The sequence below is a fragment of the Stenotrophomonas sp. 71799_Sma genome, from assembly GCF_056482505.1.
This window is the reverse complement of the sequence record NZ_CM151202.1, coordinates 2,638,182-2,695,852: the sequence shown is the minus strand read 5'-3', so window position 1 is coordinate 2,695,852 and position 57,671 is coordinate 2,638,182. Positions and strand designations below refer to the sequence as shown.

The 57,671-nt window shown below is 67.5% G+C and carries 48 protein-coding genes and 1 pseudogene (2 of these 49 cut by a window edge); 40 read left to right on the top strand and 9 right to left on the bottom strand.

All coding sequences use genetic code 11. The features are described from left to right. The 10 genes from narH to ACZK4Z_RS12440 all read left to right on the top strand — a co-directional run. Positions 1-506: the 3' end of a nitrate reductase subunit beta gene (narH, locus tag ACZK4Z_RS12485; RefSeq protein ID WP_143993733.1), read on the top strand. Its footprint begins 1,039 nt before the window's first position; the window shows 506 of its 1,545 coding nt (coding positions 1,040-1,545); the start codon falls outside the window, past its left edge; the stop codon is at positions 504-506. Beyond that, positions 506-1,186 carry a nitrate reductase molybdenum cofactor assembly chaperone gene (gene narJ, locus ACZK4Z_RS12480; RefSeq protein WP_171954407.1) on the top strand — a complete coding sequence of 227 codons (681 nt, stop codon included), beginning with the start codon at positions 506-508 and terminating at the stop codon, positions 1,184-1,186. Before narH ends, narJ begins: the two co-directional genes overlap by 1 nt. Next, positions 1,183-1,890 carry a respiratory nitrate reductase subunit gamma gene (gene narI / locus ACZK4Z_RS12475; protein ID WP_010485313.1) on the top strand — a complete coding sequence of 236 codons (708 nt, stop codon included), beginning with the start codon at positions 1,183-1,185 and terminating at the stop codon, positions 1,888-1,890. Before narJ ends, narI begins: the two co-directional genes overlap by 4 nt. A gap of 3 nt (positions 1,891-1,893) precedes the next feature. Beyond that, positions 1,894-2,793, top strand: a complete 900-nt coding sequence (locus ACZK4Z_RS12470) for a peptidylprolyl isomerase (RefSeq protein ID WP_019337807.1) — start codon at positions 1,894-1,896, stop codon at positions 2,791-2,793. A gap of 24 nt (positions 2,794-2,817) precedes the next feature. Further along, positions 2,818-4,149: an MFS transporter gene (locus tag ACZK4Z_RS12465; protein WP_143993735.1), complete on the top strand. Its 1,332-nt coding sequence runs from the start codon at positions 2,818-2,820 to the stop codon at positions 4,147-4,149. Between the two features lie 142 nt (positions 4,150-4,291). Next, entirely contained in the window at positions 4,292-5,506 is a 1,215-nt protein-coding gene (locus ACZK4Z_RS12460; protein ID WP_010485316.1) for an oxygen-independent coproporphyrinogen III oxidase, read from the top strand. A gap of 11 nt (positions 5,507-5,517) precedes the next feature. Beyond that, positions 5,518-6,294, top strand: coding sequence for a helix-turn-helix domain-containing protein (locus ACZK4Z_RS12455; RefSeq protein WP_010485317.1), 777 nt, complete (start codon positions 5,518-5,520; stop codon positions 6,292-6,294). Between the two features lie 19 nt (positions 6,295-6,313). Further along, the gene (gene modA, locus ACZK4Z_RS12450; protein ID WP_019337805.1) at positions 6,314-7,057 is read left to right on the top strand and encodes a molybdate ABC transporter substrate-binding protein; all 744 of its coding nucleotides are present in this window, start codon (positions 6,314-6,316) and stop codon (positions 7,055-7,057) included. Between the two features lie 3 nt (positions 7,058-7,060). Beyond that, positions 7,061-7,744, top strand: coding sequence for a molybdate ABC transporter permease subunit (modB, locus tag ACZK4Z_RS12445; protein WP_019659885.1), 684 nt, complete (start codon positions 7,061-7,063; stop codon positions 7,742-7,744). Then, positions 7,734-8,402: an ATP-binding cassette domain-containing protein gene (locus tag ACZK4Z_RS12440; RefSeq protein WP_049409457.1), complete on the top strand. Its 669-nt coding sequence runs from the start codon at positions 7,734-7,736 to the stop codon at positions 8,400-8,402. Before modB ends, ACZK4Z_RS12440 begins: the two co-directional genes overlap by 11 nt. A gap of 93 nt (positions 8,403-8,495) precedes the next feature. Here ACZK4Z_RS12440 and ACZK4Z_RS12435 read toward each other — a convergent pair whose 3' ends face one another. The 4 genes from ACZK4Z_RS12435 to ACZK4Z_RS12420 form a co-directional block, all read right to left on the bottom strand. Further along, the gene (locus tag ACZK4Z_RS12435) at positions 8,496-10,025 is read right to left on the bottom strand and encodes a diflavin oxidoreductase (protein ID WP_430372605.1); all 1,530 of its coding nucleotides are present in this window, start codon (positions 10,023-10,025) and stop codon (positions 8,496-8,498) included. After that, the gene (locus ACZK4Z_RS12430; RefSeq protein WP_010485321.1) at positions 10,022-10,450 is read right to left on the bottom strand and encodes a PAS domain-containing protein; all 429 of its coding nucleotides are present in this window, start codon (positions 10,448-10,450) and stop codon (positions 10,022-10,024) included. Before ACZK4Z_RS12430 ends, ACZK4Z_RS12435 begins: the two co-directional genes overlap by 4 nt. Before the next feature lie 171 nt (positions 10,451-10,621). Then, on the bottom strand, positions 10,622-10,936 hold the full coding sequence (locus ACZK4Z_RS12425) for an AzlD family protein (protein ID WP_329765709.1): 315 nt from the start codon (positions 10,934-10,936) through the stop codon (positions 10,622-10,624). Next, complete coding sequence (locus ACZK4Z_RS12420; protein ID WP_430372602.1) at positions 10,933-11,664, bottom strand: AzlC family ABC transporter permease; 732 nt, start codon at positions 11,662-11,664, stop codon at positions 10,933-10,935. Before ACZK4Z_RS12420 ends, ACZK4Z_RS12425 begins: the two co-directional genes overlap by 4 nt. 127 nt (positions 11,665-11,791) lie before the next feature. On the opposite strand from ACZK4Z_RS12420, the gene ACZK4Z_RS12415 reads away from it, so the two are divergent. From ACZK4Z_RS12415 to ACZK4Z_RS12345, 15 genes are all read left to right on the top strand, one after another. Next, entirely contained in the window at positions 11,792-12,256 is a 465-nt protein-coding gene (locus tag ACZK4Z_RS12415) for an Lrp/AsnC family transcriptional regulator (RefSeq protein ID WP_171954402.1), read from the top strand. Positions 12,257-12,728: 472 nt separating this feature from the next. Then, the gene (locus tag ACZK4Z_RS12410; protein WP_430372747.1) at positions 12,729-13,409 is read left to right on the top strand and encodes a TonB C-terminal domain-containing protein; all 681 of its coding nucleotides are present in this window, start codon (positions 12,729-12,731) and stop codon (positions 13,407-13,409) included. A gap of 16 nt (positions 13,410-13,425) precedes the next feature. Continuing rightward, positions 13,426-13,956 (top strand): RNA polymerase sigma factor, encoded by a 531-nt coding sequence (locus tag ACZK4Z_RS12405; protein ID WP_019337777.1) that lies wholly within the window; start codon positions 13,426-13,428, stop codon positions 13,954-13,956. Between the two features lie 69 nt (positions 13,957-14,025). Then, the gene (locus ACZK4Z_RS12400; protein ID WP_430372749.1) at positions 14,026-15,006 is read left to right on the top strand and encodes a FecR family protein; all 981 of its coding nucleotides are present in this window, start codon (positions 14,026-14,028) and stop codon (positions 15,004-15,006) included. A 58-nt stretch (positions 15,007-15,064) separates the two neighbouring features. After that, positions 15,065-15,616 (top strand): hypothetical protein, encoded by a 552-nt coding sequence (locus ACZK4Z_RS12395; RefSeq protein ID WP_329831907.1) that lies wholly within the window; start codon positions 15,065-15,067, stop codon positions 15,614-15,616. A 120-nt stretch (positions 15,617-15,736) separates the two neighbouring features. Further along, on the top strand, positions 15,737-16,321 hold the full coding sequence (locus ACZK4Z_RS12390) for a hypothetical protein (RefSeq protein WP_478450851.1): 585 nt from the start codon (positions 15,737-15,739) through the stop codon (positions 16,319-16,321). A 57-nt stretch (positions 16,322-16,378) separates the two neighbouring features. After that, positions 16,379-16,816, top strand: coding sequence for a type II secretion system major pseudopilin GspG (gspG, locus tag ACZK4Z_RS12385; protein ID WP_049409475.1), 438 nt, complete (start codon positions 16,379-16,381; stop codon positions 16,814-16,816). A gap of 9 nt (positions 16,817-16,825) precedes the next feature. After that, positions 16,826-17,731 (top strand): type II secretion system minor pseudopilin GspK, encoded by a 906-nt coding sequence (gene gspK, locus ACZK4Z_RS12380; protein ID WP_100445913.1) that lies wholly within the window; start codon positions 16,826-16,828, stop codon positions 17,729-17,731. Further along, on the top strand, positions 17,728-18,891 hold the full coding sequence (gene gspL / locus ACZK4Z_RS12375; RefSeq protein ID WP_430372755.1) for a type II secretion system protein GspL: 1,164 nt from the start codon (positions 17,728-17,730) through the stop codon (positions 18,889-18,891). The genes gspK and gspL overlap by 4 nt, the downstream gene beginning before the upstream one ends. Next, entirely contained in the window at positions 18,888-19,415 is a 528-nt protein-coding gene (gene gspM / locus ACZK4Z_RS12370; RefSeq protein ID WP_019659865.1) for a type II secretion system protein GspM, read from the top strand. The genes gspL and gspM overlap by 4 nt, the downstream gene beginning before the upstream one ends. Continuing rightward, positions 19,412-21,793 (top strand): type II secretion system secretin GspD, encoded by a 2,382-nt coding sequence (gene gspD, locus ACZK4Z_RS12365; protein ID WP_430371377.1) that lies wholly within the window; start codon positions 19,412-19,414, stop codon positions 21,791-21,793. The genes gspM and gspD overlap by 4 nt, the downstream gene beginning before the upstream one ends. Beyond that, entirely contained in the window at positions 21,790-23,223 is a 1,434-nt protein-coding gene (gene gspE / locus ACZK4Z_RS12360; protein ID WP_019659863.1) for a type II secretion system ATPase GspE, read from the top strand. The genes gspD and gspE overlap by 4 nt, the downstream gene beginning before the upstream one ends. Positions 23,224-23,230: 7 nt before the next feature. After that, positions 23,231-24,430, top strand: coding sequence for a type II secretion system inner membrane protein GspF (gene gspF, locus ACZK4Z_RS12355; RefSeq protein WP_430371380.1), 1,200 nt, complete (start codon positions 23,231-23,233; stop codon positions 24,428-24,430). A gap of 254 nt (positions 24,431-24,684) precedes the next feature. Then, positions 24,685-25,875 carry a substrate-binding domain-containing protein gene (locus ACZK4Z_RS12350; protein WP_010485337.1) on the top strand — a complete coding sequence of 397 codons (1,191 nt, stop codon included), beginning with the start codon at positions 24,685-24,687 and terminating at the stop codon, positions 25,873-25,875. A 204-nt stretch (positions 25,876-26,079) separates the two neighbouring features. Continuing rightward, positions 26,080-38,472: a filamentous haemagglutinin family protein gene (locus ACZK4Z_RS12345; protein ID WP_478450849.1), complete on the top strand. Its 12,393-nt coding sequence runs from the start codon at positions 26,080-26,082 to the stop codon at positions 38,470-38,472. A gap of 344 nt (positions 38,473-38,816) precedes the next feature. Here ACZK4Z_RS12345 and ACZK4Z_RS12340 read toward each other — a convergent pair whose 3' ends face one another. The 3 genes from ACZK4Z_RS12340 to gspH are packed head-to-tail and all read right to left on the bottom strand — an operon-like array spanning position 38,817 to position 40,233. Beyond that, on the bottom strand, positions 38,817-39,431 hold the full coding sequence (locus tag ACZK4Z_RS12340; protein WP_019337766.1) for a prepilin-type N-terminal cleavage/methylation domain-containing protein: 615 nt from the start codon (positions 39,429-39,431) through the stop codon (positions 38,817-38,819). Next, positions 39,428-39,790 carry a type II secretion system minor pseudopilin GspI gene (gene gspI / locus ACZK4Z_RS12335; RefSeq protein ID WP_010485344.1) on the bottom strand — a complete coding sequence of 121 codons (363 nt, stop codon included), beginning with the start codon at positions 39,788-39,790 and terminating at the stop codon, positions 39,428-39,430. The genes ACZK4Z_RS12340 and gspI overlap by 4 nt, the downstream gene beginning before the upstream one ends. Further along, positions 39,787-40,233 carry a type II secretion system minor pseudopilin GspH gene (gene gspH / locus ACZK4Z_RS12330; protein ID WP_010485346.1) on the bottom strand — a complete coding sequence of 149 codons (447 nt, stop codon included), beginning with the start codon at positions 40,231-40,233 and terminating at the stop codon, positions 39,787-39,789. Before gspH ends, gspI begins: the two co-directional genes overlap by 4 nt. Positions 40,234-40,348: 115 nt before the next feature. Here gspH and ACZK4Z_RS12325 point away from each other — a divergent pair, with 115 nt between their 5' ends. Further along, positions 40,349-40,798 carry a general secretion pathway protein gene (locus ACZK4Z_RS12325; protein ID WP_043396221.1) on the top strand — a complete coding sequence of 150 codons (450 nt, stop codon included), beginning with the start codon at positions 40,349-40,351 and terminating at the stop codon, positions 40,796-40,798. Positions 40,799-40,898: 100 nt separating this feature from the next. Here the strand turns inward: ACZK4Z_RS12325 and ACZK4Z_RS12320 are convergent, their stop codons facing one another. Continuing rightward, positions 40,899-41,234, bottom strand: a complete 336-nt coding sequence (locus ACZK4Z_RS12320) for a hypothetical protein (RefSeq protein ID WP_043396218.1) — start codon at positions 41,232-41,234, stop codon at positions 40,899-40,901. Positions 41,235-41,435: 201 nt separating this feature from the next. Here ACZK4Z_RS12320 and ACZK4Z_RS12315 point away from each other — a divergent pair, with 201 nt between their 5' ends. The 6 genes and pseudogenes from ACZK4Z_RS12315 to ACZK4Z_RS12290 all read left to right on the top strand — a co-directional run bounded on the left by ACZK4Z_RS12315 (position 41,436) and on the right by ACZK4Z_RS12290 (position 48,218). Continuing rightward, positions 41,436-43,052 (top strand): ShlB/FhaC/HecB family hemolysin secretion/activation protein, encoded by a 1,617-nt coding sequence (locus ACZK4Z_RS12315; RefSeq protein WP_191849470.1) that lies wholly within the window; start codon positions 41,436-41,438, stop codon positions 43,050-43,052. Positions 43,053-43,090: 38 nt separating this feature from the next. Beyond that, positions 43,091-44,875 (top strand): DUF2341 domain-containing protein, encoded by a 1,785-nt coding sequence (locus ACZK4Z_RS12310; RefSeq protein WP_049480972.1) that lies wholly within the window; start codon positions 43,091-43,093, stop codon positions 44,873-44,875. Positions 44,876-44,885: 10 nt separating this feature from the next. Then, a complete protein-coding gene (locus tag ACZK4Z_RS12305; RefSeq protein WP_005409874.1) occupies positions 44,886-45,299 on the top strand; it encodes an ExbD/TolR family protein in 414 nt (137 codons plus the stop codon). Between the two features lie 39 nt (positions 45,300-45,338). Beyond that, positions 45,339-46,002 (top strand): annotated as a pseudogene (tolA, locus tag ACZK4Z_RS12300) (cell envelope integrity protein TolA). A gap of 42 nt (positions 46,003-46,044) precedes the next feature. Further along, positions 46,045-47,790 carry a putative porin gene (locus tag ACZK4Z_RS12295; protein ID WP_053443144.1) on the top strand — a complete coding sequence of 582 codons (1,746 nt, stop codon included), beginning with the start codon at positions 46,045-46,047 and terminating at the stop codon, positions 47,788-47,790. A gap of 98 nt (positions 47,791-47,888) precedes the next feature. Then, positions 47,889-48,218 (top strand): hypothetical protein, encoded by a 330-nt coding sequence (locus ACZK4Z_RS12290; RefSeq protein ID WP_005409871.1) that lies wholly within the window; start codon positions 47,889-47,891, stop codon positions 48,216-48,218. Between the two features lie 110 nt (positions 48,219-48,328). Here ACZK4Z_RS12290 and ACZK4Z_RS12285 read toward each other — a convergent pair whose 3' ends face one another. Then, on the bottom strand, positions 48,329-48,727 hold the full coding sequence (locus tag ACZK4Z_RS12285) for an OsmC family protein (RefSeq protein WP_049480979.1): 399 nt from the start codon (positions 48,725-48,727) through the stop codon (positions 48,329-48,331). Positions 48,728-48,918: 191 nt separating this feature from the next. Here ACZK4Z_RS12285 and ACZK4Z_RS12280 point away from each other — a divergent pair, with 191 nt between their 5' ends. From ACZK4Z_RS12280 to ACZK4Z_RS12245, 8 genes are all read left to right on the top strand, one after another. Further along, on the top strand, positions 48,919-49,422 hold the full coding sequence (locus tag ACZK4Z_RS12280; RefSeq protein WP_010485363.1) for an RNA polymerase sigma factor: 504 nt from the start codon (positions 48,919-48,921) through the stop codon (positions 49,420-49,422). An 82-nt stretch (positions 49,423-49,504) separates the two neighbouring features. After that, the gene (locus ACZK4Z_RS12275; RefSeq protein ID WP_430371388.1) at positions 49,505-50,461 is read left to right on the top strand and encodes a FecR family protein; all 957 of its coding nucleotides are present in this window, start codon (positions 49,505-49,507) and stop codon (positions 50,459-50,461) included. A gap of 184 nt (positions 50,462-50,645) precedes the next feature. Then, the gene (locus ACZK4Z_RS12270; RefSeq protein ID WP_478450848.1) at positions 50,646-53,765 is read left to right on the top strand and encodes a TonB-dependent receptor; all 3,120 of its coding nucleotides are present in this window, start codon (positions 50,646-50,648) and stop codon (positions 53,763-53,765) included. Between the two features lie 27 nt (positions 53,766-53,792). Further along, positions 53,793-54,548, top strand: coding sequence for a HupA family protein (locus tag ACZK4Z_RS12265; RefSeq protein WP_241874000.1), 756 nt, complete (start codon positions 53,793-53,795; stop codon positions 54,546-54,548). A gap of 59 nt (positions 54,549-54,607) precedes the next feature. Next, a complete protein-coding gene (locus ACZK4Z_RS12260; RefSeq protein WP_049437519.1) occupies positions 54,608-55,372 on the top strand; it encodes a Slam-dependent surface lipoprotein in 765 nt (254 codons plus the stop codon). A 90-nt stretch (positions 55,373-55,462) separates the two neighbouring features. Continuing rightward, positions 55,463-56,917, top strand: a complete 1,455-nt coding sequence (locus ACZK4Z_RS12255) for a surface lipoprotein assembly modifier (RefSeq protein WP_430371393.1) — start codon at positions 55,463-55,465, stop codon at positions 56,915-56,917. A 136-nt stretch (positions 56,918-57,053) separates the two neighbouring features. Next, positions 57,054-57,458: a response regulator gene (locus ACZK4Z_RS12250; protein ID WP_019337750.1), complete on the top strand. Its 405-nt coding sequence runs from the start codon at positions 57,054-57,056 to the stop codon at positions 57,456-57,458. Positions 57,459-57,467: 9 nt separating this feature from the next. Next, positions 57,468-57,671 carry the 5' portion of a PAS domain-containing protein gene (locus tag ACZK4Z_RS12245; RefSeq protein WP_235651794.1) on the top strand. The gene runs 1,392 nt beyond the window's last position, so the window shows 204 of its 1,596 coding nt (coding positions 1-204); its start codon is at positions 57,468-57,470; its stop codon lies beyond the right edge, outside the window.

Here is a 57,671-nt window from a genome sequence, read left to right as displayed (position 1 = left end):
GCACGCTGCCGATGGTCTGGTACGTGCCACCGCTGTCGCCGATCCAGTCCGCCGCCGAGCGTGGCCGTGTGGGCATGAGCGGCGAACTGCCGGACGTTGCGTCGCTGCGCATCCCGATGCGCTACCTGGCCAACCTGCTGACGGCCGGTGACGAGGCACCGGTGGTACGCGCGCTGGAACGGCTGATGGCCATGCGTGCCTGGCGCCGGGCCAAGAACGTGGACGGCGTGGAAGACACCGCGGTACTGGAGCAGACCGGGCTGAGCATCGCCCAGGTGGAGGAGATGTACCGCTACCTGGCCATCGCCAACTACGAGGACCGTTTCGTGATTCCGACCGGCCACCGCGAGTACGCCAACGATGCCTTCGGCGAGCGCGGCGGCTGCGGCTTCACCTTCGGCAACGGCTGCAATGGTGACAGCCCGGCCGACCTGTTTGGCCAGCGCAAGAGCACCACCTTCGTGGTCGACAACGGTCCCAACCACCGCCGCAAGGAGGTGGTCTGATGAGCGTGCTCAAGCTGGTCGGGGTGTTGCTGGACTACCCCCGCGAGGAACTGTGGGAGCACGGCGAGGAACTGCTCGCCGCCTGTGACGACCCGGCGCTGAACGCCACCCGCCGCCAGCAGCTGCGCAGCTTCGTGCAGCAGCTGCTGGCCACCGATGCGCTGGATGCGCAGGCGGCGTGGCTGGCCAGTTTCGACCGCGGCCGCTCGATGAGCCTGCTGCTGTTCGAGCACATCCATGGCGAGTCGCGCGACCGCGGCCAGGCCATGGTCGACCTGGTCGAAACCTACCGCCGCAACGGCTTCGAACTGGATGCCCGCGAGCTGCCGGACTACCTGCCGCTGCTGCTGGAGTTCCTGGCCCATCGCCCCGGCAGCGAGGCCCGCGAGTGGCTGCACCACATCGGCCATATCGCCGGGATGCTGGCGGCGCGTGCCGCCGAGCGTGAGCTGCCGCACCGGGCGCTGTTCGAGATCCTGGTCGAAGCCGGTGATGGCAAGGCCGATCTGCAGGCGCTGCGCCAGCGTGCCAGCGAGGAAGTCCGCGACGATACCGCCGAGGCCATGGATCGCTTGTGGGAGGAGGAGGCGGTGCGCTTCGGCGCCGAAGCCCCCGCCGAAGACTGCAAGCCGCCCGTGCGTTCGCCGGCCCGTCCTTCGCATCGAGAGGTCCAGCCATGAGTTACTCCCTGCATCAATTCGCCTTCCAGTACTACCCGTACATCGCCGTGGCGGTGCTGCTGATCGGCAGCTGGGCCCGCTATGACAAGGCCATGTACACCTGGCGCACCGGCTCCAGCCAGATGCTGTCGGACAAGGGCATGCGGATCGGCAGCAACTGCTTCCACATCGGCATCCTGGCCATCCTCGGTGGCCATCTGGTCGGCCTGCTGACCCCGCACGCGGTGTACGAGCACTTCATCACCTCCTCGCAGAAGCAGATGCTGGCGATGGTGGTTGGTGGTGTGTTCGGCGCACTGTGCTTCATCGGCATCAGCATCCTGCTGGTACGCCGCCTGTTCAACGCGCGCGTGCGGGCCACCGGCAGCTTCGGTGACACCCTGGTACTGGTGCTGCTGTTCGCGCAGCTGTGCCTGGGCCTGTACAGCATCCGCATCTCGTCCGGGCACCTGGACGGCGGGGTGATGGTGCAGCTGGCCGAGTGGGCGCAGCACATCGTGACCTTCCGCGCCGGTGCCGCTGATTACATCGAGGGCGTCAGCTGGGTCTACAAGATGCATATCTTCCTGGGCCTGACCCTGTTCCTGATCGCGCCGTTCACCCGCCTGGTGCACGTGTGGAGCATTCCGATCAGCTACCTGTGGAGGCCCTACCAAGTGGTGCGCCGCCGCCAGGCCACGCTGCGCTACGGTCCGCGGGAGTAAGCCATGGGCAGCCTGCCGAAATTCCTGCCGATCACCGTGATCGACTCCGCTGCGCCGGTTCCCGCCGAGGCGCATTCGCACCACCATGACGCGGCAGCGCAGGGGCCGCGCTCGCTCGGGCAGCCGGCACCGTGCCGGCTGTTCGTGGACGAGACCGCGATCAGCGAGGCTGACATCGCCCGCGAGATGCAGCACCACCGGGCGATGCGCCCGGAGCAGTCTCGTGCTGAAGCGGCACGTGCACTGGTGGTGCGTGAGCTGCTGCGCCTGGAAGCGCAGCGGCTTGGGCTGCAGGCGCCGGAGGGCAACCGGGTAAGCGACGAGGAAGTGCTGATTCAGCAACTGCTGGAAGATGCGATCGAAGACCGCGTGCCGACCGATGAAGACTGCCGCCGCTACTTCGAGCAGAACCCGGAGCGCTTCCGCTCGCCCGACCGCGTGCGCCTGCGCCATATCCTGCTGGCCGCGCCGGCCGACGACGTGGCTGGGCGCTTCGCCGCACGTACCGAGGGCGAGCGGCTGGTCGGGCTGCTGAAGGAGTCGCCGCACCTGTTCGCCGATTTCGCCTTGCGCCATTCGCGTTGCCCATCCAGCAGCGAAGGCGGCGACCTGGGCTGGCTGCAGCGCGGGCAGACCACGCCGGAGTTCGACCGCCAGGTGTTCCGCCTGCGCGAGGGCCTGGCCGGTTTCCCGGTGGAATCACGCTGGGGCTACCACGTGGTCTGCGTCGATGCCCGCGAGGAAGGCCAGCCGCAGCCGTTCGAGGCGGTGCTGCCGCAGCTGCGTGACTACCTGGAGCTGCAGGTGCGCCAGCGTGAAGTGCAGGCCTACCTGCTGCAGCTGCAGGAACGCTACCCGGTGCGCGGGCTGGATGAGATCGAAGCCGAAGCGGATATCGGCTGAACCCCCCTTGAACCAGGAGAATTCATGAACCAGGCTCTTGCCCCCGCCAGTGCCGGGCAGCAGCAACGTGCGCTGTGGCTGAGCACGTTCGCCTTCACCGTGTGCTTTGCGGTGTGGATGATCTTTTCGATCATCGGTATCCAGATCAGTCAACAGCTCGGCTTGAATGACACCCAGTTCGGCCTGTTGATCGCCACCCCGGTGCTGACCGGCTCGGTCAGCCGGGTCTTCCTCGGCATCTGGTCCGATCAATTCGGTGGCCGCAAGGTGATGGTGCTGGTGATGCTGTGTGGCGCAGTGGCCACCTGGATGCTGACCTATGCGCAGACCTACACCCAGTTCCTGACTGCCGCGCTGTGCGTGGGCATCGCCGGCGGCAACTTCTCGGTGGGCGTGGCCTACGTCTCCAAGTGGTTCCCGGCCAGCAAGCAGGGCACCGCGCTGGGCATCTTCGGTGCCGGCAACATCGGCTCGGCGGTGACCAAGCTGCTGGCGCCGCTGGTGATGGTGGCGGCCGGCTGGACCATGGTCGCCAAGGTCTGGGCCGTTGCGCTGGCCGTCACGGCGGTGCTGTTCTTCCTCTTCAGCAAGGAAGACCCGTCGCTGGAGCAGCGCCGCCGCGAGGGCGTGAAGCCGGTGCCGTTCGCCGAGCAGATGGCGCCGCTGAAGAACCTGCAGGTCTGGCGGTTCTCGCTGTACTACTTCTTCGTGTTCGGCGGCTTCGTGGCGCTGGCGCTGTGGCTGCCGCACTACCTGGTGGGCGCCTATGGCATGGACGTGGGCCACGCCGGCATGTTGGCGGCGTGCTATTCGATCCCGGCCAGCCTGTTCCGCGTGGTCGGTGGCTGGATGTCGGACCGGATGGGCGCGCGCCGGGTGATGTACTGGACCTTCGGCGTGTCGGCCATCTGCACCTTCCTGCTGGCCTACCCGGATACCGAGTATGTGGTGAAGGGCATCCATGGCCCGATCCACTTCCATCTGGCCATCGGGGTGGTGATGTTCACCGTGCTGGTGTTCGTGCTGGGCTTCTTCATGTCGTTGGGCAAGGCCGCAGTCTACAAGCATATTCCGGTGTACTACCCAAAGCACGTGGGTGCGGTGGGCGGCGTGGTCGGCATGATCGGTGGCCTGGGTGGCTTCATCCTGCCGATCGTGTTTGGCGCGCTGAATGACGCGGTGGGCATCTGGAGCAGCTGCTTCATGCTGCTGTTCGTGCTGGTGGCGGCTGCACTGGCGTGGATGCACTTTGCGATCCGTCGCATGGAACGCCGCCACTTCCCGCAGATCGACCGCGAAACCGATCTGCCCGAAGCCATCGATGCGGCCGCCGCCGAGCGGGTGCGCGGCGGGTGAAGGTGTTTGCCGGCCAGCGGCCGGCACTACCAAATGGTGGGTGAAGGGGTAGTGCCGGTCGCTGGCCGGCAGCCACCATCAGATGCGCCGCGCTTGATTTCAATCAGGGCCACGCGAAGAGGAACGCCCGAAGATGTCTGCCATGAGCTTCCACGTTGACGAGAGCGAGGACACTGCGCTGCAGGCGGCATTGCTGCGGCAGCCCCGGCACGTGCTGTTTCCGCCGGCTGACCAGTTCAGCACCGGCTTTGGCGAAAGCGGGTGGCGCGCCGCCGTGCGCGCCAGCAACGAGCACCTGATTCCGCGTGGCTTGACGCTCGGCTTCCAGGCCGGCCGTGGCGGACGCGATGCGCCACCGCAGGCGTATCTGGATACCCTGCTGCTGGCGCTGCGGCTGCAGGCCGACGCGCTGGCCGAGGACCGTGAAGTGGTGGCGATGGTGCTGCAGCTGGGGCTGGCCGAGACGTTGCCGCCGCCGCAGCTGGGCCAGCTGCTGGATGCGGTGCCGCAGCACCTGCGCACCGTGGCGCGGCCCCAGGTGGAGGTGCGGCTGGACGCAGGCAGCGCGCTGGCGCCGGCGCAGCTGCGTGCGGTGGGCTGCACCCGCTTGAACGTGATCGATCGTGCCGATGCACCGGGGCCGACCCTGCTGGCACAGGCGCGACAGGTGGGCTTCACCGCGCGCTACTACCAGTTGCGGGTACCCGGCAGCGAGGACGCCGGCTTCATTGAACGGCTGCACGAGGTGCTGGCCGAGGCGCCGGAGCGCATCCTGCTGCCGGCGCCGTGTGCGCTGCCGGAACATCCCTCGGCCGTCCATTGGCTGCAGGCCTGGCGCCTGCTGCGCGCTGCGGGTTATGAACCGATCGGTGGCGATCACTATCAGCGCGGCGATCTGCCGAACCCGCACGGTCCGGGCGATGGCCAGCGCCATTGCGATCTTGCCGGTGTGCCACGCCGCGACCGCAGCGATTTCATCGGCCTTGGGCTGTCCGCCTGCAGCCAGATCGGCGAGGTGTTCTACCGGCTGGAGGACGAACTGGGCGAATGGCGTGCGCGGCTGCAGGCCGGGCACATGGGCGTGTCTGCCGGGTTGATCCTGTCCGAGGACGAGCGGTTGGTGGCCGAAGTGGCGCAGAGCATCGCCTGTGACCACGCCCTCGATGCAGCTGCCTTCGAGTGGCGCAACGATGAACCGTTCGAGGAATGTTTTGCCGAACAGCTGCCCGCGTTGTCGCCGTTGCTGGCACGCGGCTGGGCGCAGTGGGATGCGCGCGTACTGCGCCTGGCCGAAGAAGGGCGCCTGCTGTGGCGTATGATGGCCGCATGCTTCCGGCCGGCGGCCGCCATCGCTTGAGTCTTGCCCCGATGTCTTCAATTCCGCCTTCGCAGGGCCGTCTCGGCCGGGCCACACCCAACCCCGCCGCCGCCGATGATGGCGACGCACTGCACTTCTGCAGCACCTGTGCGTTCTCCGACGCATGCATGTCGCAGGGTTACGACAAGACAGCACTGGGCGATCTGCACGTGCTGGTGGACCATGTCGGTCCGTTCCATGCGGGTGACTACATTTTCCGCGCTGGCGAATCGTTCGATTCGATTGCTGCGGTGCGCGCTGGCATGGTCAAGACCTTCGTCGATGACAGCCAGGGCAACGAGCAGGTGCTGGGCTTCAGCCTGCCGGGTGAAGTGATCGGCCTCAACGCGATCCACGGTTCACGCTTTCCCTGCAATGCGGTGGCGCTGGACACCGTGCACCTGTGCCGCATCTCGTTCCCCAAGCTCAGCCTGTTGGCCACCCGCATGCCGGGGCTACAGGCCAAGCTGTTCAGCCTGCTCAGCGCGGAGATCGGCAAGGTCGCGACCCTGGCCGCCAACCACCGTACCGAAGAACGCATGGCCGCGTTCCTGCTGGACATGTCCGAGCGCTACGCGCGGCGCGGCTTTTCCGCCACGCGCTTCAACCTGACGATGGCGCGTACCGAGATCGCCAATTACCTGCGGATGGCGCCGGAAACCGCCAGCCGCGTGCTGCGCCGCCTGAGCGATGATGGGATCATCGCGGTGAAGCAGCGCGAGATCCTGTTGCTGCAGCCCGAGCGCCTGGCAGCGCTGGCGGTGGCCGACGAATCCGATCCGAACTGAACCTGGCCGGGAGCCGACGATGAAGCGAGCTGGACTGTTGTTGCTGGGCCTGCTGGCCACGGTGCCGGCCTGGGCGGCTGAGCTGACGGTGTCGGCGGCATCGAGCCTGACCGAGAGCTTCCGCGAACTGGGCACCGCCTATGAGAAGGCACACCCGGGAACCAAGGTGGATTTCAACTTCGCCGCCTCCGGCGTGCTGCTGCAGCAGATCAGCCGCGGCGCGCCGGTGGATGTGTTCGCCTCGGCCGACGAAACCACGATGGACCAGGCCCAGCAGCAGGACCTGCTGGCGGCCGGTACCCGCGAGGTGTTCGCGGTGAATGCGCTGTGGGTGGTGGTGCCACCGCAGGCCAAGGCCGCGCCGCGTACCTTGAAGGACCTGGCCGGTGCCGGTGTGCAGCGCATCGCACTGGGCAACCCGGACAGCGTGCCGGTCGGCCGCTATGCCAAGGGCGCGCTGGAAGCGGCGGGCCTGTGGCCGTCGGTGCAGGGCAAGGCCATCACCACGCAGAACGTGCGCCAGTCGTTGGACTACGTGGCACGCGGTGAAGTGGATGCCGGCTTCGTCTATGCCACCGATGCGCAGGCGATGCCCAACCGCGTGCGCCGTGCCTTCGCGGTGCCGGTGGCAGGGCGCATTGCCTATCCGCTGGCCGTGATCAAGGCCAGCCCACAGCAGGCGGAAGCCAGGCGCTTCACCGCCTTCTTGCGTTCGGCACAGGGCCAGGCGATCCTGGCCAAACACGGGTTCGGCACGCCCTGAGGCATGGATCTGGACTGGAGCGCATTGGGGTTGTCGCTGAAGGTGGCCGGCTGGGCCACCGCGATCAACCTGGTGCTGGGCGTAGCACTGGGCGCGCTGCTGGCCCGTCGGCGCTTTCCAGGCCGTGAGCTGCTGGATTCGCTGCTGACCCTGCCGATGGTGCTGCCACCAACGGTGCTGGGCTACTACCTGCTGGTACTGATCGGTCGCAACGGCCCAGTCGGTGCATGGCTGCAATCGTGGTTCGGCATCAACCTGGTGTTCACCTGGCAGGCCGCGGTGATTGCGGCGGCGGTGGCCTCGTTGCCGCTGGTGTTCAAGCCGGCGCGCGCGGCGTTCGAGGAAGTGGACGGGCAGCTGGAGCAGGCCGCACGCACGCTCGGAGTGTCCGAAGCGGCGGTGTTCTTCCGCATCACGCTGCCACTGGCCTGGCGTGGCATTCTTGCCGGTCTGTTGCTGGCGTTTGCACGCGCGATGGGCGAGTTCGGCGCGACGCTGATGGTGGCGGGCAGCATTCCCGGCCGGACGCAGACGCTGTCGATTGCCATCTACGAGGCGGTGCAGGCCGGTCAGGATGGCAAGGCCAATGCGCTGGTGATCCTGACCTCGGTGGTCTGCATCGTGATCCTGTTGCTGGCTGCGCGGCTGGTGGGCGGACGTCGCCGGGAGCTGCGTGATGTGGCTTGACCTGCAGGTGCAGCGCCGCCTGCAGGCGGCCGGCCAGGATTTCGTGTTGGACGTATCGCTGCAGTGCACGCAGCGGCAGGTGGTGCTGTTCGGACCCTCGGGTGCCGGCAAGAGCCTGACGCTGAAGGCGGTGGCCGGGCTGCTGCGGCCCGGGCAGGGACATGTGCGCGTGCAGGGGCAGACCTTGTTCGATGCGGCCAACGGCGTGGATCTGCCGCCGCAGCGCCGCCGGCTGGGCTACGTGTTCCAGGATTACGCGTTGTTCCCGCACCTGAGCGTGCGCCAGAACGTGGCGTTCGGGCTGGAGCGCGGGTGGTTGAATCCGCGCGCGCGCCAGCGCTTCGATGCGGTGGAGCAGTGGCTGCACGCATTCCGCATCGACACGGTGGGCGATCTGCTGCCCTCGCAGGTCTCCGGTGGCCAGCGCCAGCGCACTGCATTGGCGCGCGCCCTGGTGACGCAGCCGCAGGCGCTGCTGCTGGATGAGCCGTTCTCCGCACTGGACCACGACCTGCGCCAGCACCTGCGCCAGGAGCTGGAAACCGTGTTGGACCGGACCGGCATCCCGTTGTTGTTGATCAGCCACGACCCGCAGGACGTGGCCATGTTCGGCCAGCAGGTGGCGCGCGTGGTCGACGGCCGCATCGTCGGCGATTGACCGGCGCCTGTAGAGCCGAACCCATGCTCGGCTGCTCTGCGCGACACCGCCAACAGCAGCCGAGCGTGGGCTCGGCTCTACAGGATCAACGGATCAATACAGTTCACAGTGCGTGCGGCCTTCATTCCGCAGCGCGTCCCATTGCCCTGCACCCGCGACGGCATCGATGGCCTCGCGCACCGCGCCTTCCAGGTGGCGCTTGCTGCCGCACAGGTACAGATGCCCACCGCGGGCCAGGACGTCGCGCACTTCGCTGGCGCGCTGCTGCAGCACATGCTGCACATAGACCTTTTCGGTGCCATCGCGCGAGAACGCAGTATGCAGTCCGGCCAGCACGCCACGCGTGTGCCAGTCCTGCAGCTGGTCGCGGTACAGGTAGTCGTGCTGGCGATGCTTCTCGCCGAACACCAGGTGCACTTCACGTTCGCAGGCGTTGGCCTGCAGTTCCTGCATCAGGCCCATCAAGGGCGCGATGCCGGTGCCGGTGCCGACCAGCAGCAGCGGCGCCTCGCCCGTATCGGGCAGGTGGAAGCCGGGGTTGGAGCGGCAGTACACACGGGCATGGTCGCCGCCATGCAGCAGGCTGCCGGTGGCAGTGCCGAAGCGTTCGCGGCCGCGCAGGGTGTAGCGCACTTCGCGCACGCATAGGCTCAGCTGGTCGTCGCACGGGTGCGAGGCGATGGAATAGGCGCGCGGCAGCCGCGGTGACAGCAGTTCGCGCAACCGGGCCAGCGGCACGCTGTCCGGCGTGGCGTGGTCCTGCAGCACATCCAGCAGGTCCAGGCCGTGCAGGTAGGCGTCCAGTTCGCGCTTCTGGCTGACCTTCAACAGGTCCTTCAGCAATTCGCTGCCACTGAGCCGGGCCACTTCGCGCAGCACCCCCTTGCTCAGCAGGCGCAGCTCGCGGTCATGCAGGGCGGCCACGGCGGTGGTGTCGCCGTACCAGGTGGTCAATGCCTGCAGCAGGGCAGGGTCGTTCTCGGGTACCACGTGCAGGGTGTCGCCCGCGCGGTAGGCCATGCCACTGCCGGCAATGTCCAACTGCAGGTGCCAGGCGGCCGGGTCGCTGCTGTTCAAGCGGCGACGTTCGAGAATGGGGGCGGCAAAGGCATTGTCTTCGCCATAGGCGGTGACCTGCAGGCGCAGGTCCTGGCCAGCGTTGAGGTCGCCATCCAGCACCTGGCCGAGCACCGGCTGCCATTGCTGGAAGAACTGCTCGTAGCCCAGGTCGGCGTCCACCCGATGCAGCAGTGGCTGCGCCTGGCGCTCGCGCAGCGCAGCATCCAGCGCCTTGGTGAAGCCGCAGAAGCTGGGGTAGCCGGTGTCACCCAGGCCGAACACCGCGTAGCGCAGGCCGCTCAGCGTCGGGGTCTGGCGCAGCGTTTCGAAGAACTGCTCGCCGTTGGCTGGCGGCTCGCCATCGCCGAACGAGCTGGAGATCGCCAGCAGCACATCGCCGTGGCCGAGGCTGGCTACGTCGATGTCGTTGAACGGGAGCACCTGCGGCCCGTGCGGCTGCAGGTCCGCGCCAAGGCGCTGGGCCAGGGCGCGGGCGTTGCCCGACTCGGACGCGAAACCCACCAGCAGGCGGCTGAAGGGCGTACTGGCCGGGAGGGCGTTCACGCGGCCTCGTAGAAGTCGTCGAACTTTTCCTTGCTGAACTCGACCAGGTCGTAGTTCTGCATCAGGTCGTTCACCACGCGGCGGATGCTGATGTACGAGGTGATGTTGCCGTCGGCGTCGAACAGCGGCTGCACGGTGGTATCGACCACATAGAGCACGCCGCCCTTGCCGAGGTTGGGCACGATGCCGGTCCAGGTCTTGCCGGCCTTGATGGTGTCCCACATGTCCTTGTAGACCGCCTTGGGCACATCCGGGTGGCGCACGATGCTGTGCGGCTGGCCGATCAGTTCCTCGCGGGCGAAGCCGGTGAGCGTGCAGAACAGGTCGTTGGCATAGGTGATATTGCCCTGCAGGTCGGTGGTGGAGATCACCATGACGTTCTGCATGGCGTTCAGAAGCTGGACGTTGTCGGGGGTGTAGCTCATCGCAGGGTCCTTGTGGATGCCGGCAGCGCCGGCGTGTTCGGGTCCTGCATAGAAATACGCCCGCGCGGCGGCGGGCGGTTTGACATTGATCAAGTGGGTGATGCGATGGCCTGCGACCGGGTGTCGCAGGGAGATGCCATGTAGAACCGAGCCCACGCCAGAGCGAGCGCCTCAGCCCATCAGATAACGCAACACCCCGGCCGAGACCACGCCGATCAGCACCGTCGGCAGCATCGACAGCCGCGTGGCGGCCAGCAGGGTGATCGCCAGCGCGCCGAGGTCGGCGGGCTTGTCGGCGACGAAGTCCGGGGCGATCACCGAGATCAGCACGCAGCCCGGCGCAGCTTCCATCACCGTCACGGCGCGCTTGCTCAACGTGCGGTTGCGCAGCGCGAGGAAGCCGACGATGCGGGTCAGGTAAGTGGCGGCGGCCATCAGCACGATGGTCAGCACCGAGGTCCAGTGGATCAGTCCATTGAAGATCATTCCGCGTCCTCCGCCAGCAGCCAGGCGGCCGCCAGGCCGGCCAGTGCGCCGCTGGCCACGTACCACGCGCCCGGGATCAGCAGGTAGGTGGCGGCGGCCACGATCAGGCTGACCAGCCACGGCCGTGCTGCCTTCATGCCCTGCCACATGCTGCGCAGCAGCACCAGGAATACCGCAGGGAAGGCCATGTCGAAACCGTAGGCATGGATGTCGCCCAACATCGGGCCGACGATCGCGCCCAGTGCCGTGCAGGCCACCCAGACCGTGTACAGCCCTGCCGAAACGCCCAGGTAATAGGCCAGGCTGAAGCCGAGCGCACGGCGGCGCGCATCGGCAACCCCCATCGCCCAGCTTTCGTCGCACATGAAGAACAGCGCCGGCAGCACCCGGCGGCGCGGCAGATGCTGCAGCAGCGGAGCCAGGCTGGCGCCCATCAGCAGGTGGCGGCTGTTGACCAGCGCGGTGATCGCCACGATCAGTGCGATATGCGGCGGCGAGGTCCACAGTTCGACGGCGGCGAACTCCGAGCCGCCAGCGAAGTTGAGGCCGGTCATCAGTGGCACTTCCAGTGCGCTCAGGCCTTTCTGGGCCGCCTGCGCGCCGAGCACCAGGGCGAACGGAATGAAGCCGATCATCACCGGCACGGCGGCACGCAGGCCGCGCAGGAATTCGGCACGCGGGGCGGTATCGCAGGTGCCGGGCAGGGGGAGGGTGGTACGGGCGTCCATCGAACGGCACAACAAGGTGGGGGTGGCCCATGCTAGCGGTCCAATCGCGAAATCGGGTTGCGTTGATGCCACTGGATTCCGGATGATTGATATTTCATGCGGCCAGAAGTGACAAGGGCGAAATTGCATGCAGTATCAACTCGACAACATCGATCGGCGCATCCTCGACGCCCTGCAGCGCGACGGCCGCCTGCAGAACCTGGAACTGGCCCGGCTGGTCGGGCTGTCGCCGTCGGCCTGCCTGCGGCGGGTACGGCTGCTGGAGGAGGGCGGCTACATCGACCGCTACGTTGCCCTGCTGAATGAGGCCAAGGTGGGCCGTGGCTTCACGGTGTTCGTGCGGGTCTGGCTGCGCGGGCAGGACGAGGACACCACCAACCACTTCATCAACAGCATCAAGTCTTTCCCGGAAGTGCTTGAATGCCATCTGATGGCGGGCGACTGCGATTTCCTGCTGCGGGTGGCGGTGGCGGACCTTGATGCCTACCGGCAGTTCCAGATGCAGCACCTGAACCGGATTGCCGGGGTGCAGAACACCAAGACCGAGATTCCGATGCAGCGGATCAAGCAGACGACCCAGTTGCCGCTTTGAGCGGTGGGGTTTGCGGCCGGGTTGCACCCGGCACCCGCGGGTAGTGCCGGCCGCTGGCCGGCAACCTCAGGAGCAACAGCAACAGCAACAGCAACAGCAACAGCAACAGCGATTCTCCGTGGGGCGGCGGGGCGGCATGGCCAGGCAGGACACGCCGTAAACCCTTCCTTGGGGGCTCGATGGCGCCATCCATGGCGCCAACGGTCCTGCCTGGCCATACCGCCCCGCCGCCTGACAGCTTCCGCGATCTGTCGGGGTCGGATCCCGTGCGCAGATGAACCTGTCTGCTCGGTTCATTGATTCCTGATGCATGACTGGCGCCACGGAGTCTGCCTCGGCGTCAGCCGTGGCGGCGGTCATCGCAATGACATCTGGCACCGGTACGTTTTGAGCCCGCTTGCGGGTCGCGCGCGGGCCGGGGTTCCGGTCGTGATGCGCGTCCACTGCAGCTGCTGTCGCTGCCGAGGGTCATGTGTTCTACGTCAGGGGGCTGAATGGACACCATGCGGTCAGAACTTGGAAGGTGGCCATCGCCGCATGGCTGCTGCTGTCCTTTGCCGCCGCCGCGCAGGACGGTGTTCATGCCTACGACATCCCTGCGCAGCCTCTGGAACAGGCGGTCGAGCGCTTCAGCGTCATCAGCGGGTGGTCGGTGATGTACCCGGGCGATCTTGCCGCAGGCCGCAGCAGCCATGCGCTGCGCGCCAGCCTGGCGCCGCTGCCTGCGTTGCAGGTGCTGCTGCAGGACTCCGGTATCGAGGCCGAGGTGATCGGCGAGCAGCGCGTGGTGCTGCGCCGGGGCGCGCCCTCGGCCGCTGAATCGGGTGTTGGCGCCGAACTTCCCGAGGCCGAACGTCGGCGTCGCTACGGCGGCCTGCAGCAGCGGCTGCGTGCGGCGTTCTGTGACGACCCGGAGATCGCGCCCGGCCGCTATGCCGCGACGCTGCGCTTCCGCATCGACGGCGCGGGCCAGGTGAGCGAGCCCGAGCTGCTGTCAGGCAGTGGCAGCGCCCGCCGCGATGCGCGCCTGCTGCAGGCGCTGCAGGGCCTGGTGCTGGCGCCCGATGCCGCTGCGCTGCCACAGCCGGTGACGCTGCAGATCCGTCCTTCCGGCACCGACCACGACTGTGGCCGGCGCGCGCCCCTTCCATGACTTCAAGGATTCGAACATGAGCAACGGTACGGCTGGGGCAGTTGACCTGATGGACCACCTTCTGGGTGCCTACGATGAGTTGAAGCGCCGGCTGGTGCGCAAGCTGGGCTCGGAAGAGCTGGCTGGCGACGCGTTGCAGGACACCTGGATGCGCCTGAGCGCGCGCCGTGACCGCCTGGACGCCGTGCAGAACCCCGCGGCCTACCTGCTGCGCATGGCAATGAACACCGTGATCGACCGCCAACGTGCGGACCACCGCCTGCTGAGCCTAGAGGAGGTGGATACGCTGATGGACATGGCCGACCCGGCACCCGGCCCGGCGCAGGCGGCCGAACTGGACTTCGCGCTGGAAGACATGGTCGGCCTGCTGCAGCGCATGCCCGAGCGCCGTCGCCGCATCCTGCTGGCAATCCGCGTCGATGGCCTGCAGCAGCGCGACGTGGCCGACCACCTCGGCGTGTCGCTGCGGCTGGTGCAGCGTGAGCTGAAGGCGGCCCAGGATTACCTGGCCGAGCGCAGCGGGCAGGGGCGCCAGGTGCGGTTCTGAGCGACGGCATCCGTCTACACTTTGACGCCGAGCAGAACCCCGCAGCGTGCGGGTCCGGCATGAGCCCTCATGGATCCTGACGATCGCCCGCAACGCCCGCTGGATGCCGTCGAGCGTCAGGCCCACGCGTGGGTGGTGCGGCTGACCTCGGGCGAGGCGACCGCCGCCGACGGGCGCAGGTTCCGTACCTGGTGTGAGGCTGACCCGCGTCATCGCGAAGCGTTTGGCCGAGCGCGCCGGCAATGGGAGCAGGTACGCCTGGCAGGCGAGCAGCTGCCCGCCACCGCGCGTCAACCGGTCGTGCCGACGCCGGCCCAGCGCTGGAGCCGACGCGCCTTCCTGGGCGCCGCGATTGCCGCCCCGGCCAGCCTGGTAGTGGTGGCGGCCATCCGCCCGCCGCTGGGGCTGTGGCCCTCGGTGACGGCCATGGCAGCCGATTTCCATACTGGCACCGGTGAGCGACTGCAGATCGCGCCCTCGCCGCAGCTGAAGATCGAACTGGATACGCAGAGCAGCCTGCGCCGCCGCGCGGACACGCAGGGCGAAGGCTTCGAGCTGGTGCAGGGCCAGGCCGCGATCGAGACCCAGGCCGGCCTGCGCCTGGCGTTGTTCGCGGGCCCGGGCTGCGTGATTGCCGATGAGGGAGCGGTGCGCCTGGACGTCCGCAACACCCATGGCCAGGTGCGGGTGACCTGCCTGCAGGGCAGTGCCCGCATCGAGCATCCGCAGGGCCGGCTGCAGCTGCAGGCGGGCCAGCAGACCCAGTACGACGAGCGCCTCAGTGGTGTGGTGGCCGAGGCCGTGGCGTCGGAAGTGAGTGCGTGGACCGAGGGCATGCTGGTGTTCCGTCGCGCACCGCTGCGCGAGGTGGTGGACGAGATCAACCGTTATCGTCGTGGCAAGGTGCTGTTGGGTGAATCGGCATTGGCGCGCGCACCGGTCAGCGGTCGCTTCCGCATCGATGATCCGGACGCGGCACTGGAGCAGCTGCGACTGACGATGTCGCTGGATCTGCGTCGCTTTCCGGGTGGCATTGCCGTCCTTGGATAGATGAAGACGCTGGCCGTGCGCACCGCGCAGGGCTGTTGCAAGCAAGGAGAAGCCAAGGATGCGCAACGAGACCATCGGTGTGCTGGATCTGCGTCGCAATCTGTCGGCGTTGCTGGAAACAACCCAGCGACGGCCGTTGATGGTGCACCGCTACGGCTCGCCATGGGTGTGCGTGGTGTCCGACGCGCAGTGGCAGGAAAAGGCTGTGCTGCTGGACTTCGATCCGCAGTCGCACCCGCTGGCGATGCTGTTGCGCCTGCAGCAGCAGGCGCTTCCCCTGTCTGAAGCCGGTGCGTTGTCACCTGCGGCCCTCGCGCGCGCACTGCTGTTGACGGGGGTTCATGGCATTGACGATCTGGCGCAGCTGCATGAGCAGGTGCTGCACCATCGGCTGTGGCACTGGTTCGTGGCCGGTACCCACGGTGTGATGGACAGCTGGCAATTGCCGGCGCTGCGCGTTGCGATGGGGTCATGGTGCGATGACGCGGAGATGACCGATGCGCTGGCCGCGTTCGCCGCGCGCAGCGATGTGGCGATACTGGCGCGCCGTTGCGGGGGCGACGCACCGCGACTGGAGCGCGAAGCCTGCAGGCAGATGACGCTGCGATGACGTTGGCGATGAAGCGCCACGCAGCGCACAGAGCTGCATGTGCGCTGTCGCTTCACCTGCCTTGCTGACGTCTTCTCCAGAGTACGGCGCACCACGCGTCGCGGAGCACGGGCGGCGCCGATGGCAGACAGTCGCAGGATCAGCATGCTGGAGCTGGATCGTCACCTGAGCCAGTCACTGGAGCAGGCGCGGCATACGCCATTGAACGTGCAGCGCTATGGGCACTCCTGGGTCTGGGTGCTGTCCAGTGATGCCTGGGTAGATGCGGCGCGCTGGGCGGCACTGGATGGTAGTGCGCACCCACTGGTGGCGCTGCGAAAAGCCATCGATCTGCAGCTGCGGCCCTGGCCCGAAGCGGCCATGAGCCCGCTGCCGCTTGATGCAGGCGATGCGCGGCTGCTGCAACGCGCGGCCCTGCTGGTGGTCATGCGCGATCTGAATAGTGCCCAGCGCGTGTACGACGACCTGCGCTATCACCAGGCCTATCGGATGTTCATCGGCCTCGATCATGGAACAGCGTGGTCTCCGATGCAGTGCGTGCGGCTGCTGCAGGCCTGCGCGCATCCGTTGCTGCGCGGCTGCATCGACGATGCGCTGGCCAGCGTACCGCGGCATCTGTTCGAGTCTGCATGTGCACCGGCTGCGCGTGGTGCGCCCGTACAGGCACACGCGCAGCGAATTGCCGGCGGATGTTTATCGTACTGACACATGCACCGCTGACCATGGCGCAGCGGTCTCTTCCAGGATGACGAGGGCGGAACAATGGCAAGGCAGGTTCGTGGTCGCAAAGCTCGGCAGAAGGGTTTCAGCCTGATCGAGATCATGGTGGTGGTGGTGATCATCGGCATCCTCGCCGCGCTGATCGTGCCGCGGTTGATGGACCGTCCCGACCAGGCACGCGTGGTGGCGGCGCGCCAGGACATTGCCGCATTGATGCAGGCCTTGAAGCTGTTCAAGCTGGACAACGGTCGCTATCCCAGTGCCGAGCAGGGCCTGCAGGCACTGGTGAAGCCCCCGCAGGGCGGTGGCACGATGCCGGTCACGCCCTATCTGGATCGCCTGCCCAATGACCCGTGGGGCCATCCGTACCAGTATCAGATACCTGGCACCCACGGCGACGTCGATGTGTTCTCGCTGGGCGCGGACAGCAAGCCCGGCGGCGACGCCGGGAACGCGGACATCGGCTCCTGGCAGCTGTGAGGCAGGCCGATGTCAGCCCGGATGCGTTCTGTTTCGAGTGTCCGTCAACGTGGCATGGCGGTGATCGTCGCCCTGCTTGTGGTGGCACTGGTGGCGGTGATTGCCACGGCACTGCTGACCCGGCAGTCGGCGCAGCTGCGTGCGCTGCGTGGTGACCAGCTACGCGCGCAGGTGCGCATGGCGGTGGACGCCACGCTGGAGCGTGCGGCGCAGCAGCTGCGTGAGGATGTAAAGGAACAGCTGACCACGGTGCGCAGCGGGCGCTGGGCGCGCCCGTTGGAACTGCAGGCGCCGTTGCCGGTGCAGCTGCAACTGGTCGATGCGCAGTCGATGTTCAACCTGCGCAACCTGCTGGCACATGGCAGGCCGGACCCCGAGGCGCGGCGCGCGTTCATCGCGTTGTGTGCTGCACAGGGGCTGGGCCAGGGTGCCTGCGCATCCGCGGCGGACCACATCCAGGCGCGCCTGCGCGACGGTGACATCCAGGCACAGGCCCCACTGCCGCGCGAATCACTGATCGCGCAGGCACTGGCTGGTGCCGATCCGGTGGCACTGCAGGCGCTGGCGCGACGCACCGTGGTGCTGCCGGCGCAGACCCTGGTCAACGCCAATACCAGCGACCTGAGCGTTCTGCAGGCGGTGACGCCTGCGGTCGAGCCCGCACGGCTGCAGGCGCTGCTCGGTGAGCGCGACGGCGGTCATTGGCTGCTCAACCGCGGCGACATCGCCAATCGACTTCAACTGAGCAACGAACAGATGGCCGTGCTTCCCCTGGGTATCCATAGCGAGTGGTTCCTGGCAGTCGGCCAGGTGCAGGCTGACGGCAGCGCGGTTGATTTTCGCGCGCTGCTCTGGCGCGAGTACCGCGACGATGGCGTGCGTGTGCAACGCGTGTGGACGAGGATCGGCGCATGACCGTGCAGCTTCGGGTGCGCTTGCCGGCGCTTGAGCGTCTGCGCGCCGACAGCGCGGTGGACTGGGCGCAGCTGCACAAGGGCGAGGTGCTGGCTCACGGCCGCGACACGCTGGCGGCGCTGGGCCTGCGCCATCCGCAGGCTGCGGTGCATGCCTGCCTCGATCCGAACGACCTGATCCTGCTGGAACTGCAGTTGCCACCGTTGTCCGGGCGCCGTCTGCAGTCGGCGCTGCAGGGTGAGGTGGAGGCGATGCTGCTGGATGACCTGCAGGAGGTAGCGCTGGCCCACGGTGTGCAGGCGACGGACGGCACGGTTCCTGTGGCCTGGCTGGGCCAGCAGGCGCTCCTGCAGGCGCAGCAGCTGCTGGCTTCGTGTGCACTGCGGTTGCAGGCGCTGTATCCGACGCCGCTGCTGCTGCCCTGGCAGGACGGTCATGCCACGCTGCAGGTCAGCGGCGAGCACCTGCTGGTACGCAGCGGGCGCGACCGGGGTTTCGTTCAATGGTATGGCGGACGTGATGCCTGTGCGGTGATGCATGCGTTGGCAGTGCGCCTGCAACAGGCCGGCATGCAGGCCGTGCAGTGGATCGATGGTGTGCCGCCCACGTGGCCGGACAGCCTGCCGGCCACCGCCATCCCCCATGAACGGCAGGCCTCTGGCTCCTTGCCAGGCTGGTCATTGCCGCTGCCCGGGGCGAGCCAGAAAGCGCCGCGGCTTGCGATCGGGCTGGCATTGGCGGCGATGTTGCTGGCCGCGCTCGGTCTGCAGCTGCAGGTCTCGCGGTGGCGAAGTGAGGGCGAGGCCCTGCAACAGGACATGGCACGCCAGTTCAGCGCACGCTTCCCGGAGGTCACCGATGTGGTGGACCCGGTGTTGCAGGCGAGGCGAGCACTTGCGGTGCCGCCGCCGGCGCCGCCATTGCCGCCGCTGCAGCGCCAGGTTGCCAGCACGCTGCAGGCGGTCCCGGAGCTGGCGGGGCAGGTGCGCAGCCTGCATTACCAACCGGGCCAGCTGGACATGGAGCTGGATGCCGATGCCCAGGCATTGGCCGATGATCCACAGCGACTTGAACGCTGGCAGCAGGCGGTGCGGGCGCAGGGCCTGCAGCTGGCGCGCGAAGCCGGTGGACGCCTGCGGGTGAACGGGGCTGGACAGTGACCACCCGAACCTTGCGACTGGGCGAGGGACTGGCAGGCCTGCAGCAACGCTGGCAACGCCTGCCACCGCGCGACCGGCTGATGCTGTGGGTGATGGTGGTGGCGCTGCTCGCGGCGGGTCTGTGGATGTTGTGGCTGGAGCCGCTGCTGAAGCAGCGCACGCACTGGCAGGCCGAGCTGCCGCGGCTGCAGGCACAGGCGCGTGTACTGGCACCACTGCTGCAGGCACGCGAGCGCCAGCAGCAGACGCAGGGGCAGCGCCCGACGATGGCCGGGTTGCGTGATGGAATCAAGTCAGCCGGCCTCGCCGACGGACTGCATATCGAAGCGCGCGACGGGCGTTGGCACCTGCAGGTGCACGCGGTGCCCGCTGACGCGCTGTGGAACTGGCTGCTGCCCGTGCTGGCCGATCCGGCCATCGAACTGCAGCAGCTGCAACTGACACGCACAGGGGATGCGAACATGCCGGCGGCACGGATTTCCGGAAACATCGTGATGGCGCTCAACGTGGGTGCCCATCCATGAGGGCGATGCGCAGCCTTGCCTGCAGTACCGCACTGGCCTTGATCGTGTGCATGGCCCACGCACCGGCGTCGGTGCTGGCGCAGGACGCCCGCGATGAGCCGGTGCAGTTGAACCTGGTCGACACCGATATCGGTGGCGTGTTGCGCATGGCCGCACGCTTCACCGGCCGCCAGTTCCTGGTCGACCCACGGGTGACCGGCAAGATGACAGTGGTTTCCGATGGCCCGGTCAGCCGTACCCAGGCCTACCAGTTGCTGCTGGGCGCACTGCGCATGCGTGGCTTCGCCGTGGTAGAGAACGGCGGCGTCAGCCGGGTGGTGCCGCAGGCCGATGCCAAGCTGTTGGGAGGACGCGTCGGCACTGGTGGTGCCGGCGGTGAGGTGACCACCCGCACCTTCGCGCTGCGCTACGAGAACGCAGCCGCGCTGGTGGCGGTGCTGCGGCCGATGATCAGTCCGGACAATCCGATCACCGCCAATCCGGGCAACAACACCCTGGTGATCACTGACTACGCCGACAACCTGGAGCGCATCGCACGGGTGATCGCAAGCGTCGATACACCGGCCGGCATGGATACCGATGTGGTGAAGCTGCAGCAGGGGATTGCCGTTGACGTCGCGGCGATGGTCGCGCCGCTGCTGGATGCGCAGGGCGCCGAGCCCACCCAGAGGGTGGTGGTGATGGCCGACCCGCGCAGCAACAGCGTGCTGCTGCGTTCCAGCAGCCCCGGGCGCACCCGCCTGGCGCGGCAGCTGGTGGAGAAGCTGGACCGCGCGCAGGACGAGTCCGGCAACCTGCATGTGGTCTACCTGCGCAATGCCCAGGCCAACCAGCTGGCCGGTGTGCTGCGAGGCGTGGTGGCGGGTCAGAGCGATGCAGCGGCGATGGGCAGCAATGAAGGCATCACACCACTGCTGGGTGACGCCAACCGTTCCGCGCCCGCGCAGCCGTCGCAGCCGCAGCAGGCCAAGACCGGAGGCAATGCGCTGGAATCGCAGCGGCTGGACCCGAGCCGGCGTGACCCGATCGACGCAGGAAGCACCGGCTTCAGCCAGAACGGCATTTCGGTGCAGGCGGACGTGGCCACCAACACCCTGCTGATCTCGGCACCGGAGCCGGTGTACCGCAACCTGCGGCGTGTGATCGACCAGCTCGACCAGCGCCGTGCACAGGTGCTGGTGGAAAGCCTGATCGTGGAGGTCAACCAGACCGACGCGGCTGAGCTGGGCGTGCAGTGGATGCTGGGCAATGGACGCACCTTTGGTGGCACCCACTTCGGTGGTGCCACCGGCGGCAGCGGGCTCAATACCGGCGCGCGTACCACGCTGGACGTGCTGCCCAAGGATGGCCTGAAGATCGGCGTGATCGACGGCACCATCAACCTGCCCGGTGTCGGCCAGATCCTCAACATGAAAGCGCTGGCCAACGCGCTGCAGAGCAAGGGCGGCGCCAACATCCTGTCCACGCCGAACCTGATGACGCTGGACAACGAGGCAGCCAGCATCATGGTCGGCCAGACCGTGCCGTTCGTCAGCGGCCGCTACGTCACCGACGGCGGTGGTGGCAGCAACAACCCGTTCCAGACCATCGTGCGCGAGGACGTGGGCCTGAAGCTGCGGGTGCGCCCGCAGATTTCCGAGGGCGGCACGGTGAAGCTGGACATCTACCAGGAAGTCAGCAGCATCGACGCGCAGAGTGCCAACAGTGCCGCCGGCATCATCACCAACAAGCGTGCGCTGGATACCAGCGTGCTGCTGGACGATGGCCAGATCATGGTCCTGGGTGGCCTGCTGGAGGACAACGTCAGCCACGGTCGTGATGCGGTGCCGGGGCTGGGCAAGCTGCCGGTGCTGGGGGCGCTGTTCCGCAGTGATACGCGCAAGCGCTCCAAGACCAACCTGATGGTGTTCCTGCGCCCGCACGTGGTGCGTGACCCCGCCGCCGGCCAGCGTTTGACCCGCGACCGCTACGACTACATGCGCAATGCGCAGGCCGGTGCGCAACCCGTGCAGAGCTGGGCGTTGCCGGCGCTGTCGGCACCGCAGTTGCCGCCGCAGGACCTGTCTGTGCTCGGCCAGGGCAATGCGCGCGATGGCCAGGGCCAGCCGTTGCAGAACACCAGCCTGGCAGCGCTGTATCCGGCCGGTGACGGCGATGCTCAGCTGGTGCAGTTCGCACAGGGGCTGGACCCGGCGCGTGCCAGCCAGGGCGTGGCGCAGGTGCGGGCACTGGGCTTGCAGGCCTATGCCGAAGCGACGCCGGGCGAGAGCGGGCAGCGCCTGCGCGTGCGATTGCCGCGCGATCCGGCAACGCTGGACCCGGCACTGCAGCAGCTGCGTGGGCTGGGCTACACGCCGGAACTGGTGATTGGGCCGTGAGCGCCGCCGCGCCGCTGCCGTACGCCTGGGTGCGCAGCCATGGCGTGATGCTGTCCGAGGCCGGCGGCGAGCCGGTGCTGCTTGGCACCGCCGACACCGCGGCGTGGGCCGTGGCCGAGCTGCGCCGCCGGCATGGACCGCTGCCGTTCCAGACACTGGATGCCGCGACCTGGCAGCAGCGGCTGGGTGAGCAGTACCGTGACGGCGGTGATGCCGCTGCCGTGGTCGGTGCCGCCGAAAGCGAAGTCGACCTGGACCGGCTGATGCAGGACATGCCGGAGGTCACCGATCTGCTGGATGCGCAGGACGATGCGCCGGTGATCCGCATGATCAATGCGCTGCTGGCACAGGCTGCACGCGATGGCGCCAGCGATCTGCACATCGAGCCGTTCGAGACCCATTCGGTGGTGCGCTACCGCGTGGACGGCACGCTGCGCGACATGGTGCAGCCCCGGCGCGCACTGCATGCGGCGCTGGTGTCGCGCATCAAGATCATGGCCCACCTGGACATCGCCGAGAAGCGCCTGCCGCAGGACGGGCGCATCGCGATCCGTGTGGGCGGCCGGCCACTGGATATCCGTGTCTCCACGGTGCCGACGGGGCATGGTGAGCGTGCTGTGCTGCGCCTGCTGGAGAAGGATGCCGGCCGGCTGCAGCTGCAGCGACTCGGCATGGCCGATGACACCCTGGCCACGTTTACCGGGTTGATCCGGCAGCCGCACGGCATCGTGCTGGTCACCGGGCCGACCGGCAGCGGCAAGACCACGTCGCTGTACGCCGCACTGGGCCAGCTCGACAGCAGCACCAGCAACATCCTCACCGTGGAAGACCCGGTGGAGTACGACTTCGCCGGCATCGGCCAGATCCAGGTCAACGCGCGCATCGGCATGAGCTTTGGCACCGCGCTGCGCGCGATTCTGCGTCAGGATCCGGACACGATCATGATTGGTGAGATCCGCGACCTGGAAACCGCACAGATTGCGGTGCAGTCGTCGCTGACCGGGCATGGCGTGCTGGCCTCGCTGCACACCAACGATGCGATCTCGGCGGTGACCCGCCTGGCCGACATGGGCGTGGAGCCGTTCCTGCTGGCTTCGTCGTTGCGCGGCGTACTGGCGCAGCGGCTGGTGCGGCGGCTGTGCACGCAGTGCCGTCGTGCCGAGGTGGACGGCGAGGGTCGCACCGTATGGCGCGCGGTGGGCTGCGCGGCCTGCGCCAACAGCGGCTATCGAGGACGCACCGGCATCCATGAGTTGTTCGTGGTGGACGACCGCGCGCGCGCGTTGATCCATGAAGGGCAGGGCGAGCCTGCGCTACGAGAGGCGGCACGGCGTGCCGGCATGCGGACCCTGCGACAGGACGGCCAGCGCTGGGTCGACAGCGGGGTGACCACGCTGGAAGAAATCCTGCGCGTCACCGGCGACGACTGAGGTCTGCATGGCACTGTTCGACTACCAGGCTGCCAACGCGCAGGGCCGCATCGAGAAGGGTCAGCTGGATGCCGACAGCCCGCGCGGTGCGCGCCAGCTGTTGCGCGGGCGTGGGCTGACGCCTGTGCAGGTCAGCGCGGCGCGCAGTGCCGGCAGTGGCTGGGGCGCTCGGCGGCTGTCCGCCAGCGAGCTGGCCTGGGCCACGCGCCAGCTGGCCAGTCTGCTGGCCGCCAGCCTGCCGTTGGAAGGCGCATTGAGTGCGGTGATCGAGCAGGCCGAGCGCCCGCACGTGGCCCAGGCACTCACCGCGGTACGCGCCGACGTGCGTGCCGGCCAGCGCCTGACCGTGGCATTGGCCGCGCGGCCGCGCGATTTCCCACCGATTTATCGGGCACTGGTGGGGGCAGGTGAAGACTCCGGCGACCTGGCGCGAGTGATGGAGCGCCTGGCCGACTACATCGAAGAACGCAACGCGCTGCAGGCCAAGGTGCTGACCGCCTTCATCTACCCGGCGGCGATCAGCCTGGTATCGGTGGCGATCGTGATTTTCCTGCTCAGCTACGTGGTGCCGCAGGTGGTGACCGCGTTCGTGCAGGCGCGGCAGACGCTGCCGATGCTGACCCAGGTGATGCTGGCGGCCAGCGCCTTCGTGCGCAGCTGGGGCGTGTGGGTAGGGCTGGGCATCGCTGCGCTGGTGGTGGTGTGGTGGCTGGCGCTGCGCCGGCCCGAGCTGCGCCTGCGCTGGGACGCGATGCTCATGCGGGTGCCGATGGTCGGGCGCTTCGTGCTGGGGGTGAACAGTGCGCGCTTTGCTTCGACGCTGGCGATCCTGCTGGATGCGGGCGTGCCGCTGCTGCGCGCGTTGGAGGCCGCGCGGCAGACCCTGGGCAACGCGTTGCTGGCGCGTTGCGCCGACGACGTGTCCGCGCGCGTACGCGAAGGCGCTGCGTTGGGTTCTGCATTGAAAGTACAGAAGGTGTATCCGCCGATCCTGGTGCATCTGGTGGCCAGTGGCGAGAAGACCGGTTCGCTGGCGCCGCTGCTGGATCGCGCTGCGCAGACGATCTCGCGGGAGATCGAGCGTCGCGCAATGGCGCTGACCGCGCTGCTGGAGCCGACCATGATCCTGGTGATGGGGGGCGTGGTGCTGACGATCGTGCTGGCGGTGCTGATGCCGATCATGGAAATGAACCAGTTGGTGCAGTGATGCGCAACGCGCAACACGGGTAGCGCCGGGCCATGCCCGGCGAGCGCGCAGCACGGCGTGCCTTCGATTCTCCACACAATCCTCCACACCTTTTTCCGATCTTCCACAGGTTTCTTAAGCGGCCTGTCATCGGCGCGGACCAGCATGGACACGTCGCCGCAGAGTGGGCTGGGAGGCCCTCGGCGGCAGCAGGCGTGTAGTGACCGTTCCTCCCTTGGTGTTTCCCTTCGCAGTAAACCCTTCAGGAGAAGATCATGAACAAGTACAAGACCCTGGCCGCGCTGGTTGCCACCGCGCTGCTGGCCACTGCCGGTGCCGCTTCGGCCCAGACCGCCGTCACCGGCGGCGGCGCCTCGCTGCCGGCCGACCTCTACAAGGGTTCGGCTGACAGCATCCTGCCGGCCAACTTCAGCTACGCCGTGACCGGTTCGGGCACCGGCAAGAAGGCCTTCCTGGAAAACAACTCGGCGCTGTTCTCCACCACCGGTACCGTGCACTTCGCCGGTAGCGATTCGGTGCTGAGCAGCACCGAGCTGAATACCTACAACAGCACCTACAACGTGTCCGGCGATGCCAACCGCTACGGCGCCCTGGTGCAGATCCCGTCGGTAGCCACCTCGGTCACGATTCCGTTCAACAAGGCCGGTTCGGCCGTTGACCTGTCGGTGACCCAGATCTGCGGCATCTTCTCCGGCAAGATCACCAGCTGGTCGAGCATCGACAGCGCCCGCAGCGGTGCCATCCAGGTGGTCTACCGTGGCGAGAGCAGCGGTACCACCGAGCTGCTGGCCCGCTTCCTGACCAGCGCCTGCAAGCCGGCCGACGTCTCCGGTACCGCGCTGAAGCTGACCAATGGCGTGCCGGCTTTCTCGGTGCAGTCGACCTTCGCCAACCTGTTCACCACGGTTCCGTCGAACTTCGTCGCTGCCCCGGCCACCGGCGGCACCTCGGTGTACAACGCCGTGTACGCTGCCGATGGCCGCATCGGCTACGTCGGCCCGGACGTGATCCCGAGCCTGACCGACGCCACCAAGGTCGCCAAGGTCAAGGGTTTCTCGCCGGACGAAGTGAGCGTGCAGGCGACCTTGGAAACCGTCGCTCCGCCGACCGATGCCGCCGCTGAGAACCCGGCCAACTGGGTGCCGGTGTTCGGCAACCCGAACGCGGGCTACCCGATCGCGGGCTACACCAACTTCGTGTTCGGCCAGTGCTACAAGAACGGCACCGTGGGCGCCAACATCCGCGGCTTCCTGACCCGCCACTACGGCAGCACGGTGATCAACGGCGTGGAGCAGGGCCCGAACGACGCCGCCATCCGCGCGCACAAGTTCATCCCGCTGACCAAGGCCTGGCGTGATGCGATCCGCACCCGCTTTGCGACCGCCACCAACGCCGGGGCCGTGAACAACCCCAGCACCTGCTCGGGCATCGGCCGTCCGCTGTAACTGCGATTGCTTTGGTAGTTGCAGGAAACGTACAAGGGCGCCGGCAGCAATGCCGGCGCCTTCTGCGTATGTCCGCTGCATGACAGTGATGCGCCTGTCGCCTTCACGCCGCCGCCACCGTCTATGAGGTGCAGGGCGTGCCTGGCGCAGGCCCATCCGTACACGCCGCCGCCAGCGCGGCCCATCAGGTTGACGAGGTCCCCGATGTCGCACCCGCATTCGCCCACCGCCCGTTTCCCTGCTGCCCTGTGGCGCAGCCACCCGATGGCCTGGGCCGTCGCAGTGGCCCTGGGCAGCGTGGTGGCTCCGGCCACTCAGGCCCAACAGGCGTTCAGCCCCGGCTGGTTCGCCGAGCGCGGTGCGGCGCAGGGCGCGGCCGCACAGAGCGGGCGCATGCCCAATGGTGTGCCGATCCAGTTCCAGCTACCCGCGCAGCAGCAGGATGCGGCACGGCAGAAGCTGCAGCAGTCGATCGACAACCTTGGTACGGCCGCGCAGGCCATCGCCCTGCAGCAGCGCCTGCAGGAACAGGCACGGCAGGCGCGCCGCGAGGCGGGATTCGTAGTGGCCGATGGCCTGGGCAACGATGGCCTGAAGGTTGACGAGAATCCGTTGACGCGTGGCTGGATCAATGCGCGCGACGCGATCCAGTCGCAGGCGGCCGACGGGCGGGTGCTGGTCAACATCGAGCAGACCGCCGACCAGGCGATCCTGAACTGGGAAACCTTCAACATTGGTGGCAACACCACACTGAATTTCCTGCAGAACCCCGACTGGGCCGTGTTGAACCGGGTCAATGATCCCGCCGCAAGGCCCAGCCAGATCCTTGGCCAGCTGAAGGCCAATGGCACGGTGTTCGTGGCCAACCGCAACGGTGTGGTGTTCGGCAACAACAGCCAGGTCAATGTCCGCAATCTGGTGGCAGCGGCCGCACGCATCAGCGATGCGCAGTTCCGCGAGCAGGGCCTGTACAGTGCCGACGCGAACACCTCGGCGCTGACCGACGCCGTGGGCAAGGTCATGGTCGAACGCGGTGCGCGCATCACCACGCACGAACCGACCACGGCTACACGGGGCGGCGGTTATGTGCTGCTGGCTGGCCACAGCGTGGAAAACGCGGGCCAGATTGAAACCCGCAAGGGACAGACCCAGCTGGCCGCCGGTGACAGTTTCGTGATCCGTCGCGGCGTGGGAACCGCCCAGAACACCGCGTCCACCACCCGCGGCAATGAGATTGCCCCGCGCTTCGTCGCTGACAGCACGGCGGGCAGTGTTCGCAACAGTGGTCTGATCCAGGCGCGCGAAGGCGATGTCACGCTGGCCGGCCGCACCGTCGAGCAGGCCGGCGTTGCGGTTGCGACCACCACGTTGAACCAGCGCGGTACGGTGCACCTGTTGAACTCGGCGTCCGATGCGGCCGGCAGCGTGACCCTGGCCGCCGGCTCGACCACGGCAGTACTGCTGGAAGACGATGGCAAGAGCACGGCGCTGGACAGCCAGCGCAACGCGCTCATCAAGGAATCGGCCGAGCAGGACAAGCTGCGCGGTTCCAGCAACAGTGGCACCTTCGACAATCTCTCGCGCCTGCAGGACCGCCGTGAGCAATCCCGCATCGAAGTCGTCTCCGGCGGCGATGTGAACTTCCAGGCCGGTTCGCTGGCGGTGGCCACCGGCGGCCAGGTGATCGCCGACGCCAGTCGGCGCAGCTATCTGGATGATGGCGCGCGCGTGGACGTCTCCGGTGCGGTGGGTGTGCAGGTGGCGATGGAAAGCAACAACGTCAAGGTGAAGGTGCAGGGCAATGAGTTGCGCGATTCGCCGGACAACCGTGACAGCGGCAAGCTGATCAGCAGCGAGGTGTGGATCGACCGCCGCCAGTTGACCGAAGTTGCCGCCGGTACCGGCGGTTATGAAGGCACGCGCTGGTATGCCGGCGGCGGCCTGCTGGAAGTGGGTGGCTACCTGGACAATCAGGGGCATTCGATCAGCGAATGGGCGGCGCAGGGCGGCACCGTCCAGCTGGCAGGCAAGGAAGTGGTCAGCCACGCCGGTTCGCGCATCAATCTGGCCGGTGGCAGCCTGGATGTGCAGTCCGGCGTGGTGCAGCAGAGCTGGCTGCGGGGCCGCGACGGGCAGTTGTACCGGCTTGATGATGCACCGGCCGAGATGCTGTACGACGGTCTGTACCAGGGCTATGAAGTGAAGCAGGAACGGTGGGGGATGACCGAATCGTTCCGCAATCCGCTGGTGGCACCCACCCAGCGTTTCGACAATGGCTATACCGTGGGACGCGATGCTGGCCGCCTGTTGATCTCGGCGCCCACGACCGTTCTGCAGGGCCAGGTGGATACGGTGGCCTTCCAGGGCGCACAGCAGACGCGCCGGCCCGATCAGGAGCAGGAGGGCTACGCGCAGGCACAGACGGCGGCGGCCCGCAACGCCCAGCTCTGGCTCGGGCGTTTCGACAACAGCGGGCGCAGCGCGGTGTTCGACTCGAATGTCCGCATTGGAGCGCTCCAGGCCGACACCCGGCCGTGGACGCTGCAGGCGCCAGTCGGGGAAGCACAGCGCAATACCGTGTGGTTGGACAGTGAGGTGCTGAGCGCCCAGCGATGGGGGCAGGTGGACCTCGCATCGGCCGGTCGTATCGACCTCGATGGCACGCTCAGGTTGCAGGAGGGCGGCCGGCTTGGACTCACCGCAAGCCGCGTCAACTTTGGTGGAACGGTGCAGATTGCCGGCGGGCAGGTGGAAGCCGGAAATCTGCTTGCGGCGCTTGGCGGGCCCACGGCATTGCTGACGTCCGGACGTGGTGCGGTGGATGTTGCGGCCGGCGCACGGATCGATCTTGGCGGCGGTTGGGGCAACGCGCTTGCTGCGCCGGATGGCGGTCCCGCACAGGCGTGGATCGACGGCGGACAGGTGCGCTTCAACAGCAGCCACGACATCCATGTGGGCGAGCGGGCCGCGATTCTGGTCGATGCCGGCGGCGCGATCGATGCCAGTGGCAAGGGGCGCGTAGGCAAGGGTGGCAGTGCCAGCCTGCTCGCGGCCAGCACCGAGGTTGGCACTGACGGCAGCGGACGGATCCGTATCGGCGAGGACGCACGCTTCAGCGCGCTCGGCAATGGCAGCGGCAACTTCACGTTGGCAACCGGCGGTGTGGTGTCCATCGGCGCGCCTGGCACGGATGCATCGGCGGCGTCGCTGCGATTGCAGCCAGCACTGTTCAGGAGTGGCTTCGCCGGCTATGACATCGCCGGTCACAACGGCTTGACGGTTGAAGAGGGTACCCAGCTGCAGGTCGAACGACCGGCGCTGCGCCTGGCCGAGGGCGCACAGCAGGCACTGGCCCGCGAGCAGGGCGTTCAGGCCTGGACGCCGTCGCTGTATGAGGCGGATCCGGCCAGCGGGCGTGTATCGCAGCGCGGCGGCGCGAGCTTGGCACTGCGCGCAGGGCATCTGCTGTCCACGGCCGATCTGCGCGTTGGCAAGGGTGCAAGGATCGAGGTCGATGCCGGCCAGTCGATCGAACTGTTCAGCGCCGGCAACCTGGACGTGGCTGGCGGTCTGAAGGCGGCCGGCGGCCGCATCCGCCTGGATGAGGCATTCGATCCGTCGGGCGTACGCGGCGATGCACGCCGCGAGCGCCAGTGGACAATCGCTGAAGGCGCACTGCTTGACGTGAGTGGCGATAGCGTTTCCCTGCCCGACGCGCGCCGGACATTGCGCGGACAGGTGCGCAAGGGTGGAACGATCGAGATCGGGGGGGCGCTGGACTGGGAAGACCAGGACAACGTACGCCACCTGCCGCCCGATACCTTCGTGGTGGTGGAGCGCGGTGCGCGGCTGGACGCGTCCGGTGCTTCGGCGCTGCTGGACATTGATGGCAGCGGGCGCACCCGGGTGGACAGCGATGGCGGCAGCATCGTGCTGCGCGCGGGCAATGCGCTGTACCTGCAGGGCGAACTGGACGCAGCAGCGGGCGGCGACGGCGCGCGCGGCGGCACCCTCGGTGTTGCCTTTGGGGGCGGCACCTACGGCAGAACGGCAGTGGGCAAGGACGTGCTGGCGCCGCGGGTGATCTCGCTGACCCAGCACGCCGCGCAGACGGCGGACCTGCCTGCACGCCTTGAGTACGGCCATGCGGCACTGTCGGTGGAGCAGATCGAGGCCGGTGGTTTCGATCATCTGGCCCTGTTCGGCGACTTCCGCGCCCAGGGAGATGTCAATCTGCGCATGGACCAGAGCCTGCGCATCCATGGCATGAATGAGCGCGCCCTGGGGTTTGCGGAAGGCAACAGCGAGGGCAGCCGCCTGTTGCTGAGCGCGCCCTACGTGCGCCTTGCGCAGGGACGCTGGTGGCAGCCGGCGGGGGAGGGCACGCTGCGGCCGGTCGAGGCGCGGTTCGACGAAGGGAAGCAACATCGTTTCGATGTGAAGGCGAACCTGATCGACCTGCGCGACGTTAGCTGGCTGGCGGGCTTCGACCATGTCAACCTGGACAGCCGTGGCGACATCCGCCTGCTGGCACCGGGAGCCAGCAGCGCCCAGGAAACTTCGTTGTCGTCCCCGGGTTCGATCGATATCAGTGCAGCCCGTCTGTACCCGGCGGCCCGGGCGCGCGGGCGCATCGTCGCTGGCGTTGCGGACATCGGTCCGTCGGGACAGCCTGCCTGGCAGAACCCGGAGGCTGTATTGCGCATCCACGGCGTTGGCAGTGCCACGCAACCGGCACCGGATTCGGCATTCGGCCGCCTGGAACTGGTCGCGGCGACGGTGGTGCAGGGCGGCAACGTGCAGGCGCCGTGGGGCCGCGTCCAACTGGGTGGCGGTGAAAGAAACACCAATCGCGCCAGCCGCGTCGACCTGCTGGGTGGCAGCGTGACCTCGATCAGTGGCGCCGGCCTGGCGCTTCCGTTTGGCGGTACCGTGGACGGTGTGACATGGCGCCGGAACGGCGCCGAGTTCGATGTGCTGGTTCCTGGATCGATCGATGCCCCGATCGGTGTGGACATCGTCGCCAACGCCTTCAACGGTGCCGCAGGCAGCATCGTGGATGTCTCCGGCGGAGGTGAGTTGACCGGCGCTGCGTTCGTCGCCGGGCGCGGTGGCTCGGTCGATGTCCTGCGGCATTCGTTGGCGGATGCCAATCCACGCTATGGCTTCAGTCGCGCGGGCAATGCGGTCTACGCAATCGTGCCGGGCCGAGCGGACGTGCAGGCACCGCTGGCGACCGGTGACGGCAGCGTCGATCCCCGTGTCGGCCAGGAGATCGTCATTCCGGACGGCGTGCCTGGACTCCCGGCGGGAAACTACACGTTGCTGCCGGCGAACTACGCATTGCAGAAGGGCGCATTCCGCGTCGAGATCGGCGCCGAGAGCGCGCTGGGCAACGTCTCGCCGGTGGCGACCGGCACCGGCTCCTGGCGCATCAGCGGGCACCGCGCGCAGGGCCTGGGCGGGGCGGTGTCGCCGTTGCTCACCGACCTGGTGCTGACACCAGCGGAGGCGGTTCGCCGCCACGCCGGCTACAACGAAACCTCCTACAACGCGTTCGTGCAGGGCGTGGCCGAGCGGCGTGGCGAAGCGCTGCGCTGGCGGACGGTGGATGCCGGGAGCCTCAACCTGGTGTTCGGTGAAGGCGCAGGACGGTCGGGTACCCCGGCGGCAACCTTCCTCGGCCTGTCCCGCTTTGGCGCCGGCAGCAGTGACGGGCTCGGCGGCACGCTCTCGGTCAATCTGCGTGTCTCCAATGGTGCAACGCTGGAGATCGCCAGCGAGGGCGCCGATGCCGCCAGCGGGCGCGGCGCTACCGTCTCCGATACCACGCTCAATGCATTCCGTCCGGTAACGATGCTGATCGGCGGCACGCTGCGGCGCGATGCAACCACCTATGCGCTGGAGGGCGGCGCACAGCACATCGTGGTGCGCAACGGCGTCAACCTGACGGCGCAGGAAGTGCTGCTGTCGGCCGCGTTCGGAGGCAGGGGTATCCTGGTCGAGCAGGGCGTTTCGATCGACACCCTGTCCCAGTCGGGCCCGTCGAGCGTGGCGCAGCCCACGGCGCCCTACCTGGTCGCGGGCGGCCTGCTTGCCGTGTCCAACCAGCGCCTGACGGCGCTCAGTGCACAGGGCGGAAGTGCCGGCGGGCCGGTAGCGATCGACATCGGCGGTTGCGAGGCGGACTGCAGTGGGCAGACCCGCTTGCTGTCGGCGGGCAGCATCAACGTGGTCACCGACGGCGCCTTGAACATGGGTGACTCGCTGAGCTATGGCACGCGCCAGCTCGGCCTGGGCATGTCCGCACTCAACCTGGGCAGCACCGAGGCCATTGCGATGGCGTCGGCGGCCGGCGGCCTGCCCACGGGCATGACCATGAACCAGGAGGTGCTGCAGCGGTTGCTGCGCGGAAACACCGCCATCGGCGCTCCCGCACTGGAGGCGCTCAGCCTGACCGCGCGTGATGCCATCAACGTGTTCGGCAGTGTCGACCTGGATACGCGCGATGGCGCGACCGGTCGCAGCAGCCTGCGCAATCTGGTGCTGGGTGCGCCGGCCATCCACGGCTATGCTGCCGCCACCGACCGCGCGCGCATCTTCGCCGACACGCTGGTCTGGGATGGGACATTGGCCGGCACCGACCTGCCCGGCGGCGAGCTGGCACAACCGCCCGGCGAGGCGATGGTGGGCCGGCTCGGCCAAGGGCAGCTGGAGATCAATACACGGGTGCTGGAACTGGGGCGTGCGCCGTTCACCCGCCCCAACTCGTCTGTGGCGGCCGGTCGCCAGGTGCTCGGCTTTGCCGGCGTTACCCTGGCAGCGTCGGACCGCATGCTGTTCTCGGGCAAGGGCAGCCTCGATGTGTTCCAGCAGCAGGGCGACTATCTGCCAGGCAGCGGCTGGCAGTTCAGTGGCGGCGCGCTGGACATCGTCACTCCCCTGCTGACCGGTGATGCCGGTGCGCAGCTGGCAATCCGCAATGGCGGTACGGTGCAGCTGCGCGGCGCCGCGGCGACCGCGGGCAGCGATGCGTTGGGTGCCGAGTTGTCCATCACGGCCGAACGCGTTGTGATCGACAGCAGGGTGGCGTTGGCGTCCGGCAGGTTCGAGGCCAACGCACGCCAGGGCGTGGTGCTTGGCAGCAATGCAGTGCTGGACATGGCAGGGCGCAAGGTCAGCCTGTTCGACGTGGACAAGTACAGCTGGGGCGGTGACGTGGCGCTGTCGAGCCGCGAAGGTGACATCGTTGCCGACGCGGCGTCGCGGATCGATCTTTCCGCCCGCAACAACCGCGGCGGCCGCTTGACCGTTGCTGCGCTGGGCCCGCAGGGCGGCCGTGTCGATCTGGCAGGTTCGTTGCTTGGCGGTGCCAGCGGCCGCTACGACGCCGGTGGCACCGAAGTGCCCTATGACGGTGGCGAAGTGGTGGTGCGCGCACGCCAGTTGCAGGACTTCTCCGGGCTCAATACACGGCTTACCGCCGGTGGTATTACCGGTGGCCGGACCTTCCAGTTGAGCGAAGGCGACCTGGTGATCGGCGATGAGGTGAAGGCCCGCAACGTTGATATCAGCGTCGATGGCGGCAGCCTGCAGGTCAATGGCCGCGTTGATGCCAGTGGCGAACAGGTCGGCAGCATCCGCCTGTCCGCCCGCGACGTGCTGCGTATCGATGGCACATTGGACGCGCATGGCAGCGCCTTGCGCGTGGACAGCTACGGCAAGATCATCGACAGCCCGAACCGGGCCATGATCGAACTGACCTCGGCCAACGGCAGCCTGCAGTTGGGTGCGGCTGCCTCGATGGACCTGCGCGCCGGCACGTCGGTGGCGACCGGTAGCGGCCCGGGCCAGAACGACGCCCGCGCGCGCGGCAGCGTCAAGCTCAACGTGCCCCGCGTGGGCAGCAACGATGCAGCAATCGAAGTGGCCAGCGGCATCCGCATTGCCGGCGCCGGCGACCTCCAGGTCAACGCCTTCCGCAGCTATGATTCGGCGCCTTTGGCCAGCGCTCCGGACGTGCATGGCCATCGTCCGCAGGTGATCAACCAGCAATGGTTGGATACGGTGGTGGATCCGGACAACAGCCAGTGGATGAACGCCGCGCTGGCCAATACCGTATTGCAGCAGCGCATCTCCGCACTGGGCAGCTATCGCCTGCGCCCCGGTGTGCAGATCATGGCGCGAACCAGCAGTGACAACCCGCGCGGTGATCTGGTCGTGGCCGGTGATATCGATCTGTCCGGCTACCGCTACGGACCGCAGTCGAACCGGGCCGATCCTGCGCGCCGTGGCTTCGGTGAGTCGGCCGCGCTGGTACTGCGTGCCGAGGGCGACGTCAATGTCTACGGCAGCATCAACGATGGGTTCGCGCCACCGCCTGCCAATCCCGATGAAGACGGCTGGGTGTTGCTGGAAGGACGCAGTACGGGTTCACCGAACACCGCGTTTGGCGGTGACCTGATCGTGCCGGGCGAGGGTGTCCAGCTCCAGGGCGGCACCGAGTTCCGCGCCGGTGCCACGCTGAATTATGCGCTGCCCTTCGAGGCGGTAACCCTGCCGGCCGGAACCGTGCTACCGGCGGAGATGGTGTTGTCCGGGCCGCTGCTGCTGCCGGCCGGTACCGTGCTGGGCGCGGTAGTGACCACAGGCAGCGGACAGGTGATGGTGGCCGGCACCGTGCTGGCACAGGCGCTGGCGTTGCAGTCCGGTGCCCGACTGGGTGCCGGTTTCCGCCTGCGCACGCCGGCGCCGTTGGCCGCACAGGTGTGGCCGGCCGGCGTCGCCCTGCCCATGGCGATGAAGCTTTCAGGCGCGCTGAACCTGCATGCCGGTGCGATCATCCCGTCGATGACCAAGGTGGAGCTGCCAGGCGATGCACCGGTGAAGCTGCGGGCGGCCGATGCCAGCGGACGCCAGGGCCGCAACTGGGCGCTGGCGGCCATGCTGCCCGAAGGCACCACCTCGTGGGACCTGACCGCGGTGGCCGGTGCTGATACGACCGCCGCCGATCCGCGTACCCGGCGCTGGGGGAGTGACGGCAGCATCGTGCTGGCCGACAGCCACTACAGCACCATCGGTACGGTGACCACGACGACGGAATGGAAGGGCGACCGCGTGATCACCGTGGATGGCTCGCTGGATCTATGGGGCGATGAGTCGTGGGTCGGAAAACCCGTAGCGGATCTCGCTCGGGAGCTTGGCATGACCGAGAGCGATGTCTGTGATTCCGGACCCTACTGCGGTCCGGCCCCGCGCCTGGTCGACAAGGAAGGCTCGTTGGCATGGTGGGGCGATGAATCGTGGGTCGGCCGCCCGGCTACGGAACTCGGGGCCGAGATGGGCATGTCGGAGGAAGAAATCTGCGCGGCGATGGGCTACTGCTATGGCGGCGGCACGTTGACTGAAGTCACGACCTATGGCAAGCGCCTGGGTGCACCGGCCTGGAGCGTCCTGCGCACCGGCAAGGGTGACCTGGCGCTGCTGGCCGCGCAGGATGTGCGCATGAAGTCCGGTTTCGGTGTGTACACCGCAGGTGCGCCGACGGCGCTGGGTGATGGCCGTGACACGCAGTTCACCCCGGGGCGGGCCCCAGTGCCCAGGAACACCGCGCTGCTGGGCCCGGTCCAGGCGTCCGGCCGCTACGATGCCGCCATCGCCACTTACCAGGCGTGGTATCCCGACCAGGGTGGCAATCTGCACGTGCAAGCGGGCCGCGATATCACCGGTGATACCTGGAGCGCGCGCGCAGAGGCGGGCACGCCGCAGCGCGACCAGGCCGGGCATTCCAGCGCCGCGGTGGGCAACTGGTTGTGGCGCCAGGGATCGGGCACGACTGCTGGTGTAGTGCAGAGCGCAACCAGCTGGTGGATCAATTTCGGTACCTACAGCACGGTGGGCCCTGAGCTGGATGCGACGCCTCGCTTGGTCGGCTTTACCGGTTTCGGCACGCTGGGCGGCGGTAATCTGTCCCTGGAAGCAGGCCGCCACTCGGGCGTGATCGCGCCGATGGGCAATGCTCTGGGATTGTTGACGGCGCCCCATTCCAGCGCGATCGTCGCGGCGGTCGGGTCGACCGGACGGGTCAGCAACGGTGAATTGCATCTGACGGGGGGCGGAGACCTGACGCTGCGAAGCGGCGGAGCGGTCAACCCCGGCCTGCGCGCAAGCGCGCAGCAGCCCGAAGGTTTCCAGCAGGATCTGGATCTCAACGGCACCGTGACCAATCTACGCGGCAGCACGCTGCTGCAGGCGGCGCGCATCGGCGGTCTCAGCGCGATACAAAGCAGCTACGGCACGTTGGGCCTGCACAATCCGTTCGTGGCCGACGCACCCGTTGCGATGGCCGGGCCGGTGCTGGTGCTGGGCGATTCCACCGCCCAGGTGCAGGCGCGCGGCGATGTGGTACTGGGTAGTGCCGCCGATCCCGGCCGGGTTCCCGTGGCCAATTTCAACGATATCCTGCTGGAAGGGGGCGGCCACGCGTCGGGCACAAGCTGGTTCTCGCTGTGGACGCCGCGCACCGCGCTCGACCTGTTCTCCGCAGGCGGAAATCTCTCGCCGGGCCTGGTTGGCACGCAGCACACGACCGGCAGCAACCAGGGTAGGGAGGTGATCAGGATCAACCCCAGCAATGGCGATGCCTATCTCAACTACTGGTTGTATCCCTCCCGGTTCACGGCCATCGCGGCCTCCGGGAACATCAATCTCGCCAGTCTGCGCAGTGGCAGCGTGCCCGATGCCCAGGACGTCATCGTGCTGGCGCCCTCGGCGTCGGGTCGGCTGGAGGTATTGGCGGGAGGATCGATCCTGGCTACCGACCGGGCCACTCAGATTGTGCGCTCAAGCAGTGATGCCCGTGTCCCCGGCCCATTCAATCCCGGCTTCATCGCGCAAGGCCCCGGAAACGCAGGAACCGTGCGCAGCAATGTACCCGCGGACGGGAACGGCGCCAGTCCTGGCACTACGCTGCCGTACTTTGCCTTCGGTCCCAATACCGCGCTCGGCGTGCTGTTGCCAACCACACCGACCGTGGCCAGCCGGTTCTATGCAGTGGCCGGCGATATCATCGGGCTGGGAAGCGGCGACAGGCGGCAACTGTCGCGCAATGCCGAGAACGGCGCGCGTACCGTATTCGACTGGTACGAAGCGGGCTCGGCGGTACAGCTGCGCGCCGGTCGCGATGTGATCGGCGCGGATGTCACCGCGCTCAACACCAGCGGTACCGATATCAGCGGGATCGAAGCGGGCCGGGACATCATCCGCAGCAACCTGACGGTTGCCGGCCCCGGCAACGTCGAAGTGAGTGCGGGCCGGCAGCTGCGCCAGGAAGAGGCCGGAAGCATCGTGAGCCTGGGCGGCGTCGTGCAAGGCGATGCCCGTCCCGGCGCCAGCATCGCAGTGACTGCCGGCAACCAGGGCATTGATTTCGATGCACTGCGCACGCACTACCTGGATCCGGCCAACCTCGCCGATTCCTCGCAGTCGTTGGCTGCGCAGCCGGGCAAGGCGGTGAAGATCTACGACAAGGAGTTGAGGGAGTGGCTGCAGCAGCGCTTCGGTCTGGCGGTTGATGGCGCCGAGGCCCTGGCAGCATTCGACCGGCTGCCGAAGGAACAGCAGCGCATCTTCCTGCGCCAGGTCTACTACGCCGAACTGCGTGAAGGTGGCCGCGAGTACACCGATGCCGAAGGTCCGCGTTTCGGTTCTTACCTGCGCGGCCGCGAGGCCATCGCCACGCTGATGCCGGACAAGGATGCGACGGGGGCGACGATCCAGCGCACCGGCGACATCCTGATGTACGGAGGCTCCGGCGTGCGTACCGAAGCCGGCGGCAACATCGAGCTGATGGCGCCGGGCGGACAGATCGTGGTGGGTGTGCAGGGCGTGGTGCCGCCGGCCAGTGCCGGGCTGGTGACCCAGGGGCAGGGTGACATCCGTCTGTTCAGCCAGGACAGCGTTCTGCTGGGGCTGTCTCGGGTGATGACAACGTTCGGCGGAGACATCCTGGCCTGGTCGGAGCAGGGTGACATCAACGCCGGTCGTGGTTCGCAGACCACGTTGTTGTACACGCCACCGCGTCGCGTCTATGACGGCTGGGGCAACGTGATCCTGTCGCCGCAGGCCCCGGCCAGTGGTGCAGGTATCGCAACGTTGAACCCCATTGCCGAAGTACGACCGGGCGACGTCGACCTGATCGCGCCGCTGGGCACCATCGATGCGGGCGAGGCTGGCATCCGCGTCTCGGGCAACATCAACCTGGCCGCGCTGCAGGTGCTCAATGCCGCCAACATCCAGGTACAGGGTGAAAGCAAGGGCCTGCCCGTGCTGGCCACGGTGAACGTCAACGCGCTGGCCTCGGCCAGTGCAGCAGCCAACAGCGCCAGCCAAGCGGCACAGGATGTGATGCGCAAGAGCCAGGATGATGCGCGGCGCAACCAGCCTTCGGTGATCAGTGTGCAGATCCTCGGCTTCGGCAGCGGCACCAGCAGCATCAACCCGCCGGCGCGTGGCAATACTGCCAACGCTGGCTATGACGCCAACAGTGCCTTCCAGTTCCCGCAGGCAAGTCGCGACGAGGGCACGCAGCGCCGGTAGGCCTCTTGCAAGCGTGCCGACCAACGGTCGGCACCAAGGTAGATCCACGCCTTGCGTGGATGCGATCGGGCCGGAAGAACGGACAGCATCGGGCCAGCCGCCACGGAGCGGTGGCGGCCCCAGCCAGGACGGCACGGAGGGCAGGGAGCGGCCATCAGCGGTGAGGACCACCGACACAACGCCGCCGGGTGCAGGAGAGTGCCCGGCGGCAGGCGGGGGGATCCATGCAATGCGCGGATTCCGGAGCCAACAACAATGCCGACCAACGGTCGGCACCCACCAAGGCACGGTCGGCACCCACCGTAGATCCACGCCGTGCGTGGATGCCTTGCCTGGGAAGAATCCTAAAGCTCCAGCACCCGCCGGTAACTCAGCGGCCCACGCCCATCGCGCAGGCCCAACCGCAGTTCAAGTCCGGTGGCCGGCATTACCTCGCCTTCGCTCGGCAACACGGCCCATCCCGTTCCTGGCTGCCAGGCCCGCACCTCGAACCGCTGTACCTCGCGCGCCACGGCAATGCCCTTCGACAGATCCGGCGCCGGCAGGGGATACCGATCCGTCGCTGCGCCGCTGGCCCGCCAAAGCGTACTTCCCTGCCGCCACCAGCGCACCCGCTGCCAGCGCAGCCCATCGCTGCCGACACTGCGGGTGATCTCCAGCGCGAAGCTCCCATCCGGATGCCGCTCGCTCACCAGCGAAGGCGGCAGCAGCCGCTGCGGTTGATCGGCCGGCCGCACTGCACCATTCATCAACGCATCGTCTGCGCGCATTTCGATATCACGCTGGAACTGCTGCAGCACGCGCAGCGCCGTCGTGGTCTCGGCATCGGCCTGGCGCAGGCGCTGGTCGCTGTTGGCCACGCTGTCGAGCGCCCGCCAGCAGATCAGTGCCAGTACGCCCATGATGGTGATCGCAATCATCACCTCGATCAGGGTGAAGCCGCGGACGGCGCGCCTCATTGCGCCGCCGTCCATGGCAACTGCATCCGCGCCAGCGACTGCCGAGGAGCGTCCTCGGCAACCACACTCAGTTCCACCTGCGGCTGGCCATCGTTGCCCGTGCCCAGATGCTGAAGCACCAGGAAGCTGCTGCGCCCCTGCACACAGCGTTGCCGGGCATCCTGCGGTGCCTGTCCGCTCAGGCGCAGTTCCTGCCAGCGATCCTGCGCACACAACAGTGCCAGGCGACGATCACGCAGCCGTGACTGATCGTCGGTCGCCACTGCCACCGAGCGCATCACCGCCGCCAGTGCAATCGATACGATCGCCAATGCGATCAGCACTTCGATCAGGGTGAATCCGCGCGCCGCCTGCTTCATTGCACGACCTGCAACTGTCCGCTGCCATCATCACGAAGGCGCAGTTTGCGACCCTCCAGCGACAATCCAAGCTCCCAGGCGATACCGATCCACTCCGGGCTCAGCTCAATGGGGTTGGCGGGCTGCACCGCAATGCCCGTTGCCTGCCACTTCTGCGGACGCAGCAGATCATCGTGTTCAACGGTCACCCAACCGCTGCCTTCGCGGCGGCTGAAACGATAGCCGTTGGCGTCGGCCTGCCAACGCAGGGGGCGGCCATCGATGCGCGCCTCATCGCGCGCCACCTGCAGGCGCTGCGCCAACCGCTCGGCTTCCTGCCGCAGCTGCCGGCCCGGGTCGAGCAGGCTGCCCAGGCCCAGCCCGATTCCGGCCGTGCAGATGCCGATGATCACCAGCACCACCATCAGTTCCAGCAGGGTGAAACCACGCGGCACGCGCTGCATCGACGTTGCCTCCTGTCCGGGTCGATAGCTGCCAGCGTAGGCCGGCATGATGAAACAAAAGCGTCAGCCACAGCTGCTAGCGTGGGCGGACACGAACGTGGCGGTGGTGCGGAACATGGATGGCAGGCGCTGGGATCGCAATCGCATACTGACCCTGCTGGCGGCGACGCTGCTGCTGGCCGTGGTGGCCTATTGGGGTGTCACCCTGTCTGCCGTGGCGCCAGCGGCCGCGGCCAGCGAGGCGAAGGCCGTGGCGCCGGTACGGCCGATGTTCGATGCAGTGGCTAGCCTGCCGCTGGTGCGGCTGCTGTCCCCCGGTGCAGTGCAGACCGAGGTGGTGGTGCTGGGCGTGATGGCCGGTGACCATGCGCCATTGGCCCTGCTCTCGGTGGATGGACGCCCGGCGGAAGCGTATGCGCCCGGCCAACGGCTCGGACCTTGCACGGTGCTGGCCAGCATCAGTGCCAGCGCGGTGGAACTGAACCAGGCCGGGCAATCGCGCAGCTTGCCGGTGCCTGAGCTGCCGCCGGTGCCGATCGATGGCATCGTGCCGGCCGCACTGTAGAGCCGAGCCTACGCTCGGCTGCGCCTGGAAAAACAGTCGAGCATGGCTCGACGCTACAGAATCCTGCCGGGCTGGGGCTTTGCACCGCGACTGTGCAGGCTCAGCGCGCCGGGCGCTGCGGTACCACCGAACGACCAAAGGCCTCGCCCATGCGCTGTCGTGTGCCTTCCAGGTTGTACTGCATCAGTTGGTTGCCGGGCTGCCGCATCAGGCGTTCGGCCTCCGGCAGCGCCGGTGATTTCGCCGTTTTCGATGCCGGCGCAAGTTTGCGCTGCAGGCAGTCCCAGGCCGGAATGCGCTCGCCATTGACCTGTACTTCGATGCAGGGCGCGGCGCCTTCCTGCTTCTTCGCCTCGTCGGCGCGAAGCGGGGCCAACACCAGCAGCAACGCAAGGGTGAGGGCAGCGCGCAGCTCCATTATCAATGATTCACGCATCTCGAACTTCCCGCGGCAATCGACGTTCTGCAATGAAGACGTGTGGCGAAGGCAGGGTCCGCCTGCGTGCGTTGCGGCGCTGTCAAAAGATGACAGTGCTGTCATAAAACTGTTGGCGGTTTTGACGCGGCGTGCACGTCCTGTTGGTAGACCCACGCGCCGCTCCATGGCCATTACCTTCGATACGACGCGATGCCTTCGATGACTCCTGTTCCGTGCCGAGCCGTCCGCCTTCCCTTGCGCCTGCATCCCTTGGTGCTGGCCCTGGCCGCGATGCCGCTGCCGTTGTTCGCGCAGGAGGCAGCGCCTGCGCCCAGCGTGAACATCAATGAATACATCGTACGTGGCAATACCGTGCTCGATCCGCGCCAGATCGAGCGCGCGGTCGAGCCCTTCCTCGGCCCGGGAAAGACCCTGGCCGATGTCGAGAAGGCACGCGATGCAGTCAATGCGCTGTACCAGCAGGCGGGCTACCAGTCGGTCTATGTGGAGCTTCCCGAGCAGCAGGTCAGTGGTGGCGTGGTGCTGCTGAAGGTACAGCAGACACCGATCGGCCAGCTGCGGGTCGTGGGAACGAAGCACGAATCGCCCGAGCGCATCCGCGAACGCGTACCAGCGCTGGCGGAAGGCAAGGTACCGGACTTCGACCAGGCCCAGAAAGAACTGACCGCGCTGAATGAGGGCGGGCGTCGCCAGGTGATGCCGCTGGTGCGCGAAGGCCAGGTGCCGGGCACGATGGATGTGGACCTGCAGGTCGAAGAAAAGTCGCCGTGGCGTGCCAGCGCGTCACTCAACAATGACCACAGCGCCGACACCGAGAAGCTGCGCCTGAGTGCATCGCTGGCCTACGACAACCTGTGGAAGCGCGGGCACAGCGCCAACATCGGCGTGTATCTGGCACCGGAAGACACCAAACAGGCCAAGGTGTTCTCGGCCTCGTACACGATGCCGTTCGAAGGCACGCCGTGGAGCCTGGAAGCGTCCGGCTACAAATCCGACAGCCGCGTGCTGAACGCGGGTGGGCAGGGCGGCGCCGGCAGCGGTACCAATGTGATCGGCAATGGCCATTCAATCGGTGTCAAGCTGAATTACCGCCTGGCGGGCAGCAGTCAGTGGTGGCGCCAGCTCAGCCTTGGTGTGGATTTCAAGGACACCGAGGAAGATACCCAGATGGGCAAGGACAGCCTGAAGACGCCGCTGAAGTACGCGCCTATCACGCTGGCCTTCGTGGGCGTGCGCCAGGGCGAGCAGGATCAGCTGAGCATCAACACACAGCTGGTTGCCGGCACCCGCCGCCTGTTCGGCTACGGCAGCGACGCCACCGCCTTCGGCCAGAAGCGCTATTGGGCCGACCCGAGCTTCGTGGCCTTCAAGGCCGACGTGGCCAACACCCACACCTTCGGCAACGACTGGCAGTGGTACGCACGTGGCTTGCTGCAGGTGACCGACGCGCCGCTGGTGTCGGCCGAGCAGTTTGCCGCCGGTGGCATGTACACCGTGCGCGGCTATCTGTCGGCCGAGGCGATCGGCGACTACGGCGGCCTGGCCAGCCTGGAATGGCGCACCCCGGCGTGGTCGCTGTGGAGCGGCACTGATCTGCGCGTCTACAGCTTTGCAGACGCGGCCTACCTGCGCCTGCGCCAGCCGCTGCCCGAGCAGCGTGACAAGTACAACCTGGCCTCGGTCGGCCTGGGCGCGCAGATGCGCCTCGGCGAACACCTGCAACTGCGCCTGGACTACGCCTGGCCTTATGCCGATGGCCCGGTCACGCGCAAGGACGACCCGCGCCTGCATTTCAACATCAGCACCAGCTACTGACCCTTCCCTTGAACATGCGTTCTCCGGAGACCCTTCGCATGGACCGTTTGCTTTCCCGAGTGTTGTTGCTGCTGGCCGCGCTGGTTGCGCTGCCGGTCGCTGCGGCCGATGCCAATTGGTGGCAGGCCGAATGGAAATACCGCAAGCCGATCACCGTCGACGCCGGCCCGCAGGGCGCGGGCCTGGCCGGTGACCCGGGTCGCACGCCGCTGCTGCTGCGCCTGCATACCGGCAACTTCGGTTTCGACGGCACCCAGGAAGCGGGCAACGACCTGCGCTTCGTCTCGGGTGATGGCCGCACCGTGCTGGCCCACCAGATCGAACAGTTCGATCCCAAGCTGGGCCTGGCCCTGGTCTGGGTGGACGTACCGGCGGTCAGCGCCGCAGCACCGCAGACGATCTGGATGTACTACGGCAACGAGAAGGCCCCGGCCAGCGGCAATGGCCAGCAGGTGTTCGACCCGGACTACACGCTGGTCTACCACTTTGCCGAGGCCAATGCGCCGGCCCGCGACACCACCGCCTATGGAAACAACGCTGGGGCCGTGGCGCCGCCGTCGGAAGGCTCGGTGATCGGCCGTGGCGTTCAGTTGGGCGCAGCCCCGCTGCCGCTGCCGGCCAGCGCATCGCTTGCGCAGGAGGCGGGCGCGCCGCTCACCGTCTCGGCCTGGATCAAGCCGGGCAGCAACAACGCCGCACAGGCGATCTACGCCCGTCGTGACGGTGCTTCCGAACTGGTGCTGGGCATCGAGAACCGGGTGCCGTTCGTGCAGCTCAATGGCCAGCGCAGCACGCCGGCACAGCCGATTCCGGAAGGGCAGTGGGCGCATGTGGCGCTGACTGCGGAGAAGGGCGCTCTGCAGCTGTACCTCAATGGCCGCGTGGTCGCACAGCTGAGCGGCGAATTGCCGGCGCTGGGCACCGCCCCGGTGGTGGGCGCCGATGCTCCTGGCGCGATGCAGCCGCTGGCCAATTTCGAGGGCGCACTGGATGAGCTGCGTATCTCGCGCGTGGCACGACCGGCGGCACTGCTGCTGGCCGATGCCACCGCACAGGGCGCCGACTCGCGCCTGATCAGCTACGGTGCCGACGAGCAGTCCGCCGGTCAGAGCCACTTCGCCTTCATCCTCAAGGCAATGCCGTTCGACGCCTGGGTGGTGGTGGCGATCCTCGGCCTGATGATGCTGCTGTCGTGGGCGATCATGATCGCCAAGGGGCGCCACTTCGGCCGCACCAGCAAGGCCAACGCGGTGTTCACCGAGAGCTTCGGCAAGTTGTCCGGCGTGCCGCTGCGCACCCTGTCCGACATGGACCGCCAGGGCAAGGCGCCGACCGCGATGCACGACGGTTCGCTGTGGCGGATCTACCAGGTGGCCATCGATGAAATGCAGCAGCGCCACCAGCGCGATGGCAACAGCGGTTACCTCAGTGGCGCCACCATCGCCGCGATCCGCGCCTCGATGGATGCGGTGATGGTGCGCGAGCAGGAAGCGATGGCACGGCGCATGAACTGGCTGTCGACCACCATCGAAGGCGCGCCGTACGTGGGGCTGTTCGGTACCGTGATCGGCATCATGCTGGTGTTCGTGGTGGCGGCGATGGCCGGCGCGGTGGACATCAATTCGGTGGCACCGGGCATGGCCGCGGCGCTGCTGTGTACCGCAGCCGGCCTCGGCGTCGCGATTCCGGCGCTGTTCGGCTACAACTACCTGGGTGCACGTGCCGAGGCGATCGGCGCCGACATGGCGGTGTTCATCGACGAGTTCGCCGCGCGCCTGGCCGAAGAGCAGGACGGGCGCGGCCCGGCCGCGGTCCAGGGCTGAGGGGCGCGCCATGGGCCAGAAGGCGAAGTTCGGCATCAAGAAGCGCGAGAAGGGCATCAACGTAACGCCCTTCGTCGACGTGCTGCTGGTGGTGCTGGTGATCTTCATCCTGACCAGCAACGCCTCCATCCCCGGCATCGAGGTCAACCTGCCGAAGGCCAGCAACAGCGTGGCACTGGAGAAGCCGAAGACCAAGGCGATCACCATCGACCCCAGTGGTCAGGTGTTCCTGGATGCCTATCCGGTGACGATGGCCGAGCTGGAAGACCGCCTGCGCACCGAGCGCGCGACCACGCCGGATTTCCCGGTGATCGTGCGCGGTGACGCGCAGGTGCAGTACGCCCGCGTCGTCGAGGTGCTGGACCTGCTGCGGCGGCTGGAGCTGGCCCAGGTTGGCCTGGTCACCGGCAAGGCGCAGGGCTGAGGCATGACGGCCCATCAATCCCCTCGGCCGGAGCCCGGCATGCGCGGTCGTCAGTTGCTGGTGACCGTCGCGCTGGTGCTGGCCGCCTTGCTGGTGCTCGGCATCGCCGTATGGTGGATGCTGTTCAAGGACACCGCCAGCACCCGCAGGCCGGTGGTGCAGCCGCCGATGCTGGCATTGCCGCCCCCCTCCGCCGCCGCCACCGCCGCCGGAAAAGCCACCGGAGCCGGAGACGCCGCCGGAAGAGACCATTCCCGAGCCGGAGCCGCTGGATCAACCGACGCCGGCGGAAGAGCCGACGCCGACCCCGGACAACGCCGACCCGGTGACGATGAATGCCGATGCGCAGGCCGGTGGTGACAACTTCGGCATCCAGTCCGGCAGTGGCGGCGGTTCATCCGGCGTGGGCCGTGGCGGCGCCGGCAATGCCACCTATGGGCGCTATCTCGGCTACCTGATGCAGCAGGCGATCTCGCGCGACGACAAGGTCAAGCGCCTGGCGTTCCAGCTGCAGGTGAATGTGTGGCTGTCCAACGATGGCCGCCTGGAAAAGGTCGAACTGGTGCGTGGCAGTGGCAACGAGGAGGCCGACGCGGCCGTGCTCGATGCGCTGCGACGCATCGGCAAGGTCGACCAGGCACCGCCGCCGTCGCTCGATTTCCCCGCCCGCGTGCTGATCCAGGGCCGCCGGCCCGGGGCCTGATTCCCGACCTCCGTGATTTCCCTTCTTTCGATGAGAACCGTGATGAACGACCACGTCCGCGCACGAACCGACTCCCGCCGCCCGCGGCCGGCCCGACGGGCGCTGCTGTGCTGCGCCGTGCTGCTCAGCCTGGCCACCCCGGCCGGTGCGATGGCCGCAGAAACCACCATGGTCAAGCTGATCAAGGGCCTGATCGCCAGCGGCGCGCTGAAGCCAGAAGACGGCCAGGCACTGCTGGTGCAGGCCGAGGCTGAAGCAGCGGCCGCATCGCGCACTACGACCACCGCACCTTCGGCCGCCAGCGGTGGCGTGGCCCTGGAGGCCGGCGACGTGCGCGTGCCCTACGTGCCGCAGAGCGTGCGCGACGGCATTCGTGACGAAGTACGCCAGGACGTGATGGCGCAGGCCAGGTCCGAGGGCTGGGCGGCACCGAACGAAGTGGCTGAGTGGACCAAGCGCATCAAGGTGACCGGTGACATGCGCGTGCGCAGCGAGTCGCGCTTCTATTCCGAGCGCAACAGCGACATCGTGAGCAACTGGTCGTCGATCAATTCCGGCAACGGCTTCGACACCAACACCAACACCAACCTGCAGCTGCCGCCGCTGCTGAACACCCGCCAGGACCGCCGCAACCTGTGGCGCATCCGCGCCCGCCTGGGCATCGAGGCCACCATCGGCCAGCACACCACGGCCGGCGTGCGCCTGGCCAGCGGCAGCAGCAATGGCCCGGTGTCGACCACCGAGCAGCTGGGCGGTGGCCTGAGCAAGAAGGACGTGTGGCTGGACCAGGCCTGGCTGGCCTACAGCCCGGCCGACTGGGTGACGGTGCGCGGCGGCCGCTTCGGCAATCCGTTCTGGACCAGCGACACGCTGTTCTCCAACGACCTGAACTTCGACGGCCTGGCCGCCAACCTGCAGCATGACTTTGACGGTGGTGACCTCGGCCTGTTCGCCAACCTTGCCGTGGTACCGCTGGAGTACACCTCCGACAGCGCGCCCAGCCAGAGCCGGGTCAAGACCCCGAACGAGAACAAGTGGCTGTCCGGTGCACAGGTCGGCATGAACTGGCGCTTCAACGACGACAATGCGCTGCGTGCCGCACTGGGCTACTACGATTTCAAGAACATCAGCGGCCGCCTGTCCTCGCCGTGCGCGCTATATGCGGGCGCGGTGGGCTGCGATACCGACTGGTCGCGCCCAGCGTTCATGCAGAAGGGCAATACCCTGATGCTGATCCGCGACATCGCGCGCAATCCGCTGGACCCGGCCAACACGCCGACCCCGCAGTATGTCGGCCTGGCCTCGGCATTCCGCCTGGCCACGCTCAACCTGCGCTGGGATACGCAGCTGGCCCAGGGCATCGGCCTGCGCCTGGATGGCGACTACATCCGCAACCTGGCCTACGACAAGCAGGCCATGTTCAGCCGCGCCAACAACGGCATCGTCAACAACTACGGTGCCGGTGGCGCCGCCAGCATCGATACCTTCCGCAGTGGCGACACCGCCTGGATGGTGCAGGCCACCTTCGGCGCCACTGACCTGAAGGAGAAGGGCCAGTGGCAGGCGCTGCTGGGCTACAAGCATATCGAGGCCGATGCGCTGCCGGACGCGTACAACGACCCGAACTTCCACCTCGGCGGCACCAACGCCCGTGGCTACTACGTGGGCGGCGCCTACGCGCTGGATGCGCGCAGCTGGATCAGCGGCAAGTGGATGGCGGCCAAGGAAGTGTCCGGTGCGCCGTTGTCGATCGACGTGTTCCAGCTGGAGTTCAATACCGGGTTCTGAGTGGCGGGCGTGATGCGGATCACGTCGTGCGTGGCGGGGGCGCAGCGATGCGCCCGTCTAAGGAAGGGAGACCACGCGTTGTTCAAAAGGAGGAGTGGATGAGCCGTCGCAAGCTGTTCGAGAGTCCTGAACCGTCCAGCCAGATGCTGGGTGTGGGACCGGCCTATGTTTCAGTGGAGGGGCTGCGCCAGCACCTGGCCGAGTTCCTGCTGTATGCGGGCCGGCCTGTGGTGATCATGCGCGGGCGCAGCGAAGTAGGCTATTTCCTGCCGGCGCGCTGCTGGCGCCAGCGTGACGATGATCCGCTGGCGGCGGCCGCCGCCGACCAGCTGCTGGATGCGGCCGGGTTCCAGGCCGAAGACATCCAGCAGGTGGAGCAGGAATTCAACGCGATGCGCCAGCGCACCGTGCTGCATTCGCGGCGCTGAGTGGCCGCCGGGCATGGCCCGGCGCTACCCGATGGCCCCGCGCCGCTCCGGTAGCGCCGGGCCATGCCCGGCGAGCGTCGTCTGTAGATCCACGCCATGCGTGGATGGGGTTACGCTGCAGCCCCACGCTCACTGGTGATGCGTGCACCTTCGCGCATCACCAGGGTCACCGGGGTCTTTTCCACCACCTCCAGCAACCGCTGCCACTGCGCATCGCTCAGCTCGGCGCTGGCATGCAGCACGCGGTGCACGTGGAAGCGTCCATCCGCGTCACGTTCCGAGCGCAGCTCGGCATGGAATTCGCCCAGCTCCCAGCCCTTGCGCTGCGCGTACATGCGCAGGGTGATGGCGGTGCATGCCGCCAGCGAGGCCAGGTACAGGTCGAACGGTGCGAAACCCTTGCCCTGGCCGCCCAGCGAGGCGGGCTCGTCCGCATCCACATCGAAGCTGCCATTGCTGATGTGGTGCAGGTAGTTGTCGGCGGTCGAAACAATGCGTGCGTAGGCCATCGGGATCTCCTGTTGTCTGTAGGGCCGAGTCATGTTCGGCCAATCCCACTGTGGCGTCGAGCCATGCTCGGATCTGCCCTGCATGGATGATGTGGGCGGCGGCGGCTTGCCGCCTGCGGCCCGGCAGCCCACAATCCACGTCCGGACCGTCGCCATCACGCCCATCATTCCCCGGTCCGGCCTTGGCACCTATGTCTCCCAATGCCCTGGCGCTGGTCGAACTGCTGATCCGCGAGCGCCGTGCGCTGTCTCGCTTCATCGCGCGCTACCTCGACCCGGCCAGTACCGAGGACACGCTGCAGAACCTGTACCTGAAGGCCAGCAGCGTACCCGGCGATCCGCCCATCCTGGAGCCGCGCGGCTATCTGTACCGGATGGCCTATCACCACGCGCTCAACCGCAGTCAGGCCGACGCCCGCGAGCGGCGCGCAATGGCCGCGTACGCCACCGACATGGCCGATGCAGGCCACGACGGTGAGGCACAGGCGCTGGACCAGGCACAGCTGCGCGAGATCACCCAGACCATCCTTGCCTTGCCGGCACAGGTGCGCGAGTGCTTTGTGCTCAATCGATACCTGGGCCTGAGTGAGCGCGAGATCGCCACCCGCCTCGGCATCTCCAAGAGCGTGGTGGGCAAATACGTGCTGCGCGCGGCGCTGCTGATCCAGCAGCACCAGCAGGGAACACGCCGATGAGCTGCGATTGCCGTGGGCAGATCGCGCCCGCCGTTGTCACAACAGGAAAGCGCACCCGTTCGCGGTGCGGCAGGCCACAACCATGACCACGTCCGAACCCTCGCCGCGTCAGGCCAGGCAGGCGTTGCGCTGGGTGATCCGGTGCAGTGCAGGCCCGCTGCCGGAACGCCAGCAACGAACCCTGCAGCGCTGGCTGCGGGCCGATCCGCAGCATGTGCTGGCCTGGCGCCAGCAGCAGGCCTTCTGGCAGGGGCTGGATGCCGCCGGGCCGGAGGTGCTGGCCGCGCTGCCCGAACTGACCGAAGACCGCCAGGGGCTGCGCCCGCTCGCGTCGCGCCGCCGCCTGCCGTGGCTGCTGGCCAGTGCTGCCGCAGTGGTGCTGATGGTTGCCGCTGCGCCACACGCGCTGCTGCTGGCACGCAGTGACCTGCACAGCAGCGATGCACCGCGCATGGTGCAGTTGGAGGACGGCAGCACCGCGGTACTCGACGCCGGCACCGCACTGGCGATTGAATTCGATGGCCAGCAGCGCCACCTTCGTCTGCTGCGCGGCCAGGCCTGGTTCCAGGTAGCGCACGAGGCGCGCCCGTTCCAGGTGGAGGCGGCGGGCGGCCAGATCCGTGACATCGGCACGGCCTTCAGCGTGTCGATGCAGGACACCACGGTCCTGACCCAGGTCAGCGAGGGCGGGGTCGATGTGCGCCCGGGTGATGGCAGTGTGCAGCGCCTGCATGCCGGGCAGGCACGTGTGTTCCGTGACGGTCGCTGGCTGCAGCCGGTGCAGCTGGAAGATACCGCGACCATGGCGCCGTGGCGGCGTGGCGAGGTAGTGATCGACGATCAGCTGGCCGCGCAGGCCATCGCCGATCTGGCGCGCTACCGTCGTGCTCCGGTCTGGGTACTGGGCGGGCAGGGCGCGAGCGTGCGGGTCAGTGGCCTGTTCCACCTGCAGCAATCGGAGACCGCCATCAATGCGGTGGCCGCGCAGGCAGGACTGCGTGTGCAGCGCTTGCCCGGCGGAGCGCTGGTGGTGTGGTGAGGTGCCTGCGGCACAGCGCACAGCGCCCCACATGGAAAAAAAACATGAAAAAACCGTGGGCACTCGCTGTGCCCTGCTGTCTATAGAGGTATAGCCAGAGCGAAACACCGTTTCTCCTCAAGCCAGACATGCCACCGGCACTGGATGTGCCCGTGGTTCCGCCACGCTTGAGGAGTTCCTGTCCATGCCGTCCACGGCATCCGCCTGTCATCGTCGCGCCACCGTCCTGGCTCTTGCCATCTCCACCGCATTGCTGCCGCTGGCCTGGGTGCCGGCCGTGCAGGCGCAACCGGTGGTCGTCGCACCGTTGCGCCAGTACACCATTCCGGAACAGCCCCTGGCCGACGCCGTGCGTGCCTTTGGCCGCCAGGCCGATGTGCAGGTGGTGTTCCGCAGTGACCTGGTGGAGGGCCGCCGCTCCAGTGCAGTGAGTGGTGAGTACAGCCAGATGCAGGCACTGCAGCAGCTGTTGCGCGGCAGCGGCGTGCGTGCACAGCGCGGCATGGACGGTACCTGGAGCCTGCGGGCCGCAGCGGAGGCGGGTGAGGGGGAAGGGGTGCGGGTGACCAAAACACTGGACGTGGCCGGTCGCCTGCAGTCGGAAGGGGGCGAGGCGCGTGATCGGCGCGGCTACGATGATGTGTTCGCGCTGGACCTGACCACGGCGTATTCGGGGCGCGACCGGGTGGAGCGCTATCGCGGCTCCAACCCGGCCGACGTGGTAAAGGATCTGGTCGGTGTGTTCAGTGGCGATGCGCGCAACAGCGGCGCGCTGGACATCAACATCCGCGGCATCCAGGGGCCGGGGCGGGTGCCGGTCAGCATCGACGGTGGCGAACAGGCGCTCACGGTCTGGCGCGGCTATAACGGCGTCAGCAACCGCAATTACATCGATCCCAACCTGATGGGTGGCATCCAGGTCATCAAGGGGCCAGGGCTGGTGCGCGATGTGCACAGCGGGATCGGTGGCGCGCTGGTGATCAAGACCATCGACGTCGATGACATCGTGGAAGCGGGTGAGCGCTTCGGCGGGGAGCTGAAGATCGAAGGCAGCAGCAATGCGGTGGCGCCACGCCTGCCGCGGCTGCACACCGGCGAGGATTACCGCACCGTGCCGGGGTTTCCGCAGGGCTCGCCGAACTCGCCCTACGACGACCGCACCCTGGTGGTGCCGGTGAAGTCGCGCAGTGGCAACAACCCCCTCGATGGCGAGGACCAGGCCTGGCGCCTGGCGCTGGGCGTGCGTGGCGACAACGTCGACCTGATGGCCGCCTACGCCTGGCGCAAGCGCGGCAACTACTTCTCCGGGACCCAGGGCAGCGCCTACTACGACCAGGACCGGCGCGAGCAGTTCGAGTACCAGGGCATCGACTACATCACCACGCTGGCGCGCTACTTCAAGCCCGGCGATGAAGTGCCCAATACTTCCAGCGAACAGGAGTCCTGGCTGGTCAAGGGCAGCTGGCAGATCAACGATGACCAGCAGTTGAAGGCGACCTGGCGGCGAACGCTGTCGCACTACGGCGAGATCATGCCGTCGCGCATCCTGTCGGCACCGGACTATGGGCGCATCCAGTGGCCGCTCAGCCGGGTTGCGTCCGATGCCTGGAACCTGGAGTACCGCTTCCAGCCGGCCGGCAGCCGCTGGCTGGACCTCTACGCCAACCTGTGGCGCACAGAGACGGACAGCGATACCTACACCGCAGGCGGCTTTCCGAACTTCGCCCCGGGCAATCCGGACTGGAATGCCGGCGCCAGCCCGATTCTGCGCAACACCGCGCTGGCAAATGCGATCAACGACCGGACCGGCCTGACCCTGAGCAACCGCTTCGCCCTGCATTCGACCCTGGACCTGACCGTGGGCGGCAACTGGCAATACGAGAAGCTCGGTTCGCGCGACCCGTATTTCGGCCCGTCCGACGGCTGGCGCATGTACCCGCGTGCCGGCCGTCGCCAGGAGGGCGAGGGCTACCTCACGCTGGAATGGCGTCCGGTCGACTTCCTGACCCTCAATGCCGGCGTGCGTTACAGCCGTTACTGGGCGTTCGACGACTTCCTGCAGGCCCACCCGGAACTGCAGACGACCTCGATCGTGCCGCGCGAAGCGCAGTACCGGGTGAATGAACTGCCACCGCGGCCGGACAGCCTGCAGGGCGAGATCGACGCACTCGAGAGCGAGCGGGAATTCTGGGACAGCATCGGCATGGGCTGGATCGTCGATCAGTCGCTGGCCGACCTGCTGCGCAAGTACGAGACACCCAGGGAGGTCCAGCACGGCGTTCCCTGGTTGCCCGATGCAAACGGCAACTACAGCCGAGCCACCAATCCCTGCCTCAACGGCCAGGTCGCCGCCATCCCCGGGCTGCTGCCGATGGTCCTCGGCACCGACATCCGCTGCAGGATCGGGAGCGGGGCGATGCAGTCGGTGGCCGGGCGCAACGAACGGCACCGCGATCACGCCTGGTTGCCGACGTTCTCGGCGACGGTGCGTTTCTCGCCGGCCGCTCGTGCCTATCTGCGCTACAGCGAGGAGGTGCGCTTCCCCAGCATGTTCGAAAGCACCATTGCGTTCTCCAGCAGCCTCAATCCGCTGTATCCACTCAAGCCGGAGCATGCCTACAACTACGAGCTGGGGTACGTGCACAACCTTTCCGGGCTGTTCGGCAACACCGCCGATGCCGACGTCAAGCTGGCCTACTACGTGCACAAGACCCGCAATGTCATCGAGCGTGATGCGTACTTCATGTTCGACAACATCGACAAGCAGACCATCCGCGGCATCGAGCTGCAGGCGCGCTTCGACAACCGGCGCTTCTTCACCGATCTGGGCATCAGCCGCATCCTTGAAAACGAAGTCTGCGATGAAAGCTCGGCGGTACGGCTGGATGCGGACCAGGGGCGGGTGCCCAACTGCGTCCAGGATGGCTTCGTCAGCGGCTATCTGCTGACCCAGGCCACGCCGAAGCTGTCGGTGAACTGGTCACTCGGCACCCGCCTGTTCGATGAGCGCCTGGAGCTGGGCAGCCGCATCGTGCACTACCAGCGGCACGACAATCCGGACCTGCAGGCCTACCGCGACCGCCTGATCGCCGGGGGCAGCAGCCTGCTCTGGCAGAACGTGCCCTTCACCTGGGGAAACATCACCACGGTGGATGCCTACGCCCGCTGGCGCTTCAACCAGCACGCCAGCGTCGAGCTGGTCGGCAGCAATCTCGGCAACCGCTATTACGTCGACCCGGCAACACGCTCAACGCTTCCGGCACCGGGCCGCACGATCAAGCTTGGCATCACCGCGCGCTTCTGAGTCCGTATTCGACAGGGAGAATCAACCGTGAAACAGCCCCGCACCCTTGTACTTTCGATCGGCCTGCTGGCTTCCATGCCGGTCATGGCTGCCGACATCGCTGGCGGGCAGAGCCCGGCCCAGGACGGCGTCCATTACATCAACGCAGGCGAATCGACACTCAATGCCGGTCCGCACCGTTCCGGTCGCGCAGGCATTTCGTTGGGGCCGTATGCCAATGCGGCGCGAGTGGACGTGGCCAGCCTGGCGCCCTACGCCACCACGGTGGTGCGCGGCGCAACCACGGTCCGCACGCTGGGCCCGGACGCAGGCCTGCCGTTCGCCACCGCTGGCGTGGGCTACTTCAGCTTCGTGCAGATGGGCAATGCAGATGTCTGGTTCGGTGAATGGTCATCCAGCGGCGCGCAGGCGGGCTTCAATCACCGCCAGGTGTTCTTCGTCGGTGACCGTGCCGGTACTTCGCTGCCAGCAGGCATCGTGACCTACACCTTGGCTGGCATCAACCGCTTTGATGGCAGCGGCGTGCTGGAAGGTGCACTGCGGGCGAATTTAGATACCGGCACCGTCACCGCCGGCCTGGTCGGGACCGGATACAGGCTCGCCGCGAGCGGCACGCTGGATCGCGCCACCGGTGCGTTCAGCGGTTCGGCCATCGCCAATGGTTCGATCATCGGTACCAGCAGCGGCCAGTTCTTCGGCGCCGGTGCCAGTGCGGTGACCGGCATCGCAACCTTTGCCGGCAACAGCCAGTTCGATACGTCCTTCGGCGGTCAGCGCAACTGATCCGCCGCCGTTCCTTTTTGTGTTGTACCTGTAGTTCCCTCAACCCAAGGAGCAATACCATGAAAATGATCAACCGTTCCCTGTTGGCCGTCGCCGCTGCACTGGCCCTGGCCGGCACTGCGCAGGCGGCCGACATCGTCGGCGCTGCCAGCCCGGCGACCGATGCGCAGCTGTACGTCAAGGTGGGTGCGTCGGAAGTCAACGGCGGCCCGCACTCGGCCGGCAAGGCCGGTATCGGCGTCGGCACCGTGTCCAATGCCAAGCCGGTCGATTTCCAGGGCCTTGCGGCCTACTCGGCCCCGACCACCGTCAATGGTGTCACCGTACGCACTCTGGCTATGCCGATCACCGGTACCCCGGGCAGCCATTCCGGCATGGGCCACTTCAACTTCGTCAAGGTCGGCAGCGGCGATGTGTGGTTCGGCGAGTGGTCCAAGGATGGCGCCGCTGGTGGCTTCAACAACCGCCAGGTCTACTTCGTCGGTGACCGTGCCGGCACCACGCTGCCGGCCGGTGTGGCCACCTACAGCGTCGCGGGCCTGAACAAGTTCAATGGCAGCAACCTGCTGTCGGGCACCTTCCGCGCCAACTTCGGCAATGGCACCCTGCTCGGTGGCCTGAGCGGTGGCGGCCTGTCGATCAACGTCAACGCCAACATCAACAGCGCCAACGCCTCGTTCGCCGGCACCGCCACCGCCAACGGCTCGGTCAGCGGCACCACCCAGGGCCAGTTCTTCGGCGCCAACGCGGCCACCCTGGCCGGTATCGCCACCTTCACCGGCAACAGCCAGTACGACACCGCCTTCGGCGGCAGCAAGAACTGATCGCCACGCCCCTGACGGGGCAGGGCAGGGACAAGCCGCGATCCGCCAGTCCCTGCTTCGGCCCGTTGCATGCACCACCACGGATCGACCATGCGCCATTCCATCTTCCTTGTCGTACTGCTGTTGGCTGCCACCGACGTGCGCGCCCAGCAGGACGATCTTCGTCGTGTGCTTGAACAGGGCACCGAACTGTGCCACCAGCAGCAGGACCAGCAGCGCCTGCAGCAGGCGGAGTCGGAGCGGCCGACCATCACCATCGACGGCCAGACGCTGCGCGTGGAGCGCACCGTCGATGATCTTGGCCAGGCCCTCTACCTGTCACTGCAGCATCAGCAATGGCAGGCTGCCGCTGCGTTCCTCGAGGAGTACATCGAACTGCCGGGGCATGATCCCCTGCTGCGCCACTATGCGCAGGGGGCGCTGGCGCGGGTGGCAGGCGACCATCGTCGCGCGGCGAAGGAGTACGAAGCGCTGCTGGCGGCGCAGCCGGATTTCCTGCCGGCCCGCCTCGAGCTGGCACGTGTCTATGCGGAAGACCAGCGCGATCGCGATGCGGCCGCGCTGTTCACGGCCATCGCTGCAGGCATCAATGCCGATGATCCGGCCACGGCCGGCGTCCGCGCGCGCGTGGACGGTTACCTGGGTGCCCTGCAGGCGCGCCAGCGCTGGAAAGGCGCGCTGTCCGCCGGCCCGGCATGGAGTGACAACATCAACCGCAGTTCGGCCAGTCGCACCTGCCTGTTCGGCGTGGGCGACGCCTGCATCATCGAACGGAAACTGCCGGACGCCCAGCGCGCGGCGGGCCTCGACTACGACGCCAGCCTGGAACGGCGCTGGGTGCTCGGCGGGCATCATGGGCTGTATGTGCGCGGTCTCGCCTTCGGCCAGGCATGGCGCGGGCACAGTGCGTACAACGAGCTCAATGCCAACGTGCAGGCGGGTTACAGCTGGCGTAGTGCACGGCAGACCGTGATGCTCGCCCCCAGCTATGACTACCAGGCCCTGGGCAACCATGCGCTGCAGGGCGGCAGCGGCGTGCACGCGGAATGGCAGTACGCCCTGGATGCACGCAGCCTGCTCAAGCTGGAGGCTGACTGGAAGCGCCAGCGCTACCGCCAGCAGGGCCTTGCCAGCAACTACGACGGCGAGCTGGCATCGCTGTACGCCACCTGGTTCCGCGCGCTCAATCCACGCTGGACGGTCTTCGCCGGGCTGGATGTTACCGACAGCAGCGCAGCCGACCCGGCCAACGGCTACCGCCAGCGCGGCCTGCGGCTGGGCGCGGCGCGGCAGTGGAGTGGCACCACGGCCACCGTATTCGTGTCGCTGCGCCAGCGCGACTACGACACCTGGAGTCCGTTGCTGGAGGCGCGCAGGCAGGACGACGAACAGAACCTGATCGCCATCGTGCGCAGCGAGCGCCTGGCCGTGGCCGGGCTGGTACCCAGCCTGAGCCTGCGCTACGCGCGCATCGACAGCAACGTCGGCTGGCTGTACAGCCACGACCGCAGCCTGCTCAGCCTGAAGTGGGAACGGGCCTTCTGAACGCGGCGTTGCAATGCCGCGGTGAACGCGCCGTGGCCGCGACCTTCATCCATCATCACGCGCTCTTGTAGCCCGGTTCGCGCATCCTGCGGGCGTTGCGGCAGAGGTGGGCCGCGTGTATCGAGGAGCGCCGGTCGTGCTGGAAGCGGGCAACAAACCAGAGGGCCTGAAAGGGCTGCGTGTACTGGTGGCGGAGGATGAATTCGCCATCGCGATGTTCCTGGTCGACTATCTGGAGCTGAAAGGCGCACAGGTGGTGGGGCCTGCCGGTGACCTGCAGGCGTTGGGGCAGCTGGTCGATACCCATCCCATCGATGTGGCGTTGCTGGACATCAACCTGGGCGGTGAGCAGGTCTATCCGCTGGCCGATCGGCTGGCCGAGGCGGGTACCCCCTTCCTGCTGACCTCCGGTTACGACGACAACCTGCCCAGCCGCTTCGCCAGCGCGCCGCGCTGTACCAAGCCTTATCACATCGAAACCCTGGTGCAGCAGCTGGCCGGGCTGGTGGCGGCGCCGCAGGTCTCTGCGGGCATCGCCTGATTGCGCGGCATGTCGCGCCGTCCTGAAGGCATCCACGCCGCCACGCTGCGTGGCGGGATGCCACCTGCGCCGCGCCTGCATGCGCGCCACGATGGCATGGCCGCGCGTATCGCCCGCCATGACTGGTCATCCACGCCCTTGGGTGCCTGCGCGCAGTGGCCGCCCCACCTGCGCGCTACCGTGGACCTGATGCTGGCCCATGGCTTCCCGATG

Coding starts and splice junctions, on each gene's coding strand:
- ACZK4Z_RS12255 (WP_430371393.1), top strand. CDS start 55,463: ATGCGCCATTCCATCTTCCTTGTCGTACTGCTGTTGGCTGCCACCGAC.
- gspD (WP_430371377.1), top strand. CDS start 19,412: ATGAGGGCGATGCGCAGCCTTGCCTGCAGTACCGCACTGGCCTTGATC.
- gspG (WP_049409475.1), top strand. CDS start 16,379: ATGGCAAGGCAGGTTCGTGGTCGCAAAGCTCGGCAGAAGGGTTTCAGC.
- ACZK4Z_RS12350 (WP_010485337.1), top strand. CDS start 24,685: ATGAACAAGTACAAGACCCTGGCCGCGCTGGTTGCCACCGCGCTGCTG.
- ACZK4Z_RS12405 (WP_019337777.1), top strand. CDS start 13,426: ATGAGCAACGGTACGGCTGGGGCAGTTGACCTGATGGACCACCTTCTG.
- gspL (WP_430372755.1), top strand. CDS start 17,728: ATGACCGTGCAGCTTCGGGTGCGCTTGCCGGCGCTTGAGCGTCTGCGC.
- ACZK4Z_RS12460 (WP_010485316.1), top strand. CDS start 4,292: ATGAGCTTCCACGTTGACGAGAGCGAGGACACTGCGCTGCAGGCGGCA.
- ACZK4Z_RS12285 (WP_049480979.1), bottom strand. CDS start 48,727: ATGGCCTACGCACGCATTGTTTCGACCGCCGACAACTACCTGCACCAC.
- ACZK4Z_RS12290 (WP_005409871.1), top strand. CDS start 47,889: ATGAGCCGTCGCAAGCTGTTCGAGAGTCCTGAACCGTCCAGCCAGATG.
- gspH (WP_010485346.1), bottom strand. CDS start 40,233: ATGCAGCGCGTGCCGCGTGGTTTCACCCTGCTGGAACTGATGGTGGTG.
- ACZK4Z_RS12395 (WP_329831907.1), top strand. CDS start 15,065: ATGCGCAACGAGACCATCGGTGTGCTGGATCTGCGTCGCAATCTGTCG.
- ACZK4Z_RS12425 (WP_329765709.1), bottom strand. CDS start 10,936: ATGATCTTCAATGGACTGATCCACTGGACCTCGGTGCTGACCATCGTG.
- ACZK4Z_RS12270 (WP_478450848.1), top strand. CDS start 50,646: ATGCCGTCCACGGCATCCGCCTGTCATCGTCGCGCCACCGTCCTGGCT.
- modA (WP_019337805.1), top strand. CDS start 6,314: ATGAAGCGAGCTGGACTGTTGTTGCTGGGCCTGCTGGCCACGGTGCCG.
- ACZK4Z_RS12305 (WP_005409874.1), top strand. CDS start 44,886: ATGGGCCAGAAGGCGAAGTTCGGCATCAAGAAGCGCGAGAAGGGCATC.
- ACZK4Z_RS12345 (WP_478450849.1), top strand. CDS start 26,080: ATGTCGCACCCGCATTCGCCCACCGCCCGTTTCCCTGCTGCCCTGTGG.
- ACZK4Z_RS12340 (WP_019337766.1), bottom strand. CDS start 39,431: ATGAGGCGCGCCGTCCGCGGCTTCACCCTGATCGAGGTGATGATTGCG.
- ACZK4Z_RS12310 (WP_049480972.1), top strand. CDS start 43,091: ATGGACCGTTTGCTTTCCCGAGTGTTGTTGCTGCTGGCCGCGCTGGTT.
- ACZK4Z_RS12325 (WP_043396221.1), top strand. CDS start 40,349: ATGGATGGCAGGCGCTGGGATCGCAATCGCATACTGACCCTGCTGGCG.
- modB (WP_019659885.1), top strand. CDS start 7,061: ATGGATCTGGACTGGAGCGCATTGGGGTTGTCGCTGAAGGTGGCCGGC.
- ACZK4Z_RS12470 (WP_019337807.1), top strand. CDS start 1,894: ATGGGCAGCCTGCCGAAATTCCTGCCGATCACCGTGATCGACTCCGCT.
- ACZK4Z_RS12465 (WP_143993735.1), top strand. CDS start 2,818: ATGAACCAGGCTCTTGCCCCCGCCAGTGCCGGGCAGCAGCAACGTGCG.
- ACZK4Z_RS12455 (WP_010485317.1), top strand. CDS start 5,518: ATGTCTTCAATTCCGCCTTCGCAGGGCCGTCTCGGCCGGGCCACACCC.
- ACZK4Z_RS12295 (WP_053443144.1), top strand. CDS start 46,045: ATGAACGACCACGTCCGCGCACGAACCGACTCCCGCCGCCCGCGGCCG.
- ACZK4Z_RS12430 (WP_010485321.1), bottom strand. CDS start 10,450: ATGAGCTACACCCCCGACAACGTCCAGCTTCTGAACGCCATGCAGAAC.
- ACZK4Z_RS12415 (WP_171954402.1), top strand. CDS start 11,792: ATGCAGTATCAACTCGACAACATCGATCGGCGCATCCTCGACGCCCTG.
- ACZK4Z_RS12400 (WP_430372749.1), top strand. CDS start 14,026: ATGGATCCTGACGATCGCCCGCAACGCCCGCTGGATGCCGTCGAGCGT.
- ACZK4Z_RS12320 (WP_043396218.1), bottom strand. CDS start 41,234: ATGCGTGAATCATTGATAATGGAGCTGCGCGCTGCCCTCACCCTTGCG.
- ACZK4Z_RS12420 (WP_430372602.1), bottom strand. CDS start 11,664: ATGGACGCCCGTACCACCCTCCCCCTGCCCGGCACCTGCGATACCGCC.
- gspK (WP_100445913.1), top strand. CDS start 16,826: ATGTCAGCCCGGATGCGTTCTGTTTCGAGTGTCCGTCAACGTGGCATG.
- ACZK4Z_RS12260 (WP_049437519.1), top strand. CDS start 54,608: ATGAAAATGATCAACCGTTCCCTGTTGGCCGTCGCCGCTGCACTGGCC.
- ACZK4Z_RS12275 (WP_430371388.1), top strand. CDS start 49,505: ATGACCACGTCCGAACCCTCGCCGCGTCAGGCCAGGCAGGCGTTGCGC.
- ACZK4Z_RS12280 (WP_010485363.1), top strand. CDS start 48,919: ATGTCTCCCAATGCCCTGGCGCTGGTCGAACTGCTGATCCGCGAGCGC.
- narJ (WP_171954407.1), top strand. CDS start 506: ATGAGCGTGCTCAAGCTGGTCGGGGTGTTGCTGGACTACCCCCGCGAG.
- narI (WP_010485313.1), top strand. CDS start 1,183: ATGAGTTACTCCCTGCATCAATTCGCCTTCCAGTACTACCCGTACATC.
- gspI (WP_010485344.1), bottom strand. CDS start 39,790: ATGAAGCAGGCGGCGCGCGGATTCACCCTGATCGAAGTGCTGATCGCA.
- ACZK4Z_RS12440 (WP_049409457.1), top strand. CDS start 7,734: ATGTGGCTTGACCTGCAGGTGCAGCGCCGCCTGCAGGCGGCCGGCCAG.
- ACZK4Z_RS12390 (WP_478450851.1), top strand. CDS start 15,737: ATGGCAGACAGTCGCAGGATCAGCATGCTGGAGCTGGATCGTCACCTG.
- ACZK4Z_RS12315 (WP_191849470.1), top strand. CDS start 41,436: ATGACTCCTGTTCCGTGCCGAGCCGTCCGCCTTCCCTTGCGCCTGCAT.
- gspF (WP_430371380.1), top strand. CDS start 23,231: ATGGCACTGTTCGACTACCAGGCTGCCAACGCGCAGGGCCGCATCGAG.